Source organism: Streptomyces sp. NPDC051286 (assembly GCF_044455345.1).
Taxonomy (GTDB): domain Bacteria; phylum Actinomycetota; class Actinomycetes; order Streptomycetales; family Streptomycetaceae; genus Streptomyces.
Genome location: NZ_JBITER010000002.1, coordinates 56596 through 114266 on the forward strand (window position 1 = coordinate 56596; position 57671 = coordinate 114266).

Annotated in this window: 45 protein-coding genes, 2 pseudogenes and 1 riboswitch (2 of these 48 only partly in view); of the genes and pseudogenes, 18 read left to right on the plus strand and 29 right to left on the minus strand. The window is 68.8% G+C overall.

Annotated features, from left to right (window positions below):
- Together ACIBB8_RS03445 and trxA are read left to right on the plus strand one after the other, a co-directional pair.
- Positions 1 to 391, plus strand: the 3' portion of a protein-coding gene (locus ACIBB8_RS03445) for a MerR family transcriptional regulator (protein WP_398948772.1). It extends 14 nt beyond the left edge of the window; only the last 391 of its 405 coding nucleotides appear in the window; its start codon lies off the left edge, out of view; it ends in the stop codon at positions 389 to 391.
- A gap of 3 nt (positions 392 to 394) precedes the next feature.
- A complete protein-coding gene (gene trxA, locus ACIBB8_RS03450; RefSeq protein ID WP_398948773.1) occupies positions 395 to 736 on the plus strand; it encodes a thioredoxin in 342 nt (113 codons plus the stop codon).
- A 10-nt stretch (positions 737 to 746) separates the two neighbouring features.
- Here trxA and ACIBB8_RS03455 read toward each other — a convergent pair whose 3' ends face one another.
- Positions 747 to 1691 carry a TIGR04222 domain-containing membrane protein gene (locus ACIBB8_RS03455; protein WP_398948774.1) on the minus strand — a complete coding sequence of 315 codons (945 nt, stop codon included), beginning with the start codon at positions 1689 to 1691 and terminating at the stop codon, positions 747 to 749.
- A 447-nt stretch (positions 1692 to 2138) separates the two neighbouring features.
- On the opposite strand from ACIBB8_RS03455, the gene ACIBB8_RS03460 reads away from it, so the two are divergent.
- Positions 2139 to 4349 carry a HelD family protein gene (locus ACIBB8_RS03460; protein WP_398948950.1) on the plus strand — a complete coding sequence of 737 codons (2211 nt, stop codon included), beginning with the start codon at positions 2139 to 2141 and terminating at the stop codon, positions 4347 to 4349.
- On the opposite strand, the gene glgB is transcribed toward ACIBB8_RS03460, so the two are convergent.
- The 4 genes from glgB to ACIBB8_RS03480 form a co-directional block, all read right to left on the minus strand.
- Positions 4306 to 6804, minus strand: a complete 2499-nt coding sequence (gene glgB, locus ACIBB8_RS03465; RefSeq protein ID WP_398948775.1) for a 1,4-alpha-glucan branching enzyme — start codon at positions 6802 to 6804, stop codon at positions 4306 to 4308. The genes ACIBB8_RS03460 and glgB overlap by 44 nt on opposite strands.
- A gap of 98 nt (positions 6805 to 6902) precedes the next feature.
- Positions 6903 to 8306 (minus strand): maltokinase, encoded by a 1404-nt coding sequence (locus ACIBB8_RS03470; protein WP_398948776.1) that lies wholly within the window; start codon positions 8304 to 8306, stop codon positions 6903 to 6905.
- A gap of 292 nt (positions 8307 to 8598) precedes the next feature.
- A complete protein-coding gene (gene treS / locus ACIBB8_RS03475; protein ID WP_398948778.1) occupies positions 8599 to 10305 on the minus strand; it encodes a maltose alpha-D-glucosyltransferase in 1707 nt (568 codons plus the stop codon).
- Positions 10302 to 12353, minus strand: coding sequence for an alpha-1,4-glucan--maltose-1-phosphate maltosyltransferase (locus tag ACIBB8_RS03480; protein ID WP_398948779.1), 2052 nt, complete (start codon positions 12351 to 12353; stop codon positions 10302 to 10304). Before ACIBB8_RS03480 ends, treS begins: the two co-directional genes overlap by 4 nt.
- A gap of 929 nt (positions 12354 to 13282) precedes the next feature.
- On the opposite strand from ACIBB8_RS03480, the gene glgP reads away from it, so the two are divergent.
- Positions 13283 to 15886, plus strand: a complete 2604-nt coding sequence (gene glgP, locus ACIBB8_RS03485; protein WP_398948780.1) for an alpha-glucan family phosphorylase — start codon at positions 13283 to 13285, stop codon at positions 15884 to 15886.
- A 249-nt stretch (positions 15887 to 16135) separates the two neighbouring features.
- Here glgP and ACIBB8_RS03490 read toward each other — a convergent pair whose 3' ends face one another.
- From ACIBB8_RS03490 to ACIBB8_RS03500, 3 genes are all read right to left on the minus strand, one after another.
- Positions 16136 to 18172 carry a M4 family metallopeptidase gene (locus ACIBB8_RS03490; RefSeq protein WP_398948781.1) on the minus strand — a complete coding sequence of 679 codons (2037 nt, stop codon included), beginning with the start codon at positions 18170 to 18172 and terminating at the stop codon, positions 16136 to 16138.
- A gap of 801 nt (positions 18173 to 18973) precedes the next feature.
- Positions 18974 to 20971, minus strand: coding sequence for an ABC transporter ATP-binding protein (locus ACIBB8_RS03495; protein ID WP_398948782.1), 1998 nt, complete (start codon positions 20969 to 20971; stop codon positions 18974 to 18976).
- A complete protein-coding gene (locus tag ACIBB8_RS03500; protein WP_398948783.1) occupies positions 20968 to 22800 on the minus strand; it encodes an ABC transporter ATP-binding protein in 1833 nt (610 codons plus the stop codon). The genes ACIBB8_RS03495 and ACIBB8_RS03500 overlap by 4 nt, the downstream gene beginning before the upstream one ends.
- A gap of 180 nt (positions 22801 to 22980) precedes the next feature.
- Between ACIBB8_RS03500 and ACIBB8_RS03505 the strand changes: the two genes are divergently transcribed.
- Genes ACIBB8_RS03505 through ACIBB8_RS03520 form a run of 4 tightly spaced genes read left to right on the plus strand, consistent with a single transcriptional unit; the run spans position 22981 to position 26644 of the window.
- A complete protein-coding gene (locus ACIBB8_RS03505) occupies positions 22981 to 23883 on the plus strand; it encodes an ABC transporter ATP-binding protein (RefSeq protein WP_398948784.1) in 903 nt (300 codons plus the stop codon).
- A 1-nt stretch (position 23884) separates the two neighbouring features.
- Positions 23885 to 24661 carry an ABC transporter permease gene (locus ACIBB8_RS03510; RefSeq protein WP_398948785.1) on the plus strand — a complete coding sequence of 259 codons (777 nt, stop codon included), beginning with the start codon at positions 23885 to 23887 and terminating at the stop codon, positions 24659 to 24661.
- A gap of 38 nt (positions 24662 to 24699) precedes the next feature.
- Positions 24700 to 25974 (plus strand): sensor histidine kinase, encoded by a 1275-nt coding sequence (locus ACIBB8_RS03515; protein WP_398948786.1) that lies wholly within the window; start codon positions 24700 to 24702, stop codon positions 25972 to 25974.
- A gap of 19 nt (positions 25975 to 25993) precedes the next feature.
- The gene (locus ACIBB8_RS03520) at positions 25994 to 26644 is read left to right on the plus strand and encodes a response regulator (RefSeq protein WP_398948787.1); all 651 of its coding nucleotides are present in this window, start codon (positions 25994 to 25996) and stop codon (positions 26642 to 26644) included.
- A 25-nt stretch (positions 26645 to 26669) separates the two neighbouring features.
- On the opposite strand, the gene glgX is transcribed toward ACIBB8_RS03520, so the two are convergent.
- Positions 26670 to 28949: a glycogen debranching protein GlgX gene (gene glgX / locus ACIBB8_RS03525; protein WP_398948788.1), complete on the minus strand. Its 2280-nt coding sequence runs from the start codon at positions 28947 to 28949 to the stop codon at positions 26670 to 26672.
- Between the two features lie 459 nt (positions 28950 to 29408).
- Here glgX and ACIBB8_RS03530 point away from each other — a divergent pair, with 459 nt between their 5' ends.
- From ACIBB8_RS03530 to ACIBB8_RS03550, 5 genes are all read left to right on the plus strand, one after another.
- Positions 29409 to 30662, plus strand: coding sequence for an Ig-like domain-containing protein (locus ACIBB8_RS03530; RefSeq protein ID WP_398948789.1), 1254 nt, complete (start codon positions 29409 to 29411; stop codon positions 30660 to 30662).
- A gap of 87 nt (positions 30663 to 30749) precedes the next feature.
- Positions 30750 to 31517 carry an enoyl-CoA hydratase-related protein gene (locus ACIBB8_RS03535; RefSeq protein ID WP_366133366.1) on the plus strand — a complete coding sequence of 256 codons (768 nt, stop codon included), beginning with the start codon at positions 30750 to 30752 and terminating at the stop codon, positions 31515 to 31517.
- A gap of 251 nt (positions 31518 to 31768) precedes the next feature.
- Positions 31769 to 32284 (plus strand): ATP-binding protein, encoded by a 516-nt coding sequence (locus ACIBB8_RS03540; protein ID WP_398948951.1) that lies wholly within the window; start codon positions 31769 to 31771, stop codon positions 32282 to 32284.
- Between the two features lie 418 nt (positions 32285 to 32702).
- Positions 32703 to 33515: a polysaccharide deacetylase family protein gene (locus tag ACIBB8_RS03545; protein WP_398948790.1), complete on the plus strand. Its 813-nt coding sequence runs from the start codon at positions 32703 to 32705 to the stop codon at positions 33513 to 33515.
- Positions 33515 to 34711: a beta-propeller fold lactonase family protein gene (locus tag ACIBB8_RS03550; protein WP_398948791.1), complete on the plus strand. Its 1197-nt coding sequence runs from the start codon at positions 33515 to 33517 to the stop codon at positions 34709 to 34711. Before ACIBB8_RS03545 ends, ACIBB8_RS03550 begins: the two co-directional genes overlap by 1 nt.
- A 171-nt stretch (positions 34712 to 34882) precedes the next feature.
- Here the strand turns inward: ACIBB8_RS03550 and ACIBB8_RS03555 are convergent, their stop codons facing one another.
- Positions 34883 to 35521 carry a GNAT family N-acetyltransferase gene (locus ACIBB8_RS03555; RefSeq protein WP_398948792.1) on the minus strand — a complete coding sequence of 213 codons (639 nt, stop codon included), beginning with the start codon at positions 35519 to 35521 and terminating at the stop codon, positions 34883 to 34885.
- Between the two features lie 137 nt (positions 35522 to 35658).
- On the opposite strand from ACIBB8_RS03555, the gene ACIBB8_RS03560 reads away from it, so the two are divergent.
- Positions 35659 to 35874 (plus strand): EF-hand domain-containing protein, encoded by a 216-nt coding sequence (locus tag ACIBB8_RS03560; protein WP_037690105.1) that lies wholly within the window; start codon positions 35659 to 35661, stop codon positions 35872 to 35874.
- A 148-nt stretch (positions 35875 to 36022) separates the two neighbouring features.
- On the opposite strand, the gene ACIBB8_RS03565 is transcribed toward ACIBB8_RS03560, so the two are convergent.
- The 8 genes from ACIBB8_RS03565 to ACIBB8_RS03600 all read right to left on the minus strand — a co-directional run bounded on the left by ACIBB8_RS03565 (position 36023) and on the right by ACIBB8_RS03600 (position 41203).
- The gene (locus tag ACIBB8_RS03565; protein ID WP_398948793.1) at positions 36023 to 37033 is read right to left on the minus strand and encodes a terpene synthase family protein; all 1011 of its coding nucleotides are present in this window, start codon (positions 37031 to 37033) and stop codon (positions 36023 to 36025) included.
- Positions 37034 to 37367: 334 nt separating this feature from the next.
- Positions 37368 to 37994, minus strand: coding sequence for a hypothetical protein (locus ACIBB8_RS03570; protein ID WP_398948794.1), 627 nt, complete (start codon positions 37992 to 37994; stop codon positions 37368 to 37370).
- Between the two features lie 239 nt (positions 37995 to 38233).
- Entirely contained in the window at positions 38234 to 38356 is a 123-nt protein-coding gene (locus ACIBB8_RS03575) for a hypothetical protein (RefSeq protein ID WP_398948796.1), read from the minus strand.
- Positions 38341 to 38892: an integrase gene (locus ACIBB8_RS03580; protein WP_398948797.1), complete on the minus strand. Its 552-nt coding sequence runs from the start codon at positions 38890 to 38892 to the stop codon at positions 38341 to 38343. Before ACIBB8_RS03580 ends, ACIBB8_RS03575 begins: the two co-directional genes overlap by 16 nt.
- A gap of 53 nt (positions 38893 to 38945) precedes the next feature.
- Positions 38946 to 39668, minus strand: a complete 723-nt coding sequence (locus tag ACIBB8_RS03585) for a hypothetical protein (protein WP_398948798.1) — start codon at positions 39666 to 39668, stop codon at positions 38946 to 38948.
- 139 nt (positions 39669 to 39807) lie between these two features.
- Positions 39808 to 39963, minus strand: a complete 156-nt coding sequence (locus ACIBB8_RS03590) for a hypothetical protein (RefSeq protein WP_398948799.1) — start codon at positions 39961 to 39963, stop codon at positions 39808 to 39810.
- Between the two features lie 29 nt (positions 39964 to 39992).
- Positions 39993 to 40700, minus strand: a complete 708-nt coding sequence (locus tag ACIBB8_RS03595) for a hypothetical protein (RefSeq protein ID WP_398948800.1) — start codon at positions 40698 to 40700, stop codon at positions 39993 to 39995.
- Positions 40676 to 41203 (minus strand): hypothetical protein, encoded by a 528-nt coding sequence (locus tag ACIBB8_RS03600; protein WP_398948801.1) that lies wholly within the window; start codon positions 41201 to 41203, stop codon positions 40676 to 40678. The genes ACIBB8_RS03595 and ACIBB8_RS03600 overlap by 25 nt, the downstream gene beginning before the upstream one ends.
- A 720-nt stretch (positions 41204 to 41923) precedes the next feature.
- On the opposite strand from ACIBB8_RS03600, the gene ACIBB8_RS03605 reads away from it, so the two are divergent.
- Positions 41924 to 42772, plus strand: a complete 849-nt coding sequence (locus ACIBB8_RS03605) for a hypothetical protein (protein ID WP_398948802.1) — start codon at positions 41924 to 41926, stop codon at positions 42770 to 42772.
- 354 nt (positions 42773 to 43126) lie between these two features.
- Here ACIBB8_RS03605 and ACIBB8_RS03610 read toward each other — a convergent pair whose 3' ends face one another.
- The 11 genes and pseudogenes from ACIBB8_RS03610 to gcvT form a co-directional block, all read right to left on the minus strand.
- Entirely contained in the window at positions 43127 to 43324 is a 198-nt protein-coding gene (locus ACIBB8_RS03610) for a hypothetical protein (protein ID WP_398948803.1), read from the minus strand.
- A 101-nt stretch (positions 43325 to 43425) separates the two neighbouring features.
- Positions 43426 to 44929: pseudogene (locus ACIBB8_RS03615) on the minus strand (ATP-binding protein).
- 19 nt (positions 44930 to 44948) lie between these two features.
- Positions 44949 to 45203, minus strand: a pseudogene (locus ACIBB8_RS03620) (DUF6238 family protein); the annotation flags it as partial.
- Positions 45204 to 45223: 20 nt separating this feature from the next.
- Positions 45224 to 46321 carry an IS630 family transposase gene (locus ACIBB8_RS03625; protein WP_398948804.1) on the minus strand — a complete coding sequence of 366 codons (1098 nt, stop codon included), beginning with the start codon at positions 46319 to 46321 and terminating at the stop codon, positions 45224 to 45226.
- 223 nt (positions 46322 to 46544) lie between these two features.
- Entirely contained in the window at positions 46545 to 48365 is a 1821-nt protein-coding gene (locus ACIBB8_RS03630; RefSeq protein ID WP_398948805.1) for an ABC-three component system protein, read from the minus strand.
- Positions 48343 to 48609: an ABC-three component system middle component 6 gene (locus ACIBB8_RS03635; RefSeq protein WP_398948806.1), complete on the minus strand. Its 267-nt coding sequence runs from the start codon at positions 48607 to 48609 to the stop codon at positions 48343 to 48345. The genes ACIBB8_RS03630 and ACIBB8_RS03635 overlap by 23 nt, the downstream gene beginning before the upstream one ends.
- Positions 48606 to 49556 carry an ABC-three component system protein gene (locus ACIBB8_RS03640; RefSeq protein ID WP_398948807.1) on the minus strand — a complete coding sequence of 317 codons (951 nt, stop codon included), beginning with the start codon at positions 49554 to 49556 and terminating at the stop codon, positions 48606 to 48608. Before ACIBB8_RS03640 ends, ACIBB8_RS03635 begins: the two co-directional genes overlap by 4 nt.
- 598 nt (positions 49557 to 50154) lie before the next feature.
- On the minus strand, positions 50155 to 51537 hold the full coding sequence (locus ACIBB8_RS03645; RefSeq protein ID WP_398948808.1) for an L-serine ammonia-lyase: 1383 nt from the start codon (positions 51535 to 51537) through the stop codon (positions 50155 to 50157).
- Between the two features lie 156 nt (positions 51538 to 51693).
- Entirely contained in the window at positions 51694 to 52953 is a 1260-nt protein-coding gene (gene glyA, locus ACIBB8_RS03650) for a serine hydroxymethyltransferase (protein WP_398948809.1), read from the minus strand.
- 20 nt (positions 52954 to 52973) lie between these two features.
- Positions 52974 to 53351, minus strand: coding sequence for a glycine cleavage system protein GcvH (gene gcvH, locus ACIBB8_RS03655; RefSeq protein WP_037690095.1), 378 nt, complete (start codon positions 53349 to 53351; stop codon positions 52974 to 52976).
- A gap of 69 nt (positions 53352 to 53420) precedes the next feature.
- Positions 53421 to 54536 carry a glycine cleavage system aminomethyltransferase GcvT gene (gcvT, locus tag ACIBB8_RS03660; RefSeq protein WP_398948810.1) on the minus strand — a complete coding sequence of 372 codons (1116 nt, stop codon included), beginning with the start codon at positions 54534 to 54536 and terminating at the stop codon, positions 53421 to 53423.
- Positions 54537 to 54677: 141 nt separating this feature from the next.
- Positions 54678 to 54775: riboswitch (glycine riboswitch) on the minus strand.
- A 160-nt stretch (positions 54776 to 54935) separates the two neighbouring features.
- On the opposite strand from gcvT, the gene ACIBB8_RS03665 reads away from it, so the two are divergent.
- The 3 genes from ACIBB8_RS03665 to ACIBB8_RS03675 all read left to right on the plus strand — a co-directional run.
- Positions 54936 to 55610 (plus strand): AAA family ATPase, encoded by a 675-nt coding sequence (locus ACIBB8_RS03665; protein ID WP_398948811.1) that lies wholly within the window; start codon positions 54936 to 54938, stop codon positions 55608 to 55610.
- Between the two features lie 103 nt (positions 55611 to 55713).
- Positions 55714 to 56484, plus strand: a complete 771-nt coding sequence (locus ACIBB8_RS03670; protein ID WP_398948812.1) for an enhanced serine sensitivity protein SseB — start codon at positions 55714 to 55716, stop codon at positions 56482 to 56484.
- 556 nt (positions 56485 to 57040) lie between these two features.
- Positions 57041 to 57671, plus strand: the 5' portion of a protein-coding gene (locus ACIBB8_RS03675) for an enhanced serine sensitivity protein SseB C-terminal domain-containing protein (protein ID WP_398948813.1). Its footprint extends 146 nt past the window's final position; the window shows 631 of its 777 coding nt (coding positions 1-631); the start codon lies at positions 57041 to 57043; its stop codon lies beyond the right edge, outside the window.

Genomic DNA, 57671 nt, shown 5'->3' on the forward strand with positions numbered 1-57671 from the left:
GCTGGCCGAGCGGGCCGGGACGACGACGCGGACTCTGCGTTACTACGAGTCACGCGGGCTGCTGCCTGCGCGGCGGGCCGTGAACGGGTACCGCACGTACGACGAGGACGATCTGCGGCTGCTGCAGCAGATCCGGACCCTGCAGGACTTCGGGTTCGACCTGGAGGAGACCCGGCCGTTCGTCGAGTGTCTGCGGGCCGGCCATCCGGCCGGTGACGCCTGCCCCGCCTCGCTCGCCGTCTACCGGCGCAAGCTCGGCGAACTGGACACGCTCATTGAGCAGCTCCAGTCGGTCCGTGCCCAGGTCGGCGCGCAGCTCGCGAGGGCCGAGCTGGAGGCCGGGGCCGAGCTTCCTGGCGGCCCGGAACCACTTTGTGAACTGGGAGGATGACAGATGATTCATGCAGAGGGCGTGGCCGAGGTCACCGACACCACCTTCGACGGGGAGGTGCTGGGGGCCGAGCTCCCCGTGCTGGTCGAGTTCACCGCCGACTGGTGCGGACCGTGCCGCCAGCTTGACCCCGTGCTCAGCGACATCGCCACCGAGGAGGCGGACCGCATCAAGATCGTCCAGATCGATGTCGACCACAACCCCGGGATCACGAGCCGGTACGGGGTGCTGTCGATGCCGACGCTGATGGTGTTCCGGTCCGGCGAACCGGTGAAGTCCATGGTGGGTGCCCGGCCCAAGCGCAGGCTCCTCCAGGAGTTGCAGGACGTGCTCGAGACGGTGTGAGCCGCAGCATTCAGTAATTCCCGCCCCCGCAGCTGCTGCCACTGCCGCAGCTGTGGTGGTGCCCCCCTCCGTCGTACGAGGAGCCGTGCGAGCCGTACGAGTCGTGGGAGCCGCCGGACCCGTAGGAGCCGTGGCCGCTGTTGCTTCCGTAACGGTCCGGGTTCCGGTCGGAGTCCGAATCCAGTGCCTCCCCGTACTTGACCAACATCCGTCCCACCGACGACAGTCGCCCCCCGGCCCCGTCCCACCGCCGAGAGCGTCGGCGCTCGCCCGGCAGTCCTCCCTGCCCGTCGAACACCACGGCCCCGAGTGCCGCCGCGGCCCATGGCTCGCTCGCGCGGAGCGTTGCGAGCCGACGGCGTCCCACCGGAGTCAGTGGGCCGCGCGCGGGACACAGCACGCGCACGGCCAGACAGGAGAGGCCCACCACGAGGTAAGGAGCCGTGTGCCGCAGCCCGTGAGGGACGGCGAAGGCGGCCAGGACCGCCGTGCCGCACACCGCGGCGACCAGGGCCCGCGTGGCGAACAGCCGGGCCCGGGCGCGGGGCGGGGTCATGAGGAGACCGTACGAGACGAGCCGGTCGCCGATCTCGCGTACGGCCCCGGCCCGCAGCGCCCGTACCCGCAGCAGCGTCGGCGTCGTGGAGCCTGCGGTCCGCCATTTCTCGACCACGGCATGCTCCACCGGATGTTCGGGTTCCGTCCAGGGCTCGGGCAACCGCAGCCGCCCACCCGACCCGATCACGACGTTGTGGTCACTGCCCCACAAGGTATGGAGCGCCGTCTCCACCACCCGCTCGGGCCCGCCCGCCAGGAAAGCCGCATCGTACGGACCCAGCTCGGAAGCGTGTTCCCGGCGCCGCCACGGCAGCAGTCGCCGACCGGAGAGGGTCAGGCAGGCGGTGGCGGCGACCAGTGCGGTCGCGGCGTCGATGAGCGTGAGCGTGGTCCACATGGCGGCCCCCGATCCGGACGTGCTCCGGATGAATGTGCGTATGTGAGGGGTATCTCCGTGTGAAGCACGGCCAATCCGAACAGGCCTGATTTCAGAGCTTTTTCTGAGCTTGTTCCGAGCTGCTTGCTCACCCGGTGCTCGCGGTGCGGGCCGTCGATCGCATCCTCGCGCGCCTGACTCAGAGCTCGCGGCCCTCTGAGGCGACTGCGGTGACGCCGACGTGTGGCGGGGCATCTTCGTACGACTGCGCGCCGTGCTCGATGCGACGGGCGCGCCGACCCTCTGCCAAGCGTCTCCTGGACGCAAACAAAACCCCGGTCCGAATTGACGGCCGGGGCATTTCTTCGCCTATATTAAATAGTTCCGTGTGCGCGTGGCGCACAATATGCGGAAACCCTTCAATAAACATACTCTATCGCGTCAGGAACTGAATTGTCAACCGAGGAAATTCGGCAGGAACAGCAATTCGTCTCCCTCGCCCACGAGCGGCTCGACCAGCTCCGGGTAGCGGCCGAAGCCGCCATGCGCGCCACGATTGCGCAGCTCAGCACCGATCGACAGGCGCGGGTGGAGCGCGATATCGGCGTCGCCGAGTACTCCGCCTCGCTCGCCGCGCTGAATGCCGCCGACACGGGACTCTGTTTCGGACGGATCGACAGGCGCGACGGAGTCACGTACCACATCGGACGCATCGGAATCCGGCAGGACGACGCCGAGCGGACCCCGTTGCTGATCGACTGGCGGGCTCCCGTCGCGCGGCCGTTCTATCTCGCGACCGGGTATGAACCGATGGGGCTGCGCCGCAGGAGGCACATCACCACGCAGGGGCGCACGGTCACCGGGTTGCACGACGAGATCATGGATCTCGCCGACACCACCCGCACGGGATACGAGTCGCACGACGCCGACGAGGTGCTGCTCGCCGCGCTGAACAGCGCCCGCACGGGCCGGATGGGCGACATCGTCTCGACCATCCAGGCCGAGCAGGACCACATCATCCGCGCCCCGCAGCGTGGGGTGCTCGTCGTCGAGGGAGGGCCGGGCACCGGGAAGACAGCGGTCGCGCTGCACCGGGCCGCGTATCTGCTGTACGCGGACCGGGAGCAGCTCGCCAAACGGGCCGTGCTGATCGTCGGACCCAACCCGGCCTTCCTCGGCTACATCGGCGACGTGCTGCCCTCGCTCGGTGAGACCGGCGTGCTGCTGTCGACGGTTGGCGAACTGTTCCCCGGCGTGCACGCCACCGGCACCGACAGCCCCGCGGCCGCCGCCGTCAAGGGCCGGGCGGACATGGCCGGCGTACTGGCCGAGGCCGTACGGGACCGGCAGCAGGTGCCCGAGAAGGGCGAGCCGATCGTCATCGCGCACGACGACGGGGAGCTGATCCTCGACTGGGACATGGCAGTCGAAGCGCGGCACAAGGCCCGCGAGACCGGGCTGCCGCACAATCTCGCCCTGCCCACCTTCGCCTTCCGGATCATCGACGATCTCACCACGCAACTCGCCGACCGTATCGGCGCCGACCCCTACGGCGGCCCGAACTTCCTCGGCCCCGACGACATCGCCCAGCTCGGCAAGGGCATCGCCGCGAGCGCGGAGGTGCACGCCGCCATCACCTCCCTGTGGCCCCCGCTCACCCCGCAGGAGTTCCTCGCCGGCTATCTGGAGGAGCCCACGCATCTGGCCGAGGACGACGCCGAGCTGCTCCGGCGCACGGAGAAGGCCGTCTGGACACCTGCCGACGTGCCCCTCCTCGACGAGGCCGCCGAGCTCCTCGGTGCGGACGACTCCGCCGCCCGGGCCGCCGCCGAGGCCGAGCGGGCCCGTCAGATCGCCTACGCGCAGGGCGTCCTCGACGTCTCGTACGCCTCCCGTACCTACGAGTTCGAGGACAAGGAGGACATCGACGAGGATGCCTCCGAGGTCCTCGCGGCGCACGACATCATCGACGCCGAACGGTTCGCCGAGCGCCAGGAGGAAGCCGACCACCGCAGCGCTGCCGAGCGCGCCGCCGCCGACCGGACTTGGGCGTTCGGGCACATCATCGTCGACGAGGCGCAGGAGCTGTCGGCCATGGCCTGGCGGCTGCTGATGCGCCGCAGCCCGACCCGCTCGATGACCCTGGTCGGCGACCCGGCCCAGACCGGCGACCTGGCAGGCTGCGACTCGTGGCAGGAGATCCTCGCGCCGTACGTCCAGGACCGCTGGCAGCTGGCCCGGCTCGGGGTCAACTACCGTACGCCCGCCGAGATCATGGAGTACGCGACCAAGCGGCGCCGGGCCACCGATCCAGCGTTCGAACCCCCGCGCTCCATCCGCTCCACCGGTGCACGGCCCTGGGAGCGCGCCCTGCCGCTCGCCGACGTGGCCGGGCTCGCCGAGGCCGAGACCCCGGCGGAGGGAAAGCTCGCCGTCATCGCCCCGCGCGAGCTCCACGCGGAACTCACCGGACTCGACGACGGGCCGCTGGATCTGCACCGGCCCGTCGTCCTGCTCGACCCGCGCCAGGCCAAGGGCCTGGAGTTCGACACGGTTCTCGTCGTCGCGCCCGCGCTGATGACCACCAACGATCTCTACGTGGCGCTGACCCGGGCCACCCAGCGGCTCGGGATCATCACACCGGCTTCAGCCACACCGTCGCCAGCGGCGGCAGAGTGAGCTGGACGCTCGTGCGGTGACCGTGGGCGGCGACGGATTCCGGCTTCAGCGGATCCGAGTTGAGGACGTCACCGCCGCCGTACCGTGCCTCGTCCGTGTTGAGCATCTCTGCCCAGGCGGACACGGACGGCGGCACGCCCAGCCGGTACTCGTGGCGGACCACCGGCGAGAAGTTCGACACCGCGAGCAGCGGCGTACCGGCCGCGTCGAAACGCAGGAAGGCGAAGACATTGTCCTCGGCGGCTCCGCCGTCGACCCAGGCGAAGCCCTCGGGGACGGTGTCCCGCTGCCACAGCGCCGGTGTCGCCGCGTACACCGCGTTCAGCTCACGCACCAGGTCCCGTACGCCCCGGTGGTCGCTCTCCGCCGCGTACGACGGGTCGAGCAGCCACCAGTCGGGACCGTGTCCCTCGGACCATTCCGCGCCCTGGGCGAACTCCTGTCCCATGAAGAGGAGTTGCTTGCCCGGGTGGGCCCACATGAAGCCGAGGTACGCGCGGTGGTTGGCGCGCTGCTGCCACCAGTCGCCGGGCATCTTGCTGACCAGAGCCTGCTTGCCGTGCACGACCTCGTCGTGCGAGATCGGCAGCACGTAGTTCTCGCTGTACGCGTACACCATCGAGAACGTCATCTCGTTGTGGTGGTACTTGCGATGCACCGGCTCCTTCGCCATGTACTCCAGGGAGTCGTGCATCCAGCCCATGTTCCACTTCAGCCCGAAACCGAGTCCGCCGAAACCGCCGGGGCCGACATGATGCGTGGCGCGCGTGACGCCGTCCCAGGCCGTGGACTCCTCGGCGATGGTGACGACGCCCGGATTGCGCCGGTAGACCGTGGCGTTCATCTCCTGGAGGAAGGAGACGGCATCCAGGTTCTCCCGGCCGCCGTGCTCGTTCGGGGCCCAGTCCCCGTTCTCGCGCGAGTAGTCCAGGTAGAGCATCGAGGCGACGGCATCGACCCGCAGCCCGTCGATGTGGAACTCCTCGCACCAGTACGTGGCGTTGGCGACCAGGAAGTTGCGCACCTCCGTGCGACCGTAGTCGAATTCGAGCGTTCCCCAGTCGGGGTGCGCGGCCCGGGACGGGTCCGAGTGCTCGTACAGCGGACGGCCGTCGAACTCGGCAAGCGCCCAGTCGTCCCGCGGGAAGTGCGCGGGCACCCAGTCGATGATGACGCCGATGCCGGCCCGGTGCAGTGCGTCGACGAGATACCGGAAGTCGTCCGGCGATCCCATCCGCGAGGTCGGGGCGAAGAAACCGGTGACCTGATAGCCCCAGGAGCCGCCGAACGGATGCTCGGAGACCGGCATCAGCTCCACATGTGTGAACCCCAGATCCCTTGCGTATGAAGGGAGTTGCTCCGCGAGTCGGCGGTATGTGAGACCGGGGCGCCAGGACGGAAGGTGTACCTCGTACACCGAGAACGGCGCCTCGTGCACGGGTACGTCCCCGCGGTGCGCCATCCACTCCTGATCCCGCCACTGATGGTGCGAGGCCGTCACGATCGAGGCGGTGGCGGGCGGGACCTCGGCATGGCGGGCCATCGGGTCGGCGCGCACCGTGTGGGAACCGTCCGGCCGGCAGATGTCGAACTTGTAGAGCGCGCCCTCCCCGATCGCGGGAACGAACAACTCCCAGACCCCGGTCGAACCGAGCGAGCGCATCGGGAAACCCGTGCCGTCCCAGTAGTTGAAGTCCCCGACGACCCGGACCCCGCGGGCATTGGGTGCCCAGACGGCGAACCGTGTTCCCGTGACCCCCTGATGTTCCATGGGCTGCGCACCGAGGGCCGTCCACAGCTCCTCGTGCCGCCCCTCACCGATCAGATGCAGATCGAGTTCGCCGAGCGCAGGCAGGAACCGGTACGGATCCTGGACCTCGATCTCGTTGTCCTCGTAGCCGACCAGGAGCTGGTACTCGGGGACGGCGGGCATCGGCAGCAGCCCGGAGAACAGCCCGTCGCCGTCGTCGTGAAGCTCCGCCCGCAGCCCCTTGGCGAGCACGGTCACGGAACGCGCGTACGGACGCAGCACCCGGAGCGCCACACCGCCGCGGACCATGTGTGCGCCGAGCAGATCGTGCGGTGCGTGGTGCTCACCGGCGAGCAGCCGCCCGCGGTCGCCGTCGTCGAGGGCACGCACCGGCCGGACCCCGCGGCCACCGCCGCCAGTGCGCCGGGGACGGGGCGGTTCGGCAGCGGTCCGCTTCTCCGCCCTCTTCTTCCGCTTGGCGGGGGAAGCCGTTGAGGCCGACGGGCCCGCAGGTCCTGACGGTGCCGCGGGGGCCGGAGTCGCTTCTTTCGTTGCTGGGGTCGCGGCGGCCGCGGCGGCGACCGGAGTCGCGGCGGTTGCGGGTGTCGCGGCGGGCTCTGGGGCGGTGGGCTCGACGGGTGTCGGCGGGGGCGACGCGGCCACGGTGGGATCGGGCGCGTTGCTGGACGGCTTGCGGGCGGTCACGGGGACTGCCTCCTCGGGGGTGTGGGTGAATCGGGGCGGGCGGAGCGTGACGGGCGGGGGAACGCCGCCGTGGCCGAAACCGGGCGGTGTGCGGCGCATCAGTCGACGGCGGCGGCCAGACGTTGGATGGCGGCCATCGGCACCGGCAGCCAGTCGGGCCGGTGCCGGGCCTCGTACACCACCTCGTACACCGCCTTGTCCGTCTCATGGGCCCGCAGCAACTCCGGTTCGCTGCGCGGATCGACGCCCGCGGCCTGCGCGTACCCGTCGCAGTAGGCAGTCCGGCAGCAGGCCGCCCACTCGGCGTTCCAGGGCCGGTGGGAGCGGGCTGCGTAGTCGAAGGAACGGAGCATGCCTGCGATGTCGCGCACCGGAGGCTGCGGGCGACGGCGTTCCAGAAGGGGCCGTGCCGGTTCGCCCTCGAAGTCGATCAGTGACCAGAAGCCGTCGGCCGCGCGCAGGGTCTGGCCGAGATGCAGATCGCCGTGCACACGCTGCGCGGCCCAGTTGCGGCCCCTGTGGCCCAGTGCGGCAACGGCGTCGAACGCGGCACGCAGCCCGGGAACATACGGCACCAGCGCCGGTACCGCGTGGGCAGCCGCCTCCAGCCGCTCCATCATCCCGGCGGCGAGATGCTCGGTCTGGGAGCGGCGCAGCACGGGCGTCGGCAGCGCGGTGGCGAGTGCCGTGTGCACCTCCGCAGTGGCGCGTCCGAGTGCGCGGGCCTCACGGGTGAAGTCATGGCCCGTGGCCAGGGCCCGTAGCGCTAGCTGCCAGCCGTCCTCCGCGTCCCGCAGGAAGGGCTGGAGAACGCCGAGGGTGAGCGGCTCCGATGCTGTCGCCTCGAACCAGGCGACGGGTTCCGGCACCCGGCCGCAGCCCTCCCGGGAGAGGGCGAGCGGCAGTTCCAGATCGGGATTGGTCCCCGGGAAGACCCTGCGGAAGATTTTCAGGATGTAGGCGTTGCCGTAGACGAGCGAGGAGTTGGACTGCTCCGTGTCGAGCACCCGCGGGGCGAGCCCGGCGGGGACGGGGGCGGCGCCCCGGTCGAAACGGAGGGGGCCGAGGGTGCCGGGGGTGCGCAACCGGTCCAGCAGAAGTTCGGCGAGCCGCGGATCGTGCAGCCCCTCGTAGACCGCCAGACCGGCCAGTGGACCTCCCTTCACATGGCCGATGAGGGCGGGGGCGAGCCACGGTGGCAGCGTGGCCCGGACTCCGAGCAGCATCTGGTAGCAGTCGTCGGGCGAAGCCGGCAGGGACGGCTGATGGACCCGGACCAGCAGATGGAGCAGCCCGGGCCCGTTGTCGGCACCGCTCCCTGCGGATTCGGCATCCACCGGCAGTATTTCGGTCGCCGAGACAAGGGAGAAGGCCGTGACCGGCTGCCCCTTGCCTGCGAACCACCGCTGCCGAGGCAGCCACTCATGCAGCAGTGGGGCGAGTGACGGGAGTAGTGCTGTGCTGTTGGCGAGGGCGACCCGAGTGGATGCAGCCTTCGACATGGCATCGCGTCCTTTCCCCGGGCACACCACAGGATGCGAAGAGTGTCCCGGATTGCGGCATTAGCTGTCCGGCTGTGCGGGACGTGTCGGGTCAGGATGGTCCGTACGGACTCGACGTGCAGGGCTCCAAGCACCTCGGAAGCCCCCTGACGGACTCCGGCGACTTTGCCGAACTCCGAAGCATTTCGGCTCATTCGGGGTGAGAAGCCCTGAAGAGGTTGATACGAGGGAGATTGCCCCGTGCGAGGCGGCGGAAACCGCCTCGCTGGGCATGCGCGAAAGTCGCGCCGCATCAGATCTGCGGCGCGTCCTTCCGCAACCTGAACCAGTAGAACCCGTGCCCGGCGAGAGTCAGCAGGTAAGGCCACTGACCGATGGCGGGGAAGCGCACCCCGCCGATCAGCTCCACCGGATGACGCCCGTTGAACGTCCGCAGATCGAGCTCCGTCGGCTGCGCGAACCGCGAGAAGTTGTGCACGCACAGCACGAGATCGTCCTTGTGCTCACGGGTGAAGGCGAGCACCGCGGGGTTCGAGGACGGCAGTTCGTTGTACGACCCGAGACCGAAGGCCCGATTCTGCTTACGGATTTCGATCATCCGCCGTGTCCAGTGCAGCAGTGACGACGGCGAGGCCATCGCCGCCTCGACGTTGGTCACCTGGTAGCCGTAGACCGGGTCCATGATCGTGGGGAGGTAGAGCCGCCCCGGATCGCTGGAGGAGAATCCCGCGTTCCGGTCGGGCGTCCACTGCATCGGGGTGCGTACGGCATCCCGGTCGCCCAGCCAGATGTTGTCGCCCATTCCGATCTCGTCCCCGTAGTACAGAATCGGGGAACCCGGCAGCGACAGGAGCAGGGCTGTGAACAGCTCGATCTGGTTGCGGTCGTTGTCCAGGAGGGATGCGAGCCGCCGCCGGATGCCGATGTTGGCCCGCATCCGTGGATCCTTGGCGTACTCCGCGTACATGTAGTCGCGCTCTTCGTCCGTGACCATCTCGAGCGTGAGCTCGTCGTGGTTGCGCAGGAAGATGCCCCACTGGCAACCGGAGGGAATCGCCGGGGTCTTCGCCAGGATCTCCGAGACCGGATAGCGGCTCTCGCGGCGCACGGCCATGAAGATGCGCGGCATCACCGGGAAATGGAACGCCATATGGCACTCGTCGCCGCCGGCCGGGAAGTCACCGAAGTAGTCGACGACGTCTTCCGGCCACTGATTGGCCTCGGCGAGCAGCACGGTGTCCGGGTAGTTCGCGTCGATCTCCTTGCGCACCCGCTTGAGGAACTCGTGGGTCTCCGGCAGGTTCTCGCAGTTGGTGCCCTCCCGCTGGTACAGATACGGCACGGCGTCGAGGCGGAAGCCGTCGATACCGAGATCCAGCCAGAACCGGAGGGCGGAGACGATCTCCTCCTGCACCGCCGGGTTCTCGTAGTTGAGATCCGGCTGGTGGGAGAAGAACCGGTGCCAGTAGTACTGCTTGCGCACCGGGTCGAAGGTCCAGTTGGACGTCTCCGTGTCGACGAAGATGATCCGCGCGTCCGGGAACTGCTTGTCGTCGTCGGCCCAGACGTAGTAGTCGCCGTACGGCCCGTCGGGATCGCTGCGTGACTGCTGGAACCAGTCGTGCTGATCGCTCGTGTGGTTCATGACGAAGTCGATGATCACGCGCATCCCGCGATGGTGCGCGGCATCGACGAACTCCACGAAGTCGGCGAGATCGCCGAACTCCGGCAGCACGGCGGTGTAGTCGGAGACGTCGTATCCGCCGTCGCGCAAAGGCGACTTGAAGAACGGCGGCAGCCAGAGGCAGTCGACACCGAGCCACTGCAGGTAGTCCAACTTGGCGGTGAGGCCTTTGAGATCGCCGATGCCGTCGCCGTTGGAGTCCTGGAAGGACCGGACGAGTACCTCGTAGAAGACGGCGCGCTTGAACCAGTCGGGATCGCGGTCCTTGGCCGGGGTGTCCTCGAACATGTCGTGGACAGGCTCATTGACAATCATGGTGTGGGTGACCCTCCGGTCGGCGGGGACGGTCGCAGGACGACGATGTGCGCGGGCGTGACGCCCGGCTCTAGGCGCACATAGCAGGTCCTGCCCCAGTGATAGGTGTGGCCGGTGAGCTCGTCGCGCACCGGCACGGTCTCGTGCCAGTCGAGGCCGAGGTGCGGCATGTCCAACGAGACCGTGGCCTCCTGGGTGTGGTGAGGGTCGAGGTTGACGACCACCAGAACGATGTTCGAACCCGAGCGCTTGCTGTAAACGATCAGCGCGTCGTTGTCGGCGGCGTGGAAGTGCACGTCGCGCAGCTGCTGCAGTGCGGGATGACGGCGCCTGATCCGGTTGAGCGAGGTGATGAGGGGAGCCAGGGAGCGGCCCTCGCGCTCCGCCGACTCCCAGTCCCTGGGCCGGATTTCGTACTTCTCCGAGTCCAGGTACTCCTCGCTGCCGGCCTGTACCGGGGTGTTCTCGCACAGCTCGTACCCCGCGTACACGCCCCAGGACGGCGAGAGTGTCGCGGCGAGCACGGCCCGCGCCTCGAAGGCCGGGCGTCCGCCGTGCTGGAGATAGCCCGGCAGGATGTCCGGGGTGTTCACGAAGAAGTTGGGCCGCATGTAGGAGGCCGCTTCACCGGCCAGCTCGGTGACGTACTCCGTGAGCTCCTGCCTGGTATTGCGCCAGGTGAAGTACGTGTACGACTGCTGGAAACCGACCGTGGCGAGCGCATGCATCATCGCGGGGCGGGTGAATGCCTCGGCCAGGAAGATCACATCGGGGTCGGTGCGGTTGATGTCGGCGATCACCGTCTCCCAGAAGATCAACGGCTTGGTGTGCGGATTGTCGACGCGGAAGATCCTTACCCCGTGGTCCATCCAGAACCGCAGGATGCGGCCGGTCTCCGCGACCAGCCCCCGCAGATCCTTGTCGAAGGCGATCGGATAGATGTCCTGGTACTTCTTGGGCGGGTTCTCCGCGTGCGCGATGGTGCCGTCCGGGCGGTGGCGGAACCACTCGGGATGTTTCGCCACCCACGGATGATCGGGAGAGCACTGGAGCGCGAAGTCCAGCGCGATCTCCATACGGAGGGTGCGGGCGGTTTCGACGAAGTGGTCGAAGTCGTCGAGCGTGCCGAGTTCGGGGTGGACGGCATCGTGACCGCCCTCGGCCGAACCGATCGCCCACGGCACTCCCACGTCGTGGGCACCCGCTGACAACGAGTTGTTCGGGCCCTTGCGATGGGTGGTCCCGATGGGGTGGACGGGCGGCAGATAGACGACGTCGAACCCCATGGCGGCGACCGCGGGAAGCCGCTCGGCAGCAGTGCGGAACGTGCCGCTGACAACCCTTCGCCGGTCCTTCTGCAGATGGTCCGCAGCCTTCCCCGTCCTGCCCTTGCTCGCCTTCGCCGGCTCGGCCGGCTCGAACCTGGCACCCTCCGACCGCGGGAACAGTTCGTACCAGGAACCGAACAGGGCTCGTCGGCGCTCGACGACGAGGGGGAGTGGCCGGGCCGCGGTCACCAGTTCGCGCAGAGGATGGCGGGCGAGCGCGGCGGTCGCCTCGGGGGCGAGCGCCGCGGCGAGCCGCGCGGCGGCCGGCCGTGACGCGTCGCGCATCGCATCGGCCGCGGCCAGTACCGCCTCACGCCCGTCCCTTTTCGGTACACCCCCGGCGGCCCGCTCGTACAGCTCGGCGCCCTCCGCCAGGACCAGCGCGGTGTCGATCCCCGCAGGGATCTTGATCTGTGCATGCTGGCGCCAGGTGGTCACCGGATCGCTCCAGGCCTCGACCGTGTACGTCCAGCGCCCTTCGGAGTCCGGCGTGACATCGGCGCCCCAGCGGTCGGTGCCGGGAGCGAGCTCCCGCATCGGTGTCCACGGACCCGGGCGCCCGCTCGGATCCCGCAGCACGGCGTTGGCGGCGACCGCTTCATGCCCCTCACGGAAGACGGTGGCCGTGACCTGGAAGGTCTCACCGGCAACGGCCTTGGCGGGCCTTCTGCCGCAATCGACGAGAGGACGGACGTCGAGGACGGGAATGCGACCGATCATGGAATCACCTGGGGACTGGAGCTCGGGCTGCACGGGACGCGGTGCGGGCGTGGAGAGACGAGTGCGTACGCCGCGACTGTGGGGGTCCGTCCTTTCTAGCTGCTCCGTTGACGGCTGATGGGGTGTGAGCATGGCCGCTCCTGTCCGCATTCACTCGAATGGCACTCGAATGGCTGGGGCGGGGGTGTGGTGCGCGGGTGAGTACCGGATGCGTACGGACTGCCTACGAACCGCTGCCGGATCGCAGATGAACCGCATTCGGGCTGTATTCGGGCTGTGTACCGCAGAAGCCTTCCCGCGGTTGTCGGGGGGCCAATCCGGTGGTTTGTTAACTACTCGTGCGTAGCGGTGAAGATCTGAATATGCCGGGCTCCGCCCGGTGTGCGGAGGCTCGCGGAGATCGTCCTCAGTCGTCGCCGAGGCAGCGCCAGGGGGCTCGGCCACGCCTGTCCGCATCGTCCTGTGCCGGTCGTGGGTGTCGCCGTGTCAGTTCCATCAACCGAAACCTCCTCCTCGACGTGGTGCGCGTCGCACGGAGTCGCGTCGAAGGCCGGCCGGTCCGCCTCGAGCCGACCCCCGTACACGCCACTGGGCAGCCTTCCCTGTGCCGTGAAGGGCCACAAGGCTCCCCGAGGGGGCGGAATCGGCCATAACGCCTGGGGCGGATGAGTACCTCTCTACGGAGAGGGGGCGATGGGGAGGACGAGACGCGGGGGGCCGCTGATCCGACGCCGGAACTGCGGTGGGCGCCGGGGCCGGAGGCCGGGGGCGGATCCGGGGACAGGCGGCTCTCCGGGTGCCGTTCGTTGTGAGCCGGTCGCGCGCCGTGGTCGCGGAGTACAGCACACCGTTACCGTCGAGGGTGACGGAGCGGCGCCCACCGTGGTGCGTCCCCTCGGATTCGTACGTCCCCTGTAAAGGTGGAATACGTGAAGGCCATTCGTCGATTCACCGTGCGTCCTGTCCTCCCCGATCCCCTTCAACCGCTCAGCGACCTCGCCCGCAACCTGCGCTGGTCCTGGCACACCGAGACACGTGAGCTCTTCCAGGCCGTCGACCCGGAGGGCAGGCACGCGGCGGACTCCGATCCCGTACGTCTGCTCGGCGCCGTCTCTGCCGGGCGCCTTGCCGAGCTGGCCCTGGACCAGCGGTTTCTGCACCGGCTGACCGAGGCGTCCGCCGCCCTCCGGGAGTATCTCAACGGTCCGCGGTGGTACCAGGAGCAGGTGGCGCGGGGTGCGGAACTGCCCGCTGCCGTGGCGTACTTCTCGCCCGAATTCGGCGTGACCGCAGCCCTTCCGCAGTACTCCGGCGGACTCGGCGTCCTCGCCGGGGACCATCTGAAGGCCGCCAGCGACCTGGGTGTGCCCCTCGTCGGGGTCGGCCTGCTCTACCGGCGCGGCTACTTCCGGCAGAGCCTGTCGCGCGACGGCTGGCAGCAGGAGCACTATCCGCTCCTCGATCCGAACGAACTGCCGCTCACCCTGGTGCGCGAGGCCGACGGAACACCGAGCCGCGTGGTACTGGCCCTGCCGGGTGGCCGCTCGCTCCACGCCTGCATCTGGCAGGCCCAGGTCGGCCGCGTCCCTCTGCTCCTGCTCGACTCCGATGTGGAGGAGAACGCGCCCGGCGAGCGCGAGGTCACCGACCGGCTGTACGGCGGTGGCAGCGAACACCGGCTGCTGCAGGAGATGCTGCTCGGCATCGGCGGCGTACGGGCCGTGCGGACCTACTGCCGGCTCACCGGGCACGCGGCCCCGGAAGTCTTCCACACCAACGAGGGGCACGCCGGTTTCCTCGGCCTTGAACGCATCCGTGAACTCTCCGGAACCGGGCTGGATTTCGACTCCTCGGTCGAAGCGGTGCGGGCCGGCACGGTGTTCACCACCCACACCCCGGTGCCTGCCGGAATCGATCGCTTCGACCGGGAGCTCATCGCCCGTCACTTCGGCGACGACGGGGAACTGCCGGGTGTCGGGGTCGAGCGGATCCTGCAGCTCGGTATGGAGACATACCCCGGTGGCGAGCCCACCCTCTTCAACATGGCGGTCATGGGCCTGCGGCTCGCTCAGCGGGCCAACGGCGTCTCCACCCTGCACGGGGCGGTCAGCCGGCAGATGTTCGCCGGGCTGTGGCCGGGCTTCGACGCCGCGGAGGTGCCGATCACCTCGGTGACCAACGGCGTTCACGCGCCGACCTGGGTCGCTCCCGAGATCTTCGGGCTGCGAGCCCGGTACGGTGGCACGCCGGGACGCTGGGATGCGGCGGCCGGAATTCCGGACCGCGAGATCTGGGACCTGCGGCGGACGCTGCGCGAACAGCTGGTGACCGAGGTCCGCACGAGGCTTGCCGCCTCCTGGCGCACGCGTGGTGCGGAGCCGGCCGAACTGGGCTGGATCGACGGCGTGCTGGACCCGGATGTGCTGACGATCGGCTTCGCCCGCCGCGTGCCGTCCTACAAGCGGCTGACCCTGATGCTCCGTGACCGCGACCGGCTGACGGAGCTGCTCCTCCACCCGACGCGGCCGATTCAGATCGTTGTCGCGGGCAAGGCGCACCCCGCCGACGACAGCGGAAAACGGCTGGTCCGGGAATTGGTCCGGTTCTCCGACGACCCAAGGGTCCGCCACCGCATCGTCTTCCTGCCCGACTACGGGATGGCCATGGCGCAGAAGCTCTATCCCGGCTGCGACGTCTGGCTCAACAACCCACTGCGGCCCCTGGAGGCCTGCGGCACGAGCGGCATGAAGGCCGCGCTCAACGGCTGTCTCAACCTGTCCGTGCTCGACGGGTGGTGGGACGAATGGTTCGAACCCGACTTCGGCTGGGCGATTCCGACCGCCGACGGGTCCGCGATCGACGAGGACCGGCGCGACGAGCTGGAAGCGAATGCCCTCTACGAGCTGATCGAGGAGCGGGTGGCACCGCGCTTCTACGACCGGGGCGACGACGGGCTTCCCGAGCGCTGGGTCGAGATGGTCCGCCGCACGGTGGGCACGCTCGGTCCCAAGGTCCTCGCCGGACGCATGGTGCGTGAGTACGTCGAGCGGCTGTACGCCCCCGCCGCGCTTTCCCACCGCTCCCTGGACGCCGCCACGGCGCGGGAGCTCGCGGACTGGAAGGCCCGGGCCCGTGCTGCCTGGCCGCGGGTCGCGGTCGACCATGTGGAGGCCGTGGCGCCCAGCGGGATCGGCGGTTCGGCCGAGCTGGGGGCGATGCTGGCGCTGCGTGTCCGGATCGCTCTCGGAGCACTGGAGCCGGACGATGTGGAGGTGCAGGCGGTGGCCGGGCGGGTGGACTCCGCCGACTCGATCTCGGACGCCCAGTTCTTCCCGCTGAAGCCGACCGGAGGCCAGGACCTGGAGGGTCGCTGGCTGTACGAGGGCCCGCTTGCCCTCGACCGCACCGGCCCCTACGGCTACACGGTGCGAGTGCTTCCCGCTCACCCGTTGCTGGCAACCAGCGCGGAACTCGGCCTGGTCGCACTGCCGACGGAGGCGACGGGCGACGGTGCGGGCCTGCTGATGCGCTGACCACCCGTTTTTCCCGGGGCCGGCACCTGTGAGGTGTCGGCCCCCTTCGCCTTCTGAACGCAGTGGCCCTGGCATCGGCGGCCCGCGACAGCCGGCCCGTACCGGGATGTGCGCTCACCCGTTGAGCCACTTCGGGGGAGAAGCAGCACCCTGATCATGCGGCTCACCTCACGGCGAACCGCCCGGGAGGAATGGGAGCTCCTCCCGGGCGGGACCACCGCATCACGTTCTCGGAATGCGGTGCTGGGTTCAGAAGGTCAGCTTGAAGCTGTTGATCTTGCCGGTGTCGCCCGAGTAGACGTCCTGGACCTTCAGCTTCCAGGTGCCGTTCGCCACCACGGACGACGCGTTGACCGTGTACGTCGTCTGGACGTTGGGTGCCGAGTCGCTGATCGAGGAGTTCTTCAGCCGGTAGGTCGTACCGTTCGGGGCGACGAGGTCGATGACCAGGTCACCACGCCAGGTGTGGGTGATGTCCACGCCGACCTTGAGGGTGCTGGGCGCGTTGCCCGTGATGCCGGTGACGTTGACCGAGCTGGTGACGGCCGCGCCGCGGTCCGGGATGGCGACGGGGGTGGTGTTCTCGAAGACCGTGCCGCCGGGGTCGGTGCCGCCACCGCCGGGACGCGAACCGACGTTGATGGCGGCCCAGGCGTCGGCGACCGACTTGTACTCGGCGCTGGTCGTGCCGTACAGCTCACCGGCCGCGGCGAGGGTACCGGTGCGGGCCGCCGCGTAGTTCGTCGTGGAGGTGAACTTGGTGGTGAGCGCCTTGAACCAGATCAGGGCGGCCTTGTCGCGCCCGATGCCGGTCACGGGCAGACCGTCGGAGGTCGGCGAGTCGTAGTTGACGCCGTTGATGGTCTTCGCGCCGCTGCCCTCGGAGAGCAGGTAGAAGAAGTGGTTCGCCGGGCCCGAGGAGTAGTGGACGTCGATGTTGCCGATGCCCGAGTACCACGAGTCCTTGGACGCGCCGTCCTTGCTGGGCTTGTCCTGGTAGCGCAGCGGGGTGCCGTTGCCGTTGATGTCGATCTTCTCACCGATGAGGTAGTCGCCCTTGTCGGTGGCGTTGTTGGCGTAGAACTCGACCGCCGTGGCGAAGATGTCACTGGTCGCCTCGTTGAGGCCACCGGACTCGCCGCTGTAGACCAGGTTGGCGGTGGCGGCGGTGACACCGTGCGTCATCTCGTGCGCGGCCACGTCGAGGGAGGTCAGCGGTGCGGCGTTGGCGCTGCCGTCTCCGTAGGTCATGCAGAAGCAGCTGTCGCTCCAGAAGGCGTTGACGTAGTTGTTGCCGTAGTGGACGCGGGAGTACGCACCCACGCCGTCGCCCCGGATACCGGTGCGGCCCTGGACATTCTTGTAGTAGTCCCAGGTCTCGGCCGCGCCGTAGTGGGCGTCTGCGGCGGCGGTCTCGGCGTTCTGCGGGGTGCCGTTGCCCCACACGTCGGTGGAGTTGGAGAACAGCGTCCCGGTGCCGGAGGTGCCGTGGTTCAGGTTGTACGTCTTGTGGTTGCCGCGGCCCGTGTCGGTCAGCGTGTACGAGGGCGCGGTACCGAGGGTGACCTGGCCGCTGTACTCGGTGTTGCCGACCCCGTTCTCGATGGCCTGCCACTCGTACAGCTTCGCGCCGCTGGCCGCGTCCGTGATGACGTGCAACTCGTTCGGAGTGCCGTCCTCCTGGAGTCCGCCGACGACGGTCTCGTAGGCGAGCTGCGGCTTGCCCTGCGCCATCCAGACCACCTTGCGGGGTGCCCGGTCGGCCGCGGTCCTCTTGGAGCCGTCGGCCTTGGCGAGTCCGAGTGCCTGCTTCTCGGCTACGGCGGGCGCGACATCGGCCGTCGTGTCCACGGCCTTCAGCTGACCGCTGCTGACCTTGGACGCCTTGGTGACGCTCTTGGTCGCCCCGGCCTTGCTCTCCTGGACGACCAGGTCGCCGCCGAGCACCGGAAGCCCGGCGAAGGTGCGCTCGTAACGGGTGTGCGTGGTGCCGTCGTTGTCCTGGATGACGTCCCGGACGACGAGCTTCTCCTGAGAGCCGAGGCCGAGCTCCTTGGCCGTGGCCGCCTTGCTCGCGTTGGCCTCGCGGATCAGCTCGGCACGCGCGGAGGGGGAGAGCTGCTTGGCCAGCGCGCCATGCCTGGCGTTGGTGGCGACCTTGGCAGCAGCGGCGGAACCGCCGGCTGTGGCAGCTGCCGTGCCCGTCTGGAATCCTACGGCGAGGAGGGCTGCTGCGGCTATCAGAGCGCCGGTCGCGGTGGCGCGACGGCTGTGCGTGGATGTCACACGGACTCCTTCTGCGAGGGGGGTACCGGCGGCTGGGTGAGCCGGCCGGGCAGAGCAGGCTGTGCGCGGAACGGGGGAAGAGTGTCAGCAGATGGACGCTCCTGTCAGGACCGCGTCAAAAAGTTGGCCAGAATTCGTCCGTTGCCAGAAAGGTCATGTTCGTTAAGCGGACGTTTTACCGATCGTTACCGAGAGGGCGTACGTGGCCCCGAGCGGCCGAATTCGAAGAGCGGGTCCTGGCTGAGCCCGAACACACCGTGGTCGAATGGCGCGTTCAGCACGGGGCCGTGGCCACCGGCCGAAAGTGTCTTGAATTGTGGCTCGTTCTGAACAGGTCAGTGCCTGTCGTGCAGCAAAGGCCAGGTAAAGGACCGGCGACCCGGTTGGCCGTGGTGGCTTCCGCTCGGTTCGCAGGGGCAAGGAGGAGGAAAGAGGCGGCTCACTGTGCGCTCGCTCGGTGTGCCGTGCGGCCCCCGGGATCGGAAGAGAGATGACTCCCTTGAGGGCCGGCATGTGGGGGCCGGCCGACATCGTGCCGGCCGGGGCGAGTCGCCGAGCCTGCCGGCGTCGACCCGGACCACGCCCGGCGATGCAGGGTGCTCTGGCCAAGGGCCCGGACTGCCCTCGGGAACACATGCTGATCCGGGCCGCGGTGACGACCTGACAGCGCGACGGGGCGCGGCCGGGCCGCCAACGGCAGCCGCCCCGCCGCTGCCGAGCGGGTGCGCGGCACGGCAGCACCGGCCCGTCGTCCGTCCGGTGCGGTCGCGCCGACGCCGGTGGTTGCTGCCGGGCAGCGGGTCAGGCCAGGCTTTCCCGCCAGGCGCGGTGGAGCCCCGCGAACCGGCCGGTACCGCCGATGAGTTCGGACGGGGAGCCGTCCTCCACGATCCGGCCGTGCTCCATGACCAGTACCCGGTCCGCGATCTCCACAGTCGACAGCCGGTGGGCGATCACGACCGCGGTGCGGCCGTGCAACACCGTGTCCATGGCCCGTTGCACGGCGCGTTCGCCGGGGATGTCGAGGGAGCTCGTCGCTTCGTCGAGGATCAGGACCGCTGGGTCCGCGAGCAGGGCACGGGCGAAGGCGACCAGTTGGCGCTGGCCCGCCGAGATCCGCCCGCCCCTCTTGCGTACATCCGTGTCGTATCCGTCGGGCAGTCCGCTGATGAAGTCGTGCGCGCCGATCGCCTTCGCGGCCCGCTCGATCTCCTCGCGTGAGGCCTCCGGGCGGCCGATGGCAATGTTCTCGGCGACCGTCCCCGAGAAGAGAAACGCCTCCTGGGTCACCATCACGACACCGCGCCGCAGTTCGGGCGTGGCCAGATCGCGGAGATCGGTGCCGTCCAGCAGCACCCGGCCGTCGGTCGGGTCATAGAACCGGGCCAGCAGCTTGGCGAGCGTCGACTTCCCGGCACCCGTCGAGCCGACCACGGCCACGGTCTGCCCGGCCGGAATCGTCAGATCGAAGCGGGGCAGCACTTCGCCGCCCGTGCGGTAGGCGAATCTCACCGAGTCGAAGGCGACGTCCCGCCCCGGGTGCTCACCCGCGCGGGCAGGCAGCTCCCGCGGGTTCGTCGCCTCGGGGACGGTGGGGGCCTGGGCCAGCAGTCCCGCGATCTTCTCCAGCGAAGCAGCAGCCGACTGATAGGAGTTGAGGAACATGCCGAGCCGGTCAATCGGGTCGTACAGCCGTCGCAGGTAGAGCACGGCCGCGGCCAGCACGCCGAGCGCGAGCGTCCCTGAGGCGACTCGGTACGCACCCCACAGCACGATGCCGGCGACGGCGGTGTTGGCGACCAGCCGGGAGCCGACCACGTAGCGCGCCATCTCCAGCAGCGCGTCGCCGTTCGTCCGGCAGTGCTGCTGGTTGAGCCGCTCGAATTCTGTGTCGTTGATGCGCTCGCGACGGAACGCCTGGACGGGACGGATCCCGTTGATCGTCTCCGCGAACTTCACGATGACCGATGCGATTGCTGTCGACCGGGCGGCGAAGATCACCCCGGCGCGCCGTCGGTAGAGCCGCACCAGCAGATACAGCGGCACGAACGAGAGGACGGCGACCGCTCCGAGACCGGCGTCCAGCCACAGCAGCACCAACGAGATGGAGATGAAGGAGAGCACGACGCCGATCAGTTCCTGCAGCCCCTCGCTGAGCAGCTCCCGCAGCGACTCCACATCCGTGGTGGACCGGGAGATCAGCCGGCCCGAGGTGTAGCGCTCATGGAAGTCCACGCTCAATGCCTGGGCATGACGGAAGATCCGCCCCCGGAGATCGAGCAGCACGTCCTGGTTGATCCGGGCGGAGGCCTGGATGAACGCGTACTGCATGCTCCCCGCGCCGGCCGAACACAGCGCGTACCCGATGGCCACGGCGATCAGTGGTCCGTAGTCCTTGTCGCGGAACGCCGGTACGCCGCTGTCGATGGCGTACGCGACGAGCAGCGGGCCCGCCTGGACCGCGGCCTGCTGGATCAGCAGGAACAGCGCGGCCACCACCACCCTGCCCCGGTGCGGGCCGAGCAGGGACAGCAGCAGGGCGCGGGTCGCACCGCGCGGAGTGGGCAGGTCGTCCTGGTCGAAGGGGTCCTGGGTGCCGGAGGCGGAGCCGGGTCCGGGAGCGGTCCCGGGCGTCTTCCGTGGGGTGTCGTCCGGTCCTGCTGCCGGCCGGCCACGGGTCAGGGTGTCCGTGCCCCTGGCCGCGTCCGCAGTGCCGGTGGTCGCGTCGGTGCCGCTCAGGGGCTCGCTCTCGTCGCTGCCGCCCGCTCCCGCAGGGCGTCCGGTCGTCGCATTGGTCATCGGGTGCTGTCCTTCTCGGCAGGGACGTCCATGGCAGGCATGCCGTCGGTGGACAGGAATTCGGGCGCGTCCCCGGCGCCGGACATCAGCCAGGCGTACTCGGCGTTGCTGCGCAGCAGTTCCTGGTGGGTGCCGACGGCGCTGATCCGGCCTTCGGACAGCAGCGCCACCCGGTCCGCGAGCATCACGGTGGACGGCCGGTGGGCGACCACGACGGCCGTGGTCGACTCGAGCACGCGCCGCAGGGCGGCCTCCACCAGCGCCTCCGTATGAACGTCCAGGGCGGAGAGCGGGTCGTCGAGCACCAGGAAGCGCGGCTGCCCGACGACGGCGCGGGCCAGTGCGAGGCGCTGCCGCTGACCGCCGGAGAGACTGAGCCCCTGCTCGCCGACCTGGGTGTGGATGCCCTCCGGCAGGTCGTACACGAAGTCGGCCTGGGCGATCGAGAGTGCCCGCCGCAGCTCGTCCTCGCCGGCGTCGTCGGCGCCCATGAGGACGTTCTCCCCGACGCTTGCCGAGAAGAGCGTCGGCTCCTCGAACGCCACGGACACCAGCTCACGCAGTTGTTCGCGCCGCAGGGTGGTGATGTCGGTGCCGTCCAGCGTGATCCGCCCGGCGGTGGCGTCGTGCAGCCTCGGTACGAGGGCGGTGAGCGTCGTCTTCCCCGATCCCGTGGCCCCGACCAGAGCCATCGTTTCGCCGGGGCGGATCCGCAGATCGATCCGGGTCAGTACGGGTACGGAGTCCGGCTGCGCGTCGGGGTAACGGAACTCGACGCCTTCGAAGACCATTCCGCCGTCCGTGTGCTGCTGCGAGGACGCCTCGGCGGTGTCGCGCTCCTCCTCCACATCCATCACCTCGAAGAACCGCTCGGTCGCCGTCGCCGACTCCTGGCTCATCGCCAGAAGGAAACCGATCGACTCGACCGGCCACCGCAGCGCGAGCGCGGTCGACAGGAACGCCACCAGCGTGCCCGCCGAGAGGTCCCCGTCGGCGACCTGGATCGTGCCGAGAACCAGCGCCGCGCCGATCGCCAGCTCCGGGATCGTGGTGATGAAGGCCCAGATGCCGGCCAGCAGCCGCGCCTTGTCGAGTTCGGTGCCGCGCAGTCGCTGCGAGAGGCCGCGGAACGCCAGGGCCTGGCTTCGGTTCCGCCCGAAGCCCTTGATGATCCGGATGCCGAGGACGCTCTCCTCGACGACCGTCGTCAGATCGCCGACCTGGTCCTGGGCCTGGCGCGCCACCACCGCGAACTTCGTCTCGAAGACGGAGCAGAGAATCACCAGCGGCACGACCGGTACGAGCAGCACCAGGCCCAGCGTCCACTGCTGCACCAGCAAAATGATGAAACCGACCAGGATGGTGGTGGCGTTGACCAGGAGAAACGTCAGCGGGAAGGCCAGGAACATGCGCAGCAGCATCAGGTCCGTCGTTCCGCGCGACAGCAGCTGGCCGGATGGCCAGCGGTCGTGGAAGGCCACCGGCAGCCGTTGCAGATGCCGGTACAGGTCGGCCCGCATCGATGCCTCGACGCCCGCCAGCGGCCGCGCCACCAGCCATCGCCGCAGCCCGAAGAGCAGTGCCTCGGCGATGCCCAGCACCAACAGGTACAACGCACCGAGCCAGACTCCGCCCGGATCACGGTGCGCGACCGGTCCGTCCACGATCCACTTCAGTACGAGGGGTATCACCAGGCTGAGGCAGGAGGCGACGATCGCCACGGCCGACGCCGCGGACAGGCGGATACGCACAGGCTTCACATAAGGCCACAGCCGCAGGAGGGAGCGCGCGGCGGACCGGTCCTTGGGCTCTACATGTGTTTCGGGCATCAGGGGCGAGCCTACGGTTCACCACTGACATCGCTCATCCGGTTTTCATCGCTCTGTCGACATCCCGCCCCCATGGCCCGTGACCGCCCGGTAGTACCCCGGAGTCAACCGATCGGCTGATGTCGTTTCGAGCGTGATGGCCGATGCCGCGCGGCCCCGCCGGACGAGACCCTCGTACCCATGGCAATCATCGAAGTGAACGCGGTGCACAAGGCCTACGCCGGGCGCACCGTGGTGGACGGAGTGACGTTCGCCGTCGACGAGGGGGAGATCTTCGGGATTCTCGGCCCCAACGGCGCGGGCAAGACCACGACCGTCGAATGCGTCGAGGGTCTGCGGATCCCCGACTCCGGTACGGTCCGGGTTGCCGGACTCGACCCCGTCGCCGACCACGGACGAGTGACGCAACTGCTGGGCGCCCAGCTCCAGGAGAGCGAGCTGCAGGCGAAGCTCACGGTCCGCGAGGCGCTGGAGCTGTACAGCGCCTTCCATCCGAACCCCGCCGACTGGCGGACCCTGGCCGAACGACTCGGCCTGCACACCAAGCTCACCACGCGCTTCGCCAAGCTGTCGGGCGGTCAGAAGCAGCGGCTTTCCATCGCCCTCGCCCTGGTCGGCAACCCACGGGTCGTGGTGCTGGACGAGCTGACCACCGGACTTGATCCGCGGGCCCGCCGTGACACCTGGCAGCTGATCGAAGAGGTACGGGACAGTGGTGTGACCGTCCTCCTCGTCACCCATTTCATGGAGGAGGCCGGGCGGCTCTGCGACCGGATCGCGGTGATCGACCGGGGGAGGGTCGTGGCCCTCGACACCCCGTCCGGTCTGATCAGCAGGGCAGGCAGTTCCACGGTCATCTCCTTCACGCCGTCACAGCCGCTCGACGACACCGAGCTGGGCCTGCTGCCCGGGGCGGTCTCCGTCGAGCAGAACGACGGCCGGATCGTCATCAACGGCACGGACGAGACGGTCAACGCGGTCATCTCGCTGCTGGCCCGCCACCGCACCACCGCACACCAGCTCCGCGTCACCGAGGCAACGCTCGACGACGCCTTCCTCGACCTCACAGAACAGGCGGCCTGAGATGACCACGGCGAACCCGGCCACGGCGACGGACACGCCGACCCCATGGGTGGCGATGCTCAGGACCGAGACGCGGCTCTTCCTCCGCGAACCCGCCAGCCTGTTCTGGATCCTCGTCTTTCCGACCGCGCTGCTGACGATCCTCGGCCTGATCCCGTCCTTCCGGGACCCCGACGACGCGCTCGGTGGCCGCCGCGTCATCGATCTGTATGTACCGGTGGCGGTGCTGCTCGCCATGATCATGGCTGGGATCGGGGCCATGCCGCCCGTCCTGACGGGCTACCGCGAGCGCGGGATTCTGCGCCGGATGTCGACCACTCCGGTGCCGCCGTCCGCCCTGCTCACCGCGCAGATCGCGCTGCACGGCGCCGCGGCCCTCGGCTCCACCGCGCTGGTGATGGCCGTCGGCCGGATCGCCTTCGGCGTCGCACTGCCCGGACAGCCCTTCGGCTACGTCCTGGCATTGCTCCTGTCGACGGCGAGCGTCCTCGTCCTCGGCGCACTGCTCTGCGCGCTCACCCGCACCACCAAGGCATCCGCCGCGATCAGCTCGGTCGTCAACCTCGTGATGATGTTCAGCGCCGGGGTCTGGATCCCGGTGCAGTCCATGCCCGACACGCTCCGGCGCATCGTCGAGGTCACCCCGTTCGGCGCGGCCTCCCAGGCCCTGGACCGGGCGGCGTCCGGCGGCTGGCCCGGCTGGGCCCAGCTGGGCGTGATGGCGCTCTGGGCGGCCCTGGTGACCCTGCTCGCGACCCGTCTGTTCCGATGGGAGTGACCGGTTCCGGGGAGACTTCACCCATGGACGCGGGAGACATGGCTGAGGCGACCCCAACCGGACGGACGACTGCCACGCAGTTGGGGGACCGGTTCTTCCGGTACGGGCCGTACGGTCTGCTCGGCCTGGGCGCCGCGGTCTCGGCCGTGACCGCCGACCTCATCATGTCCCGCGCGGACGTGAACGCCGTCGCGGTACTGGTTCCGGTGGCACTCGTCCTCCAGCTCTGGTGGGGGCGGGTTCGGCCGGGTGTTCCCCCGAAGTCGCTGGCGGCGCAGTGCTACTTCGTCGCCCGCACGTCGCTCGCCTTCGCACTGACCTGGTGCAACCCGTTCTTCTCCATGTTCGCGGTGCTCGGCTACTTCGACGCCGGCCGGCTGCTTCCGCAACGGGGCGTGCGGGCCGGCCTGCTCGCCACCGCCGTCATCATGGCGGGCTCGCAGTGCGGCAGTGGCCTCCCGCCGGACACGCTCATGAACTGGATCGCCTTCGGTATCCTCCTCGCCCTGCACGGGACTCTCACGATGGTGTTCGCCCAGATCGGCGACCGGGAGGCCGAGCTCGCCCGTACCCAGGTCGACACCATCACCGAGCTGGAGTCCGCCAACGCCCGTCTCGAACAGGCCCTCGCGGAGAATGCGGGCCTGCACGCCCAACTTCTCGTCCAGGCGCGCGAGGCGGGCGTCGCCGACGAGCGGCGCCGGCTCGCCGCCGAGATCCACGACACGCTCGCCCAGGGCCTGACCGGCATCATCGCCCAGCTCCAGGTGGTGACCTCGGTCGCCGACACCGATCCCGCTCTGGCCAGGCAGCACCTCGACCGTGCCGCCGCACTGGCCCGGCACAGCCTGGGCGAGGCGCGTCGCTCGGTGCACGATCTGGTCCCCGCCGCACTGGAGCACGACGACCTTCCGGGTGCGCTGAAGAAGACGGTGGCCGGCTGGGCCGAACGCCACGCGGTCCGGGCCGAGTTCACCGTCACCGGTACCGTCGAGCCGCTCCACGACGAGATAGCCGCCACCCTGCTCCGTATCGCCGAGGAAGCCCTCGCCAACGCCGGCCGCCATGCCCGGGCAGCACGGGTCGGCATTACCTTGTCCTTCATGGGCGACGAACTGACCCTGGACGTACGGGACGACGGCTGCGGCTTCGACCCGGCCGCCCTGCCGCCGCACAGCGGCGCGGGCGGTTTCGGGCTCCGCGGCATGCGGGCCCGCGCCGAACGCATCGCGGGCACCGTCGAGGTGGAGACGGAGCCGGGCCGCGGCACGGCGGTCTGCGCCCGGGTGCCACTGGTTCAGCACAACCGATGACCAGTACGGTTGGCCTGCCATGGCTGAGGATTCCGCACGCATCATCACGCTCGTCGTCGTCGACGACCACCCCGTCGTACGGGACGGTCTGCGCGGCATGTTCGACTCCGCCCCCGGCTTCCGGGTCCTCGGGGAGGCGTCGAACGGGGTGGAGGGCGTCGACCTCGTGGCCCGGCTCGACCCCGATGTCGTTCTGATGGACCTGCGGATGCCGGGCGGCGGCGGAGTCGCCGCGATCGCCGAACTGACCAGGCGCGGCGCCCGGTCCAAGGTGCTCGTCCTCACCACGTACGACACCGACTCCGACACGCTGCCCGCGATCGAGGCGGGCGCAACCGGCTATCTGCTCAAGGACGCACCCCGCGAGGAGCTGTTCACCGCCGTGCGCGCGGCCGCCGACGGACGTACCGTGCTGTCGCCCGCGGTCGCCTCCCGGCTCGTCTCGCGGGTACGTGCCCCCGGCACCGCGGGCCACGAGGCGCTGTCCGCTCGCGAGCGCGAGGTGCTCGAACTGGTCGCCAAAGGCACCTCGAACCGGGAGATCGCCGCCGAACTGTTCATCAGCGAGGCAACGGTGAAGACCCATCTCACGCACATCTTCGCGAAACTGGGTGCCAAGGACCGCGCCGCGGCCGTCGCGACCGCCTACGAGCGCGGCATCCTCGGCTGACGCCGGCCGTCAGCCCTGTTCCGCGTCACTCCCTGACGCGCAGCAGCACCACCGCCCTCGCCGGCACCGCCAGCATCCCGGAGCCGCGGTGCACGGTTCCCGGAGCGGTGGACTGGTCCTCCCGTGAGGTGTCCAGCACCAGATCGTACGCCCGCGCCCACGGCGGACCGGGAAGCCGGAAGCTGCTCGGACGGTCGGCGGCGTGCAGGATCGCCAGGAAACTGTCGTCCGTGACCTGTTCGCCGCGCGCGTCCCGGCCCGGGATGTCACGCCCGGAGAGATAGAGCCCGACGGTCGCAGCCGGTGCGTACCAGTCCTCCTCCGTCATCTCCGTCCCCCGCCGGGTGAACCACGCGAGGTCCCGCAGCCCGTCCGCGGCCTGCGGCCGGCCGGAGAAGAAGGCGCGGCGGCGCAGCACCGGATGGGTATGGCGCAGCGCGAGCAACCGCGCTGTCAGCTCGGTCAGTTCCCGCCACTGCGGCTGGTCGAGCAGCGACCAGTCCAGCCAGCCGATCTCATTGTCCTGGCAGTACGCGTTGTTGTTGCCGCCCTGCGTCCGGCCCATCTCGTCGCCCGCGACCAGCATCGGCACCCCGGTCGACAGCAGCAGGGTAGTGAGCAGATTGCGCAGCTGGCGGCGGCGCAGCGCGTTGATCCCGGGGTCGTCGGTCTCGCCCTCGGTGCCGCAGTTCCAGGCCCGGTTGTCCGATGTGCCGTCCCGGTTGCCCTCGCCGTTCGCCTCGTTGTGCTTCTGCTCGTAACTGACCAGATCGCGGAGCGTGAAACCGTCGTGCGCGGTGATGAAGTTGACCGACGCGTACGGGCGGCGGCCGCCCCACGCGTACAGATCGCTGGATCCGGTCAGCCGGTAGCCGAGATCCCGTACGTCGGGCAGGGCGCCGCGCCAGAAGTCCCGTACGGCATCGCGGTAGCGGTCGTTCCACTCCGTCCACAGCGGCGGGAAGGCGCCGACCTGGTAGCCGCCGTTTCCGACGTCCCATGGCTCCGCGATGAGCTTCACCCGGCGCAGCACCGGGTCCTGGGCGATCACCGCGAGGAACGGGGACAGCATGTCGACGTCGTGCATCGAGCGGGCCAGCGCCGCCGCCAGATCGAAGCGGAAGCCGTCGACACCCATCTCGGTGACCCAGTACCGCAGCGAGTCCGTGATCAGCCGCAGCACATGCGGCTGCACCACATGCAGGGTGTTTCCGCAGCCGGTGTAGTCGGTGTATCTCCGCGCGTCGGGCTGGAGCCGGTAGTAGCCGCGGTTGTCGATGCCGCGCAGTGACAGCATCGGACCCAGCTCACTCGCCTCTGCCGTGTGGTTGTAGACCACGTCGAGGATGACCTCGATCCCGGCGTCGTGCAGCGCCCGCACCATCCGCTTGAACTCGCCGACCTGCTGACCGCCCGTACCGCTCGCCGAGTAGTCCGCGTGTGGGGCGAAGTACCCGATGGAGTTGTATCCCCAGTAGTTGTGCAGACCGCGCCGCAGCAGGTGGTCCTCGTGAGCGAACTGATGCACCGGCAGCAACTCCACCGCCGTCACGCCGAGCCGGGTCAGATGGCCGACGGCGGCCGGGTGGGCGAGTCCGGCGTACGTGCCCCGGAGCTCCTCCGGGATCTCCGGGTGCCGCTTCGTGAAGCCACGCACATGCAGTTCGTAGATGACGGAGTCGGCCCACGGGGTCTTGGGGCGCCGGTCCTCCGCCCAGTCGTCGTCATCGTGGACGACGACACCCTTCGGTACGTACGGAGCGGAGTCCCGTTCGTCCCGGACGGTGTCGGCAACCTGTTGCTGCGGCCAGTCCCTCACATGGCCGTAGACCTCGGCCGGCAGGGTGAACGACCCGTCCACCGCACGTGCGTACGGATCCAGCAGCAGTTTCGCCGGGTTCCAGCGGGCACCCGTCCACGGGTCCCAGCGGCCGTGCACCCGGTAGCCGTACCGCTGACCCGGCCCTACGCCCGGCACGAAACCGTGCCAGATCTCATGGGTCAGCTCGGTCAGCGGGAGGCGTGTCTCGTCCTCCTCCTCGTCGAAGAGACAGAGCTCGACTTTCTCGGCCCCGCCTGCCCAGAGCGCGAAGTTGGTGCCCGCCACCCCGTCCGGGCCCACCCGGAAGCGGGCTCCGAGCGGCATCGGCGCACCGGGCCACACGGCCGGCGGCCGCTGCCCGCCGTCGAGCAGCCGCTTTTCCACCGGGCCGGTTCCCGCCTCGGCCCCTGCCTCCTCCGACGTCCGTTCCAGAGCCCTCCCGACCGGCTCTGACACTGCCTCCTGCTCGGCTGCGCTCGACACCTCTCAGCCTCCCGCGGCTCATCGGACCCGGCGCCGAAGAGGAGCGCACGGCGTCCCGGCCGCGGCTCCCCGAATGTGGTCCTCCCCTCTGTTCTTCCCACGGCGGGGCCCGCACTCACGTTTCCCCCGACCGGCCCTGGTCGCTGGGGGGACCTGAACCGGACTCAGCGGAAGGCGGGCTCCGCGCTCCGTCGAAGCGCGTCCGCTCCGAAGCTCCGTGGCGCCTCCCGAGGGGGCCTGGGCCGGGACGGGCCGGCCGGGCCCCCTCGCGCCCCTATCAGGCGTCACCCGGTGGTGCTCCGGGGCAACTTGGGACTGAACGGTGACATCCAAGGGGGGATCTCTCAAAGGTCCGTGTGATTATCTTTCGCTAGCGCGCATGTGCAGCGCGCGGGGGCAGGAGCCTGCAGGCTCCCAGGGCCATGGCGGGGCCAGGCCGTGCGAGGGGAGACGACCACATTGAACGGGCAGCCGATATCGGGGACATCGGCCGGGGCGTACAACGGACGGCGTGGCCGGGCGACCACCGGACTGCCGGCTCTGGTACTGGGTGCGCTGCTGTTGCTGGTGACGGCGTGCGGCGGGGGAGACACCGACGCCGGTGACAAGGGCGGGAAGAGCGGCGGGGGCAAGAGCGCGGACACGACCGCCTCGCAGGCGGTGGTGACCGTCACGCCCAAGGACGGTGCCGACTCGGTCGCCACCAGCGGGGCGCTGAAGATCTCCGCCGAGCAGGGCAAGCTGACCACGGTCAAGGTCGCGGACCCCGAGGGCGTCGAGGTCGAGGGCAGGATCGCGGCGGACGGCGCGAGCTGGGAGCCCGAGCACCACCTGGCCGCGGCGACGAAGTACGCGGTCCACGCGATCGCCAAGGACGCCAAGGGCCGCGAGTCGGCCAAGGACACCACGTTCACCACGCTGGTCCCGAAGAACACCTTCATCGGGCAGTACACGCCGGAGGACGGTTCCACGGTCGGCGTCGGCATGCCGGTCTCGATCCACTTCACCCGCGGGATCACCGACCCCGAAGCGGTCGAGAAGGCCATCAAGGTGACGGCGGAGCCGGCGGTACAGGTCGAGGGCCACTGGTTCGGCAACGACCGCCTGGACTTCCGCCCGGAGAAGTACTGGGCCGCGGGCACCAAGGTGACCGTGAAGCTCAACCTCGACGGCGTCGAGGGACGCCCGGGGGTCTACGGCAAGCAGGCCAAGACGGTCTCGTTCACGATCGGCCGCAGCCAGGTCAGCCATGTCGACGCGAGCACGCACCGGATGAAGGTCGTCCGTGACGGCAAGCAGATCAAGAACATCCCGATCTCCGCGGGCGCCCCTGCGACCACCACGTACAACGGTCAGATGGTCATCAGCGAGAAGCTCACGGTGACCCGGATGAACGGCGACACCGTCGGCTTCGGCGGCGAGTACGACATCAAGGACGTGCCGCACGCGATGCGTCTGTCTACGTCGGGCACCTTCATCCACGGCAACTACTGGGGCGCGCCCTATGTCTTCGGTTCGACCAACACCAGCCACGGCTGCGTCGGCCTGCAGGACGTGCGCGGCGCCTGGAGCAAGAAGACCCCGGCTGCCTGGTTCTTCGACAACTCGCTCATCGGCGACGTCGTGATCGTGAAGAACTCCCGTGACAAGACCATCCAGCCGGACAACGGCCTCAACGGCTGGAACATGGCCTGGGCGGAGTGGACCAAGTAGTTCGCGGAACACGACATGACGGCGGGCCCGGTGCTGTGACCAACAGCACCGGGCCCGCCGTCGTTAGTGACGGTTAACCTGCCTCTCATGACCGTAACCCTCGAAGCAAGCGACGGCGTCGGCACGATCCGGCTGGACCGTCCGCCCATGAACGCCCTGGACGTCGCCACCCAGGACCGGCTGCGTGAACTCGCCGAGGAGGCGACCCGGCGCGACGATGTGCGCGCCGTCGTCCTCTACGGCGGTGAGAAGGTGTTCGCGGCGGGCGCGGACATCAAGGAGATGCAGGCGATGGACCACACGGCGATGGTCGTACGGTCCAAGGCGTTGCAGGACTCCTTCACCGCGGTGGCCCGCATCCCCAAGCCCGTCGTCGCCGCCGTCACCGGTTATGCGCTCGGTGGCGGCTGCGAGCTGGCGCTCTGCGCCGACTTCCGGATCGCCGCCGACAACGCCAAGCTGGGCCAGCCCGAGATCCTGCTCGGCCTGATTCCCGGCGCGGGCGGCACCCAGCGGCTGGCCCGGCTGGTCGGCCCGTCCAAGGCCAAGGACCTGATCTTCACCGGCCGTCACGTGAAGGCCGAAGAGGCGCTGGCGATCGGCCTGGTGGACCGCGTGGTGCCCGCGGCCGAGGTGTACGAGCAGGCATACGCCTGGGCGGCCCGGCTGGCCAAGGGGCCGGCTCTCGCGCTGCGCGCGGCGAAGGAGTCGGTCGACGCCGGGCTGGAGACGGACATCGACACCGGTCTCACGATCGAGCGGAATTGGTTCGCCGGCCTGTTCGCCACTGAGGACCGTGAGCGCGGTATGCGCAGCTTTGTCGAAGAAGGACCGGGGAAGGCCAAGTTCCTCTGACCGAACACCAGTTGGGCACAGAATGCCGCGAATTCATCCGTGCGAGCGGATTGGCTGAGCCTTGAGAGAACCTTGGGGCTCAGTACTCCAGTGACCGGGGCAATCTCGCTCGGACGGGGCATACACGCAGGCCAGCGGCAGTATCGAGCGCCACATTCTGCCGCTGGCATACGTCTGCCGACTGCTACGGAATGCTGTGATCCGGGGTGGGGATTCCCTCGGAACGGCCCCGGAACGCCCCCAGTGCGGCCATGATGGTGGGCATGGCGGGCCCGGAGGGTGTGGAACAGCCGCGGCAGCGCGGCGGCGCGACTGCGGCACGCTGGATGCCGACTGGCGAGGACGAACAGGCGTTCAAGGCACTGGAGTTGTTCGGGAATCCGGCGGAGGACGAAGTCCGGCTGCCGTCCCGTCCGGAGTCCGCGGCCACCGCCCGGCGGCTCACCTCCTGCGTGGTGCTGCGCCAGTGGGCGCTTTCCCCGCAGACCGCCGAGCATGCCGTGCTGCTCGTCTCGGAACTCGTCGGCAATGCGGTGCGGCACGCAGGCGCGCGCGTTTTCGGGCTGCGGATGCTGCGCCGCCGCGGCTGGATCCGGATCGAGGTGCGCGACCCCTCGCGCGGACTGCCGTGCCTCATGCCGGTTCAGGAGATGGACATCAGCGGCCGCGGGCTCTTTCTCGTCGACAAGCTCTCCGACCGCTGGGGGGTGGATCTGCTGCCGCGCGGCAAGACCACCTGGTTCGAGATGCGGATCTCCGACCGCTGAGCCGATCCGGCCCCTGCGCCCTCTGTGGCGACACCCGGCACGACGCACAGAAGCCCCCGGTCGGCCGTGGTGCGGCGCTGCGGGGGCTTCTGCGTGGGGCCGTGAAATGGGGGGTGTGTTCACGGCCGTTGAAGACGACCTGGCCCGGGTCAATGGGGGTCGTGGAACCGACTATGGCAGATGGGTGACCCGGGGTCCAAAGGGGCTAATCAGATAAATCTGGTCATACTGTGACTCTTTGGCGCCGAATCGTAGGTGTGATGGGTCACTGGCCTGGCAATGCATGAATGACTATGCAGTTCGGTGGGTGAATCGTCGATTAGTTGAGCCATTGGCGGCACTCCCTTCGCGTCCTGGCGAGGGGCGTGAAGGCGGATGATTGTTACCTTTCTGACCATTCGGACCTACTGTTCTGCCCATGGAAGCCTCCGACACGCCGGTGCACCGCCGCAGCACACTGCGCGCGGGCGCAGGAGCAGCCCTGGCCGGCGTCCTTGCGGCGGGTTGTACGGACGAACGCGGCACCGTCCGCACCTCGGCGAAGACCCCGGCCACCGCCCCCGCGACGACCCCTGGGGGTGCGAAGCCCCCGGCCCCGCGCCCCGCACCCGCCCCGCACCGCTTCCCCGGGCAGCCGGTCCAGATCGACCACGGTCCTCGTCACCGCGCCCGCGTGGCCCTCACCTTCCACGGCCAGGGCGACCCCGCCATCGCCCGGACCGTGCTCGCCGAGGCGGAACGGGCCCACGCCCGGGTCACCGTGCTCGCCGTCGGGAGCTGGCTGGACGAGCACCCCGACATGGCCCGCCGGATCCTCGACGGCGGCCATGACCTCGGCAACCACACCCAGCACCATGCCGGCATCTCGGCGATGGGCGAGGCCCAGGCCTACGCGGAGATCACCGACTGCGCCCAACGGCTGCGCCGGCTCACCGGCTCCATCGGCACCTGGTTCCGGCCCTCGCGCACCCAGTACGCCACCCCGCTCGTCCAGCGCCTCGCCCAACGGGCGGGCTACCCGCACGTCCTCTCGTACGACGTGGACTCCCTCGACTTCACCTCTCCCGGCGCCGCGGCCGTCACCCGCAAGGTCGCCGGGGAGATCCGTAACGGATCGGTGGTGAGCCTGCATTTCGGCTACGCGGACACGGTTGCCGCACTGCCGGTCCTCCTCACCGAAATCGACCGCCGCGGACTGCGCGCGGTGACGACCACGGAGCTGCTGACCTGATGCTCACCACCACGCGCACCGCGGCCCTGCTCGGCGGCATCCTCATCGCCGCCCTCACGGGCTGTGACACCCCCGCCGAGAAAGGGACGACCGAGGCCGCCACACCCCGGCCGGCCCAGGGGAACGGCACCCCGGAGCAAGCCGCCCCCGGACGCGTCACGTCGCCCGGACTCGCCGGGATGCCGCCGGTGCTCGATCCCAAGGACGTGTACGCGGCCGACCGGCCCGGAAAGATGTCGCCGGCCGTCAAGGACTTCCCGGCCCGGATCTACGTACCCAACACCAACTCCAACACGGTGTCGGTGATCGACCCGAAGACGTACAAGGTCATCAAGACCATCCCGGTCGGACGCCAGCCGCAGCACGTCGTCCCGTCCTGGGACCTGAAGACGCTCTGGGTCAACAACGACCTCGGCGACAGTCTCACGCCCATCGACCCGGCCACCGGGAAGCCCGGCAAGACGGTTCCCGTCTCCGACCCGTACAACCTGTACTTCACACCGGACGGCAAGTACGCCATCGTGATGGCCTCGATGGACCGTGAGCTGGTCTTCCGCGACGCCCACACCATGAAGACGGCCAAGACCGTGCCGGTCGACTGCGCAGGCGTCAATCACGCCGACTTCTCCATGGACGGCCGGTACTTCATCGTCTCCTGCGAGTTCTCCGGCGAACTCCTCAAGGTCGACACGGCGAAGATGAAGATCGTCGGCCAGCAGAAGCTGCCGTACAAGGGCGCCATGCCACAGGACGTGAAGCTGTCGCCGGACGGCAGCAGGTTCTACATCGCGGACATGATCGCGAACGGCATGTGGGTGCTGGACGGGAAGAAGTTCACCACCCCGAAGCTGCTCTCCACCGGCAAGGGGGCCCACGGGCTGTACGTCAGCCGGGACTCCAAGGTGATGTACATCTCCAACCGCGGCGAAGGAACCATCTCCGTCTTCGACTTCGCACGGAACAAGCTGACGAAGAAGTGGCACCTGCCGAACGGCGGCAGTCCGGACATGGGCGGTGTCTCGTCGGATGGCAAGGTCCTCTGGCTGTCAGGGCGTTACAACGCCGAGGTGTACGCGATCGACACGTCCACCGGAAAGCAGCTCGCCCGGATCCCGGTGGGCAGCGGACCGCACGGACTCGCCGTCTATCCGCAGCCGGGCCGCTACTCTCTCGGCCACACCGGCGTCTTCCGCTGACCCGCCGCAGAGCCCGTGACTCAGAGGAGCTCACACAATGGGCGCCCGGCACGCACGCTCGGTGCGTTGCCGAAATGCCCTAGTAGCTCCGCTACCAGGACCTTCTGACGCCTTGCGATCGCACGCACCAGACGCCCCGAGCTGATCGGACTCCCATTTTGTGAGCTCCTGTCAGCCCGCGACCAGCAGCGCCTCCGAGCCCACCGGCCGGTAGCCCGCCGACTGGAACGTCCGCACACTGCGGGCGTTCCCCGGCGACTGCTGCGCCCACACCACCTCGTCCGGCACCAGGTGCCGGGCCGCCCGCGCCAGGCGCTCCCCGAGTCGGCGGCCGCGCGCCTCCTCCGCCACCTCGATCGCCGTCTCCCAGCGCCCGGCGACCCCACGGCCGAGGATCAGCACCCCGCCGTCGGCGGCCCAGACCCGGACCTCGTCGCGGAACTTCATCGCCCGCGCCACCCGCGGGTGTTCCGGGTCCTCGATCTCGCGGAGCCCGATCTCCGGCTCGCCCGGCAGCGCGCCCGCGACCGTCAGCAGATCGATGGTGTTCATCTGGCGTCCGGTACGGGCCATCAGCGCGCCCAGGAAGTGCGGATTCATCGTCGCGGCGAGCGCATCGCCCGGGGTGCCGGCCAGCGTGGCCCGTACCCAGTCCGGATCCTCGTCGGTGAACACCACCGAGTGCGCGGTGAATGCCAGCACCCCGGCGTCCCGAGCGTTCGGCTGTGCCACCACGGTCGTGGAGCCGTCCGGCGGCGGGAATCGCCCGTCTGCGGCAGCCGTCAGGATCCGCGCCAGTGCGTCGATCATGAAGTGTTCCCCTCCCGGTTCCCGGTCCGCCGTCCGCGGACACCCCACCCATGATCGACGACCGGCCGCCGCAATCGGTTTCCCTCGCGCCCGTTAATCTGACCCCTATCAGTTAGGTATGACGAAGGGGCTGAACAGTGGCGGACATCGAGTCGGCGCGCAAGGCGTTCGAGCGGTATGACCTGAACGGCGACGGTCTGATTTCGGCCGCCGAGTACAAGAGCGTGATGGCTCAGCTGGGTGACCCCTACGTCACCGAGCCGGTGGCGCAGGCCGTCATCAACTCCCACGACACGAACGGTGACGGTCTCCTCACCTTCGACGAGTTCTGGGCTGCCCAGAACAAGGGCTGATCGCCGGAGGGACCCCCGGCCCTGCCCGGCCGGGGTCCGCCGGACCACCGGGCGCTGATGGGCGCCGGTGACGAGCCGGCGCCCCTGGGCGACGCCTTCGGTTGAACGGTGCCCGACTGGCTGGATCCAGCCCTCCGGGCCCGTGCGGTCAGGCGGCGAAGTTCCGGGACAGGGCGTGCTGCTCGTCGATTTCCATCAGGTCGGGGCGGGTGTACCGCTCCGCCCGTGCGTGGTAGTCGAAGTCCCCGCGGACGAGCCCCCGGTAGTCCTGGATGCAGCGCTCCAGCGCGGCGCGCGCAGGGCCGTCGATACGAGCCGCCTCGATCTCCTCGACGAGTTCCTTCTCCGATCGCTGCACCCGGTCGGCGATCCCCGCCAGCCAGGTCCCGGCCTCGTTGACGGCCTCCTGGACCGAGCAGCAGAGGTCCCGCTGAATGAGCCTGACCATATTGTGCTGGTATCCGAAGACGGCTTCCTTCTCGAATGAGCATATGTCGTTGCAGAGCCCCGAGTGATCGGTCACCGAATTGCGCAGCGCGGTATAAGCGGGAAGTGATCGGGCAGATTCCGGGAGATCTATTCCGGCAGTGATCTCGTGCAGATCGAGGAACGGCTGCATGGCCACCGAATCGCGGCGGTGTTTCACGAAGTCGGCCATGCTCGGCACATGCCCCGCGGCCCGGTCGACGGCCTCCGCGTAGTACGTCCACAGCCAGGCGACCGTGTCCCGGCGGAACTGCCGGACCCAGCGTGGCGAACGCCCCTCGCAGGTCCGCAGCCTCAGTCCGTCGAGCGCGTGCTCCATGGGGCCGTTCGGCGCGCCGGCGCCGTCGAGCACATCCACCAGCCGTGCGATCGCCTCCTCGCACAGGTGCGGATCGTGGCCGGCGGGCCCGTCGTCGAACTCGTCGTCGACCAGGAACGCCCAGAACAGCCACTGGCAGAAGAGGTCGAGGTGTTCCTGCGAAGCGGCCGGGAATATGAGCGATATCCAGAGCTCGGGGCGCGTCCGGACCATTTTCTTCTGAGCAACCGATGACAGGACCAGATCGTTATTGTCCGCCCACTCCCAGGCGGCCTGTTTGGTCTTCTGGATTCCTGGATTGCAACCCGTGCTCTCGAACGGCATATGGAACTCTGGAAGCGCAATTGTGCCCATGGTGCCCCTCGTCTGAACGTTACGAACAGGGAATGGGAATGAGTCGAATTCGCGAATCAATGCAGGCGGCGGGCGATCGGTTGCTGTGCTCCACCCCATCCGCACGGCGAGCCTTGAGGTCACGCGAAGCCAGACGGCCCTGATGCTCACCGACCCAGCGGAGGACTTCCTCGTCCCGGGGAGTCAGGTGCCCCGGACGGTCCCGGATCGCCACCCCGCAAGGCCCCGGCACCACGAAGGGTGCCGCCAGCTCCCGCACACCACCCACCACATCGCCCCCTTCCCGCAAGGCCGGACACCCATCACCCAGCCCAACGAGCACAGCTGCCAAAGGTCACCCATTCGGCCCCAGAACCCCCGTTCCCGCCCCTGCCCGGCCCACCCTTCCGCCGGGAGTCGGGCGATCACGGCGCTGTGTCACGGCGAATTGTGCTGCCGGTCGGCGGCGCCGGTAATAGGCCCAGGCCAGGGCCAGCACGATCGGCCCCCACAACATCGCCGGGCTGATGCACACCCGGGACAGAGCCATCCACCATCCGTTGCTGTACCCGACCTCGGGCAAGATGCCCGCCCAGGCGAGCGGGTAGAGGTCAAACATCGCCACCAGGGCCAGGCCGCCCAGGACCGCCGGGATCACGACGGCGAGCGGGGGCACCCGACGGCCGCCGACGAACGGGATCCAGCGCGGGAACACCTCGCCCCAGCCGGCCACCAGCCCAGTGGTCAGCAGACATAGCGCCTCGGTGAGCACACTGAGCCCGACGACGTAGACCGGCGCCCACCAGGGCATAGGCGGGCGGTTCGGATCGATCGTGCCCATCTGGAAGCCGACGGCGAACGGAAGCCGCCACAGGCAGTGCGGCAGCACGATGAACGGGAGAGCCTTGGCGAGCCGGAGGGTCCAGACGGGGACGGGGCGCTCGGTGTCGCCGAGCGGAAGGGCGAGACGTGTGATCGGCATGCCCCCAACATCGCCGAACCTCGATGACAGTGCGTCAGCCACACGCACGATCACGGTCCCCCGCGAGCCACCCCTCGATCGTCCTCGCGGCCGACAGCCGGCACGAGGAGACAGGAAGCGACTCCGAGGAGAGGCCCTGCGCACCCACCTTGGAGGCGTCGCCGATCCGGGGACATTCCGGGGAGGGAAGGCCCTGACCGTGCTGAAAGACACGAACGCGCTGGTCAGGGCCTATTTCCCTAGCACTCGATGATGTTCACCGCGAGGCCGCCGCGCGCGGTCTCCTTGTACTTCACGTTCACGTTGCCCCCTACGCTGATCAAGTCCTTGACCTGCGGGTTCGTGGTCAGTTGGTCGTCCAACCGGCCAGCAGGGACTTCTGAGGGATTTTGTGCTGGAGGTCTTGCTCCAGCCATGCATCCATCGCGGCCAGGCCCCGGAAGCCCGAACCCGGCATGAAGTGAGCGTAGTGGTCGAGCGTGATCTTTGGGGAGGAGTGTCCCAGCCACGTCGACAGGCTGACGACGGACTCCCCGGCTTCCAGCTGCGCGCTGGCGTAGGTGTGCCGGAGGACGTGGAACATGTCCGACCGGGACAGCTCGAAGACGGGGTGCCTGCGCACCCGGGCGCCGTGGCGCTGAACCTTCTCGCCCACGACCTTGAGGACGCCGGCGGCGGCGAGGGCGGGCTTCCAGCTGCGCTCGTTCCACGTCTTGTAGTAGATACGGTTGCCGTGCGAGGTGGTGAGAACCAGCATCACCGTGATCGGCTTCCGCTGCTTCTCCTCCAGCGCGGTCGTCGGTGCCTCGGGGTTCCGCCAAGGCAGGGTGCACGCCACCGGCGGGAAGCGCCGGAAGTGCGCCCGAGCGCGGGCCGCGAGATTCGGGGAGAGGGGCACCTCGCGGCTCTTGCCCCCTTGGGGAGGCAGAAGTGCGGCCGTCCTTTGATGTCCTACCAGAGTTGGCGTCGTACGTGGACGACGCCGGCCTCGAAGTCGAAGTCCTCTTCCCCGAGGCCGAAGGCCTCCCCCTGGCGTAGGCCGAGGCCGAGCCCCAGGTCCACGGCGAACCAGTACCGCTCCTGGAGGTGGGACCGGACGGTGTCTGCGACGGTGCGCGTCCATGCCTTGGCCTTCTTCTCCGCCGCCCGAGGTCGCTTGATGCTCTGGTGCACCTTGACCGGGTTCCGGAGGAGTCGCTTGTCGTCCACCGCGCTGTTGAGGATGGAGGTGAGGTGCCCCCAGATCACCTCTGCCGTCGACGCTTCGACGCGACGCAGCAGGGCCGCCTTGAACACCCGCAGCGTGGAGGCGTCGATGTCCTTCAACGGGACGTCGCCCACGAGGGGCATGATGTGGTTCCAGATTCGGCTGCGCAGAGGGCCGGCCGTGGATGGCTCATCAGTACGGCCGGGCCACCAATGCTCCACGATGTAGTCGGTCATGGAGATCGAGCCGTCGCGGGGGTCGACGAACTCGCCTGGGCCCGAGTCGGTCTTCGCTGAGGCGAGCCACTGCTTGGCGTCCTCGCTGGTGGCGAACGAGCGGTCTTGGACGCCCGGGATTCCCTTGACGCGATACCGCAGGCCCTTTCCGTAGAGGGTGGTTCGCTCACGCTTACCGGTCTGCTTGTCCGGCCGCTTCTTGAGCCATCGGTCCTCTATGTAGCCGGCCATGCGGTGGTCCTCTCGGGGGTGTGTTGCGGCATCGTGCCTGAGTTGGTCTTGGGAACGTCGTCCGGAGCGGGTTCTTATCCCGGATCGAGCGGTTTTTTCTCGGTTCTTCGGACGAGGAAAGCTGACTACCTGGAGCGATTCACCCGGCGCTGGGGCCTCTGCGCCAGGGGGGTTGAGGGCCGCGTTGGACCGCGAGTTGGGTGAGCAGGTCGCCGCACTCGGTGATCACCTCGGTACTCAACGGCTTGCGGCGGATCGCGGCGTCGGTGCCGCACTCTTCGTGCAGGAAGGACATGAGACGGTTTCTCTGATGAAGGGGAGTGGTCAGCGCGTCCGATTCGACCTGGGCCCGGGCGGCGGAGTGGTAGCGGACGCCTCGGGCGGGGCGGTGGACCCTCCGGCGCGCTTGGTGGGCTGGGCGGTGGCGTAGTAGTTGGCGACCTGCGCCTGCCAGCTCGGCTTCGCCGGACGATCGAGCGAACGCAGCTGGTCGGTGGCGACGTGCAGGTCCTCGCCGACGGCGGTGAGCGTCACGGCGGCAGCCCCGAAGTCGTACGACAGATCCCCGTCGGCGTCGGACTCGGATGTCTTGGCCTGCTCGGCGGGGGCCTTGAAGAACTCGCTGAGGCGGACGAGCACACCATCGTGGGGGTCGAGGACGTGCTCGGCGAGATCGGCGGCCGTCTCGTACGCCTCGGCGCCGTTGAGTTCGTCGGTCAGCCGCAGGATCTGATGGCCGTGGACGTGTTTGCCCCAGGGATCGGAGGGGGTGGTGAGCTGGCCGACGTGCAGATCCGGGCCGAGGTCGACGCGGTAGCCGGTGGCGCTGAGCATCCTGGTCGCGTGGCTGGCCATCTGGTTCTCGTGGGCTTCGCCCATGTCCCACGGCAGGCGGTACCAGAAGGATCGGGGCGTCGTCTCGATGACGAAGCCCGCGCGCTTGAGGAGGGTGACGGCGGGTTCGTCTCCGCCTTCGGCGGTGACATTGCCAGTCGGATCGCGTGTGATCACGATGTCGGGCGGGGTGGGCATCGTGGAGCCCCCCTCAGAAGTGCGGGTTCTCGGTCGGTCGCCCGCGGAGGCGGCTTCCAGCAGTTGGGCAGGTCAGCGGGGTCGGCGTCGCGGTGGTCGAGCCACCAGCCGCCGCGGGTCAGGGGCCGAGCGGCGTTCTCGATGGCGGTCCACTGCGCCTCACTCGTCGTTCCTTCGACGACGAGCGCGGTGTACGCGGCGGAGACGAGTTGGTGGCGACAGCGGGTGGCCCAGGCGGCACGGTCGGTGCCGTCCAGCGGGGGCATGCGGTACTGATCCGACCACGCCTCGGCCTCGGTCTGCTCGGTCGCCCGCTGCTTCGCGAGCCACTCGGCCTTGGCCTCGGCGTCCTCCTCACGAGAAGCCCGCCAGCAGTCGGTGCAGTCCCGGCCGGCGAGCCAGCGGGCGTATCCGGCACGCCGGTCGGCTGGACGGTCGGCGAGATCGGCCTCTGCGGTGTGACCGCAGGTGTGGTCGATGGTCCAGAGCTTCTTCACGGTCATGAGCCGGACTCCTTGTGTGTCGGGAATAGGGATCAGCGCGTGCGACTCGGGTTGGCCGAGGCGGCTTGGGGGCTCGGTGCTGCCGTCTCGCTCTGACGCCTTGGGGCGCTGGCCGGGAGGCTGGGGGACGACGTGACGGCGGCGCGCGCTCGCGCGGTGTGCGTGACCCGGAGCCACTCCTGCCGGTCAGGCCGCGGCACGTCGGCCAAGGGTGGCCGGAAAACTGCGCTAGTCGGTGGCAGCGTGGCGGCCTACTGGAGTTGAAGAAGCGGATGGCGGGCGACCAGCGGCCGTCTCGATCGCTGCCGTGATCTGGCGAGCGGCGTGCGGTGACCAGGAACGGGGTGTCTTCGAGCTTCGCTCAACTGCACTAACGTGAGCGCCAGTTCGCAACCGTGCGACTTGATGGAGAAACTGATGACCACACCGCCTCCTACCTCCGGCGGCGCGCCTCATGCGCAGCCGAATGGCCCAGCAGCTGGTCAGGCCGGCACCACCTCGCCGACGGGAACGCCCGCGACAACGGGAACGCCCGCGACAACGGGAACGCCCGCGCCGACGGGAACGCCCGCGCCGACTGGGGTTCCAGCACCGACAGGCGTTCCCGGGCAAACTGGCTCAACAGCTCCCGGGCAGCAGCCGACCACTCAGGGCACCACACCGCAACCTCCGCCGCAGCACTCGCCTGCTCCGGGGCCGACGGCAACTGAGCGCCGAGCGATGAACGTCTCCTACGCCAGTTTCGCGGTGGCTTTGCTTGGGCTCGTCGTTGCGTGCTTGGCCCTCATCCCCGCCTGGAAAGCAGAGAACCGCGAACAGAAGAACCAGGCGGAGGAAGACACTGACGACAACGGACTGCCCCTCCAGGTGTCACCTGGTCTCTCGTACTACGGAGCTCCCTGGCGTACCAGCCAGACGTCTTACGAACTCCAGATCAACGGCCAGATCTTCCAAGACAATGCTGGCCCAGCGGTGCCAGGGTGGCAGTGGCTGGAGCAGAATTGGACCCCGGTCTCCAGTACTGGGACAGCCGTAAACGTTCTGAGCAAGCACAAGACGACGGTTCTGGTCCAAGGGGTGGAGCTTCGAGATGTCGTCTGCAGTGAGCCCCCGTCAGGTGGCTCACTCTTCCGAGTGCCAGAGATCGGTGATGGAGGTGAGGGAGCCGCTCCCGTCTCGATGGGAATCATGGTCGACGCCACCCGCCCCATCACTCGCGTGAGCGAGGGCTTCAAGCTCGGGAAGCCGTACACCGATCAAGTCGCCCTAGAGAAGGGCGACGCCCGCGAGTTCGTGGTCGAGTTCCATACGACCGCCAAGACGTGCACCTTCAAGGCAGACCTTCTCGTGTACTCAAAGGGCAAGAAGTACCATCTTCAGCTGCCGTCGGAGTGGCACAACGAAAAGCCTTCAAGTTACACCTACAAAGTCGCTCCTCCAACCAAGAGGTACAAGTCTCACTACATCGTCGGCGAGCGGAATATGATCATCTACGTCCCACAGGAAGACATCAAGTGGGACAGTGGCCAGCCGAAGTACACAGGCAACGGACAGCTCTACCGTTGGTGAAAATCCGCCTTCAAGCCAGCGGCCCATAGTCAGTTCGAGGTCAGCGGCCTTCGCGGCAGCGCGCGGGCGGCGAAGTTGTTGGGCCAGGTGCCGGGACTTGAGCACCTTCTTCCTGCGCGGCCGGATGATTTGGGTCCGGGTGCCGTCGAGGACCTACTTCCGGTTGGTCGCAGACGATGACTCCCTGGAGGCCCCTTCGGCCCCTCCTCGACGCTCCAACCGATGTACCGGCCCATGGCGCCGGGTGTTTCCGTGCCGTCCGCTGCGTCCGCTCTGCGAGCCGCCGCGACACCTGGCCGTTGCGCAGCCGCAGCAACCGGGCGACCCGTCCGGTGTCGATGCGTATCTCGAAGCTCACGGCGGTACCTCCTCGTCCGGGCAATTCCCGCAGCCGGGCAGGGCCACGGTGACGCGCTGTTCCAGGCCGACGCCAGGGCACCGAACGGCTTTAGCCGCGTGGGTATGCCCGCGTGCGGTGTGGGCCTGGGCGGTGTCGGCGTAGAGCTGGACGAGGCGGCGCAGGCCGCGACGGATCGTGCGCTGCAGGTGCATGGGCGTGACTTCCCTTACGGAGAGCGTGGTGCGGCGGGTGGAGAGGGGGCCGACGCGACGCGGCGGGCCCCTTGGGAGGGGCCTGATCGCGGGCGGATGTCTCAGGTGTGCATCCGGGCGTCGGTGTCGAACAGCTCGCGTTCGTGCGGGTGCAGCAGATGTTGAGTGATGAACGATCGACCTGCGACCTTCCAGAGACCGCGCCCCTTGGTGAGAGCGGAGACGGCCTGGGTCTCGACGCCGGTGAGGCCCAGCAGGGCGGCCGCGGAGGCGAGTTGGTCGGCTTCCTGGCGGTAGATGATGCGGGTGGAGCAGTCGGTGAGCAGTCCCTCGGCGAGCGCGCGGCCCCGGGAGCCGGCGTCGCCTGCGGTGAGCAGGTCGCTGAGGCGGTGGATGACCATCATGTTGGCGATGCCGAGCCCTCGGCTGAGCTTCCACTGGCTCTGCATGCGTTCGATTAGGGCGACGTGCCGCATCACGCGCCATGCCTCGTCGTAGATCACCCAGCGTCGTCCGCCGGCGGGGTCGGCGAGCGCGGACTCCATCCACGCGGAGGCACAGGTCATCGCGAGGACGAGTGTGGTGTCGTCCCCGGCACCGCCGAGCCGGGACAGGTCGATGGAGAGCATGGGCGCGGCGGGATCGAACGCCACGGTGCTCGGCGCGTCGAACATGCCGGCCAGGTCGCCGTGTACGAGGCGCCGCAGCGCGTGGGCCAGGTCCTCGGCCGCCCGTCCGAGGCGTCCGGACAGGTCACCGAGTACGGCGTCGAGCCGCTCGGGCGAGCCCAGCACATACGCCACGTCGCCGAGCAGCGGGGTGGTCCCGGCGGCTTCGGCGTGCGTGACTGCTTGGCCGAGTGCCACATCCAGGGCGGTGTGTTCCATGGGGTGCAGGTCGCGTCGCAGAACCGTCTTCGCGAGTGAGCCGAGGAGAAGCAGGCGCCGTTTGCGGACCTCGCCCGCCCAGTCGTCCTCGCTGACGACGAACGGCCGGGCGGGGGCGTCCAGCGGATTCAACCGACCGGGAAGGCCGGGGCCCAGCGCGATGGTCTGCCCGCCCAACGCCTGGGCGACCATGGTCCATTCGCTCTTGGGGTCGCAGGGCACGTAGATGCGGTAGCCGAAGGCCACGGCACGCACGGCGAGGGACTTGGCCAGGGCGGACCTACCCATGCCGATGACCGCGGCGAGCAGGATGTTCGGATTCGTGAAGCCGTCGAGCTGCCCGTACAGCGCGAACGGGTCGTAGGTGAAGGCGGCCTCCGCGTGCACGTCACGGCCGACGTAAATGCCCTGGGCGCCCAGGCCGCCCTCGGCGAGGAAGGGGTAGGCGCCGGACGCGGTGGCGGTGGTCATCCGGTGGGCGGGGAGCCCCAGACGGCCGCCGCGGGCGGAGGCGGGGCCGGGGCGTCCGGCGGCCGGGTAGCTGGCGCGCAGCGGGATCGTTGCCGGTCTCGGTAGGGCGAGCTTCAGAGCAAGCGGCGTGGCGGGCCTTGTCGCGGGCGGCGGCGAACTGGTCGCGGGCGGCGCGTGCCGTGCGGGGGTCGGTCTTGCGGGGGACGAACAGCGGACTGGCGCTGGCGCGGGTGGTGCGGGAGTGCATGGCGGTGGTGCTCCGGTGGTCAGTGGCGGGTGAGGCCGGTGAAGGGGGCGCGCAGGTCGGCCGGGGTGTGGCCACGGCGGACGCGAGCTGCGGTGGCCAAGTGGCGCTGGCGCACCGTGAGGTCGGGGGCGCCTTCGGGAAGGCGGGCCCGGCACGCCTCCCGGGTGGGAAGGCGGCCGGTGACCCGGTGCGGAGCGGCGTGGTAGGCGGCGTGGAGGTGCTCGGCTGCCTGCCACAGCCGGATGCGGCAGGCCCTCAGGTGATCGCCCTCGGCAGCGGCCCCCTAGTGGCTCGTCACGCAGCCTTGGCCGGGTAATCGGTCCATGAACGGATCGGTGAGTCGGGCGCGAAGGTCGTCTTCGGTTCGGCACGGGCGTTGCGCCAGCGGACGTAGGCGGCGATGGCGGCGTTCTGCTCATCGTGGCTGCGGTGGTCGGTGCCGTTGAGGGCGAAGTAGCGCAGGGCCGCGAACTCGGCCTCGATCCAGTTCAGCCAGGAGCCGTAGGTCGGCAGGAAGACCAGCTCGATGTCGTTGTCGGCCGCCCAGGTGCGGACCTTGGCGTGCTTGTGCGGGGAGAAGTTGTCCAGCACCACATACAGCTTCTGCCCGGGCCAGCGGGCGCGCAGGGCCTTGAGGAGGTCGAGGAACTTGCGCCACCGCTTGCGCGGGCGAATGCGGTAGTACAGCTTGCCGGTGGCCAGATCGAGGGCGGCGAGCATCTGCCGCACGCCGCCGTAGCGGTTGTAGGTGGCCCGCAGCCTGCGCGGACGCCTCACCGGCCCCCACGCCTTGCCCTTGCGGGGCATCAGGTTCAGCGGCCCGAACTCATCGACGCATATCACCCGCCCGTCGGCGGGCGGGGTGTCGTACAGCGCCAGGACGCGGTGCATCTTGGCGATGAACTCCGGGTCGGTGGACGCCTTCCAGGTGGTGGTGGTCTTCCAGGAGATCTTGCCGGCGCGCAGGATCCGGCGCAGGGTCTCCCGGCTGACCGTCGCCACCACCTTGTGCTTGGCCAGGTGCTCGGCGAGCTTGCTCAGGCTCCAGGTGGAGAATGCTGTGATCTTCCAGTCGGCGGGGGACGTCCGGGCGATCAGGCAGATGTGCACGCGCACCTCGTCACTGATCGTCTTGGGGCGTCCCCCGCTCCATTTTGGGTCCAGCGCGTCGAACCCCTGCTCGTTGAAGGCGTGGATGACATCGCGGACGTAGTCCTCGCCGACCTGCATCAGTGAGGTGATGTCCCTGACCGTCTGGCCCTGGGCGGACATCAGCACCACGATCGCCCGCCGCAGCCTCACCGGATCTTTCGCGGTCCGGCTGATCCGCTGCAGCCGGCGGCCCTCTTCCATGCTGACGGGCCGGACGAACACACTCGGTCGACGCCCCACGACCACCTCCAAGATCAAGTCCTGAAGACAGTCTGCTGGTCGGCGAGAGCAAGGTCGATTACCCGGCCAAGGATGCGTGACGAGCCACTAGCTGTTCTGTTCACGGAGGCGTCGCTCCAGGCCGGACTGACTCATCCTCACGAATCGACGTCCCTGGTCGGGGCGCTCCCCGGGGTGCGGTGACGGCGGCAAGCTTCGGACGGAGGAGCGGTCTCCGAGTCATCTACCGTTCGAACCGGAACCCGAAAAGCCCTCCGCCCTCGTAGGCATCGGTGAGCAACGGTTCAATGAGGTAAGGCGCCGGGTTGAAACCAAGGTTGCGGGCCTTGCCGAGGTCATCCTCATTGATTGTCACGATGTACTGCATGCCTTCCGCTGCCGTGACGTCCACCGCGATCTCGAGCGCCCGAGTCAGCTGACGGTCATCGACCCCATCGAAGATGTGACTGTCATGGACCAGGAAGTCGGGCGCACGCCCTTCTCGGTGGGCAATGACCGCCATGGTGAGGTCGAAACAGAAGATCGACATCTTGTTGATGCCCTGACTCACGTCGCTGCTGATCTTCGGCGTGATCTTCAAACTACTCCGCCCGGCCTCGACCGAAAGGTAAGCGGGCCTGCCGCTTCCGTAGAGTCGGCCGGCCAGCTCATTGAACAAGACCGTGGCCTGAGTGATCTGCTCTTGCCGTTCCCGCAGGTCTGTATCGACCTCGCGCGTCAGCTCCAGGCGGGCCGCCTCAATCTCTCGGCTGCTTGCTTCGACGGTCTGAGCTGCCTCAAGCCGATGCTGCAGCGCGCCGAGGGTCGCTTCCTCCTGAGACAGGGCCTTCTGAAGGGTGGTGAGTGCTTCCAATGCGCCACCGTCGTTCAGGTCCTTGAGGATTCCGCTCTGCTCATCATCGAGCCGGGCGCGTTCAGCCTTGCGGGCGTCGAGGCGCTGACGGGTCTCAGCGATCTCTTCCTTGAGATATGTGCGCCGGTTTCGGACCACAGCTGCATGGAACGCACGTACATCGTCGAATCGCCGTAGCGCCTGCTGAGGCAGGGTAACGCCCAACTCGTCGTAGACCTGCTCCAGATAGCGGACCTCTGGGTCGACCGCCTCTTCTACAGATCGTTCGAGATGGTCAAGATTCCGCCGGTCGATGATGTCTTGCGTACTCAGGTCCTGGATGCGGCGGGTCAGGTCGTCCGCTCGCTCCTTGAGTACCTCGTACTGGGGTACAACCCGAAATGCTGCGATCTGTCGCCGCAACTCCTCAATCTTCGAACTCTGCACGGCGATCTCACCACGCAGATCCGCGGCTTTGCCAACCACCCGACCCCATACCGGATCATTGACTGCCTTCTTGAGCTGGTCACGGGCGTTCTTCTTGGCAGAGATGTCTTGGTAGCGGGCAGCAAGGGCCGAATCAAGGCCCAGCAGATAGGCGAGGTTGGGAGCCGCCTGCCCCTCCGGCTGCCGGGCGAAGCTCCGCACCGCCTCGTTGAACCCGTGGTCACCTACGCGGCGGATTAGGAACGAGAGCAGAGCGCGGCCACTGACCCCTGGGTGGTCTCCAGCCAGTCCGAAGAGATTCTCCTCGATGAGTGCCTGCCACTCGGTGAGCTGAACTGTTTGGGGACCTGCAACCGTGACCGGCAGCGTCTCTGGCTCGTCTGCCTCCGGCAGACTCAGCGTCAACGGCTCAGCGATCCTAGACAACGCAGTGGGGTCCGGCCGACGTGCTACTCCAGGATCAAGTGTCACCGTCTTGGCGTCTCCGCCGCTCCGGCTGACGTTCAGCTCTTCCCGGAGCTCGGGCCAGTCCAGGCTAAGCGTGAAGGTGGTCCTACGTAGTTCCTTGCGCGCGACAAGGTGTTTGTTATCGGCGCGGGCTCCCAGTAGGAAGTGCAGCAGCTCGACCATGCTGGACTTGCCGGAGCCGTTACGGCTGTCGGTGGAACGAGAGACATTGGTGGTCTCTGCCACCAGCAAGTTCAAGCCGGACTGGAACGTGACCGTCTTGAACCGCTCATCGTCAGCGCGCAGTTGGCGCAGCATGGGCGGTCCCCCTGGTGAGCAGTTCGTTGTTCAGATCGACAATGCCGAGCGCGTGCAAGACGTCCAGCGCAAGGACGAACCACCCGAAGGACAACGGAGCTGGATGACCGTTCTCACGGCGCCACTCGCGCAGTCGAGCCCAGGTCTGGCTGACCGTAAGCGGGCGGTCCAGCTGCACGGCGATCTGGGCCCCGACGGCGAGGAGCGCACGGTCAGGGGAGACTCCCTTGGTTGGGGTGATCACGCTGCTCCTCCTTCTACGTCGACGGACGGCTGCCACCCAGGTGGTGGTACTTCGAAGATGTCACATTCGTCGAAGAAGTAAGCAAGAACCGCCTTCGCTGCTTCTTCGCGCTCCCAGCGGGCAGCTTCCTGCCCCAGGACGTAGCGCTGCATCTGCCAAAGGATCTCGTCCGCGTCGTCGCCGTGCTCATTGCGCATTCGGCGGTAGTAGGCGCGGAAGCTGTCCGCGACCTCATCCCGCTCCCGTAGATCCAGCCCCTCTCTGTAGTACTGCTCGACCAGGTAGCCGTACGGCCTGCCGGCCTGCAGGACCTGACGTGCTTGGCGAGACAGCTCGTTGTAGTCGACTTTGTGGGTGGTGGGAAGCGGCACATCGCCCGTCGACGCATCGTGCTGGCGGTGATCGGCCAGGTGCTTGAGGAGTGGCTCGATTTCCGCCATGCCTATCCTGTACGCGACCAGCTCGACTGGGATCGCCTCGCCGAGCAGGTGCTCCATCCTCAAGCGGTCGAGAAACATCGCCTCGTGCCAGATCTTCTGCGGACCCATCTGCTGGAACGCTATGCGTGGATGGTCCTTGCCCGCCTCCATGAGCAGTCCCGAGATGACCGGATGGATGCCCCCGCGCTGGTCATTGTGGACGAAGACAAAGATGTCGAACTGCTCGGGGCGCTGGATGATGGCGCTTTCTACGTCGCCGCGGAACTTGCCGCGAACCTCGGATACGTTGAAGGTCTCCGGCGCGTAGCAAGCGTAGAGGCGCCGCCCCACTGTCCTCAGACCATCGCCGCCCAGGTCTCCGATGGAGCCTGCGGTACGGATCGGCACGTAGTCCTCGTGCCGGAGTTCCATGACCCGGTGGAAGAGTTTCTCGAACTCGTTGCCAGAGCTGCCCTCGATCAGCGATCTAAACTTGCTCTGTGCATACTGCATCTGGTGCGGCAGCACCGGCGCCTCCCCCGAGCTGATCTTTCCCGAGGCACCATAGTGCCTTTGTGGCCAGCCAAGGAACTCTGTTCCCGGCCATCTCACCGATGAGCGAGCTGCTGCGCGGAGTTCGCCAGCTCCGGAACGGCTGGGCGCCAAGCCGATCCAGTTATTCCCCCGCGACGACGGGCGTAGCGAGCACGTGGAGGCAGCAAAGTTCGTGGCCTGGGCGCTCGCGGTGGCCGGACACCCTTATAGATGACGTCATATGACGCAGCACAGGACAACCTGTCGCACGTGCTCTGATCAGGCTGAATGGCGCTCAGCAGCACTACGCGGCACCAGACGACATGATCGCTCGCGGTGTCGTAATGCGTACGTCTCGCTACCTGACCACGTGCACCGACGCACTCCACACGCTGAGGTGCCCCAAGGGCCGAGTCCTTCGGCAGGCGGCCAAGCCTAACCCCCAAGAGTGAGCCGTGGCAGGGACATCCCAGGGACTATTCAGGGACTTTCACGTCTGTCTCAGGGAGATTCCAGGGACTTTCCGCCGCGTAAGCAGGGAAGGCCCTGACAGCGCCGAAAGACACGAACGCGCTGGTCAGGGCCCATTCCCCTAGCACTCGATGATGTTCACCGCGAGCCCGCCGCGCGCAGTCTCCTTGTACTTCACGCTCATGTCCGCGCCCGTCTCCTTCATGGTCTTGATGACCTTGTCGAGAGAGACCTTGTGGGTGCCGTCGCCGCGCAGCGCCATCTTCGCCGCCGTGACCGCCTTGACCGCCGCCATGCCGTTGCGCTCGATGCACGGGATCTGGACGAGACCGCCGACCGGGTCGCAGGTCAGGCCCAGGTTGTGCTCCATGCCGATCTCGGCGGCGTTCTCGACCTGTTCGGCGGAGCCGCCGAGGACCTCGGCGAGCGCTCCCGCGGCCATCGAGCAGGCGGAGCCGACCTCGCCCTGGCAGCCGACCTCGGCGCCGGAGATCGAGGCGTTCTCCTTGAACAGCATGCCGATGGCACCGGCCGCGAGGAGGAAGCGGACGACGCCGTCCTCCTTCTCGGCCTCGGTGGCGCCGCCCGCGGCGAAGTTCATGTAGTAGTGCAGCACGGCCGGGATGATGCCGGCTGCGCCGTTGGTCGGGGCGGTGACGACGCGGCCGCCCGCGGCGTTCTCCTCGTTGACCGCCATCGCGTAGAGGGTGATCCACTCCATCGCGTGAGCCTGCGGGTCGCCCTCGGCGCGCAGCTGGCGTGCGGTGTTCGCGGCGCGGCGGCGGACCTTCAGGCCACCGGGGAGGATGCCTTCGCGGGCCATGCCGCGCGATACGCATGCCTGCATGACCCGCCAGATGTCCAGCAGACCGGAGCGGATCTCCTCCTCTGTCCGCCAGGCCCGCTCGTTCTCCAGCATGAGGGAGGAGATCGACAGGCCGGTGTCGCGGGAGAGCCGCAGCAGTTCGTCGCCGGTGCGGAAGGGGTACTTCAGGACGGTGTCGTCGAGGACGATCCGGTCCTCGCCCACCGCGTCCTCGTCGACGACGAAGCCGCCGCCGACGGAGTAGTAGGTCTTCTCCAGCAGCGGGGCGCCGTCGCGGTCGAACGCGAAGATCGTCATGCCGTTGGCGTGGTAGGGGAGCGCCTTGCGGCGGTGCAGGACCAACTGCTCGTCGGCGTCGAAGTCGATCTCGTGCATGCCCAGCAGGTTGATCCGGCCCGAGGAGCGGATCGCGTCCACCCGGTCGTCGGCGGACTCCACGTCGACGGTACGCGGGGACTCGCCCTCCAGGCCGAGCAGGACGGCCTTGGGCGTGCCGTGACCGTGGCCGGTGGCGCCGAGCGAGCCGAACAGCTCGGCGCGTAGGGAAGCGGTGTGGGCGAGCAGGCCCTCGTTCTTCAGGCGGCGCGCGAACATGCGGGCCGCGCGCATCGGGCCGACCGTATGGGAGCTGGACGGGCCGATGCCGATCGAGAACAGGTCGAAGACCGAGATGGCCACGGTGTGACTCCTAAGGGGTTGGTAGACGCCGTTGTCTGCCGGGCGGTGCGGTACGGACCGGTCGGTCCGAAGAGAGGCGGGACAAGGGTGGGGGCACCGCGCTCACTGTCCAGTGTGCGTGGTGCCCCGCCCCAAACGTGCGAAAAGTGACCCGGACTACTTCAGGCCGGGGTACAGCGGGAACTTCTCGGCCAGCGCGATCACGCGGGCCTTGAGGTTGTCGGCGTCGTACGACGGCTTGAGTGCCGACGCGATGATCTCGGCGACCTCGGTGAAGTCCTCGGCCTGGAAGCCACGGGTGGCCAGGGCCGGCGTGCCGATCCGCAGACCGGAGGTGACCATCGGCGGCCGCGGGTCGTTCGGGATGGCGTTCCGGTTGACCGTGATGCCGAGCTCGTGGAGCCGGTCCTCGGCCTGCTGGCCGTCCAGCTCCGAGTTGCGCAGGTCGACGAGGACCAGGTGCACGTCCGTACCGCCGGAGAGGACGGAGACGCCGACCTCGGTGACGTCCGGCTGCACCAGACGCTCGGCGAGGATGCGGGCGCCGTCCAGGGTGCGCTGCTGGCGCTCCTTGAACTCGTCGGTCGCCGCGACCTTGAACGAGACCGCCTTGGCCGCGATCACGTGCTCCAGCGGACCACCCTGCTGACCGGGGAAGACGGCAGAGTTGATCTTCTTGGCGAGCTCCTGCGTCGACAGGATGACGCCACCGCGCGGACCGCCGAGGGTCTTGTGCGTTGTCGTCGTCACGACGTGGGCGTGCGGCACCGGGTTCGGGTGCAGACCCGCGGCCACCAAGCCCGCGAAGTGCGCCATGTCGACCATCAGGTACGCGCCGACCTCGTCCGCGATGCGGCGGAAGGCGGCGAAGTCCAGCTGACGGGGGTAGGCGGACCAGCCGGCCACGATGAGCTTCGGCTTGGACTCCTTGGCCAGGCGCTCGACCTCGGCCATGTCCACGACGCCGGTCTCGTCGACGTGGTAGGGGACCACGTTGTAGAGCTTGCCGGAGAAGTTGATCTTCATGCCGTGGGTCAGGTGACCGCCGTGGGCCAGGTTCAGACCCATGATCGTGTCGCCCGGCTTCAGCAGCGCGAACATCGCGGCGGCGTTGGCCTGCGCACCCGAGTGGGGCTGGACGTTGGCGGCCTCGGCGCCGAACAGCGCCTTGATCCGGTCGATGGCGATCTGCTCGACCACGTCGACGTGCTCGCAGCCGCCGTAGTAGCGGCGGCCCGGGTAGCCCTCGGCGTACTTGTTGGTGAGGACGGAGCCCTGGGCCTCCATGACCGCGACCGGAGCGAAGTTCTCCGAGGCGATCATTTCGAGGGTGGACTGCTGACGGTGGAGCTCGGCGTCGACGGCGGCGGCGACGTCCGGGTCCAGCTCGTGGAGGGAGGAGTTGAGAAGCGACATCAGGTGGTCCCTTGGAGTCTTTAGTTGCCGGAGAACTCGGTGTACTCGTCGGCGGAGAGCAGGTCCTTCGGCTCCTCCGCGACGCGTACCTTGAACAGCCAGCCGCCCTCGAAGGGAGCGGAGTTCACCAGCGACGGGTCGTCCACGACGTCCTGGTTGGAGGCGGTGACCTCGCCGGTCACCGGCGAGTACAGGTCGCTGACGGACTTGGTCGACTCGAGCTCGCCGCAGGTCTCGCCCGCGGTCACCGTGTCACCGACCTCCGGGAGCTGGGCGTAGACGACGTCACCGAGCGCGTTGGCCGCGAACTCGGTGATGCCGACCGTGGCCACACCGTCCTCGAGGGCCGACAGCCACTCGTGCTCCTTGCTGTAACGCAGCTGCTGGGGGTTGCTCATGTCCTGAATTCTCCTGTACGCGGGGGAGTGCTGATGAACGGTGGTCTTACGGTGTGAGACGCGACTGCGTCACTTCTGGCGCTTGTAGAACGGCAGGGCGACGACCTCGTACGGTTCGTGGCTGCCCCGGATGTCCACTCCGACGCCCGTGGTCCCGGGCGCGGCGTGGGCGGCGTCCACGTATGCGATGGCGATCGGCTTGCCGAGCGTCGGCGACGGTGCGCCGGAGGTGACCTCGCCGATGACCTGGCCCTCGGCGACAACGGGGTAGCCGGCGCGCGGCACCCGGCGGCCCTCGGCGATCAGACCGACGAGCTTGCGCGGCGGGGCGGTCTCGGCGCGCTCGGCAGCGGCCTCCAGGGCCTTGCGGCCGACGAAGTCGCCCTCCTTCTCGAACTTCACGACCCGGCCGAGACCGGCGTCGAACGGGGTCAGCTCGGTGGTCAGCTCGTGCCCGTACAGCGGCATGCCCGCCTCCAGGCGCAGCGTGTCGCGGCAGGACAGACCGCACGGGATCAGGCCACGGGAGGCGCCTGCCGCCGTGAGGGCCTGCCAGAGCTGCTCCGCGTGCTCGGGGGCGACGAAGAGCTCGAAGCCGTCCTCGCCGGTGTAACCGGTACGGGCGATCAGCGCGGGCACACCGGCGACGGTGCCGGGCAGACCCGCGTAGTACTTCAGACCGTCCAGGTCGGCGTCGGTGACCGAGGCCAGGATGGCGGGGGACTCGGGGCCCTGGACGGCAAGCAGCGCGTACGCGTCGCGGTCGTCACGCACCTCGGCGTCGAACCCGTCGGCGCGGGCGGTCAGCGCGTCCAGCACGATCTGTGCGTTCCCGGCGTTGGCGACGACCATGTACTCGGTCTCGCCCAGCCGGTAGACGATCAGGTCGTCCACGATGCCGCCGTCCTCGGCGCAGATCATCGTGTAGCGGGCGCGGCCGACGGCCACGGTGCCGATGTTGCCGACCAGCGCGAAGTTCAGGAACGCCGCGGCCTGCGGGCCCGTGACGGTGATCTCACCCATGTGCGACAGGTCGAAGAGGCCCGCCTTCGTGCGCACCGCGTTGTGCTCGTCGCGCTCACTGGCGTAGCGCAGCGGCATGTCCCAGCCGGCGAAGTCGGTCATGGTCGCGCCCAGCGAGCGGTGCAGGGCGTCGAGGGCGGTGAGACGGGGGGCGTTGCTCATAGGTGTGGCTCCCAGGGCATGACGACGAGGACGATCTCCTCCCCATCTGTCATCGGAACCTGAGAGGTTCGCCGAGAGACCCCCGGGGGGTTCGGCTTGCACCTTGGGTGGAGCCGCGGGCGACTCGCTTTTCAGATCTGCCTCATCCACGCGGTACGGGGCCTGAGAGATTCAAGGGAGGATCTTGCTCCTTCGGCGCCCGGCACACACTGTGGCCGGAGCTCTCCCGCGCGGATTCAAGCGGCCTTTATGCAGTTGGCCGGGTCATCATCGCACGCATCGGGGAAGGGTGGGGGCGTCGGTACCCCATGCACGGGACAAGTAGTGGGACGGTTGTCTCGCATTACCTTTTCTTTACACTTCTTGGGCAGGCGTGGGTGACCCGACAGGGGGAGGGCGATGACGTTGCAGCGGTACGCGACGACCGCGGGGGTCGCGCACGGCGCGATGCCCGCGCAGCCGGGAGCACGCGCCCGGGAATTGCCGGGCACGCATGCGCCCGTCGTGCGGGACCTGCGCGAGCGCGCCGGGCGCAGCCCGCGCGGGCTCCATTTCGCGACAGGCGATGTGGTGGTGGTCTCCGGGCTGCCCGGAGGCGGAAAGTCGACACTGATCCGGCGGGCGGTGGCGGTACGGGCCATCGACTCCCAGGACACCCGGGACCGCTGGGCGCAGCGGGTGCCCCGCTTACTCCCGTACGCCCTCTACCGCCCGCTGGTCCGCGTCGCCCATTACTGGGGGCTGTGGCGGGCGCTGTGCTCCGGTGAGTCCATCGTCGTCCACGACTGCGGGACCCAGACATGGGTGCGGGGCTGGCTGGCCCGGCATGCACGGCGCCGCGGCCGCACGCTGCATCTCGTGCTGCTCGACGTCACCCCTCAGGAAGCCAGGGAGGGACAGCGCGAGCGTGGGCGCGGAATCTCCGGATACGCCTTCGCCCGGCACCGCAGGGCCGTCGGACGGCTGCTGCGGAACACCGAGGCGGGCGCCCTGCCGCTCGGCTGCTCCTCGGCGGTGCTGCTGGACCGGGAGGCGGCCGGGATGCTGGCGCGGATCACGTTCGCCGACGACTGAGGGACGGGACAGCCTTTTGGTGCTCGGTCGTCCGTCAGCGTGGAAGGGTGCGCCGGAGTTACTGTTCTGCGGCAAGACTCGGGTGAGAAGGGGAAGCAGCGCAGTGGACATTCCGGCACCGGTCCAGAACCATCCGCAGAGCGGATGGCCGGCCAATGAGCTCGAAGAGGTGCTGGTTGCCTCGCTCGGCAGCCCGGAGGCGGGCGGTCGGCTCGTCGAAGTGCTCGGCCGCAGTCACGTCTGGGTGCCGCTTCCCAACGGCGGGGGCCCCGATGCCCCGTCGCTCGATCTGCCGACGGTGGAGATCGAGGGCGCTCCGTACGTTCCCGTCTTCAGCTCCGAACATCAGTTCCTGCAGTGCGTCGGCACCCAAATGTCCTTCACCGTGGCGCCCGCCGTCGAATTCGCCCGCGGGCTGCCCCCGCAGCTCGGCATCGCGGTCAACCCGGGCGGCGTCGTCGGCATGCCGCTGCCGCCGCCCGCCGTCGCCGAGCTCTGCCGCGCCGGACGCACCTCGCTGGACGGGCCGGCCACCGGCGGCCGGGTCCGGCTTTACGAGCCGGACTGGCAGGAGGAGCCCGTCGACTTCCTCGCGGCCGCGGCCGGGGAATTCGAGGAGAGCGGCGTCGTGCGCACCGCCCGCCGGACGCTGGCCAGCATCGAGGGCGGCGATCCCGTTCTCTTCATAGGCGTCGAGTTCTCCACCTGGGACGGCGCGGGGCGCAACGCCCCGATGGACGCTCTGGGCCGCGCGCTGGGCCGTGTCGAGGTGCCCTGGCCGGTCAATCTGGTCCTGCTCGATGTGGCGCAGGACCCGGTCGCCGACTGGATGCGGGCCAGGATCCGGCCGTTCTACCAGCGCGAGGGTTACTAGAAGGGCACTGAAGATCTTGGCCGGGCTCCCGACGCCTTGCACGCACATCTGCGGCGTTGCCGAAGCGGCCTGATAGCTCCGCTATGAGGCCGCTTCGGCGCCTTGCAGCTGCACGCACCAGACGCCGCTCGCTGATCCGGCCAAGATCGTCAGCACCTTCCTAGGCGTGTTTCGAAGGGAGCGCCGTCCGCCCGTAGGGCGGGCCTGGCGGCTGGTGCGTGCGGTCGCAAGGCGGCCGGAGGTCCTTGGACGGGTCTCCCCTGCTCGGCCGGAGCTGAGAGCTCGGGGACGGAGCTGCCAGGGCTTCTGGCCGACGCGGCGAGCGGGCGTGCTGGGCGGTGAGGCGGGGCAGAGTCTGCCGGCAGGGGCACGGGAGCGCGGAGTCCCCGAGTCCGGGGATCGCGGGCGCGACACCATCGACCTCAGGCGCGTCAAGTCGGTGTCAGGGGCGCCGCATAAGCTGGTTTGATGGCTAGTGCCTCGGCCACCGAGCCGCACCCGTGTGCCCCGGGAGCGGCAGGCCGACACAGTGGATCGAAGAGGGGCGGGACCCAGGGTGAGTGCGTCAGGCACCGCGGCGGCCGGGCAGGTCGAGCACATGCTGCGCCAAGTGACGCCCGGGCGCTACGACGCGTACGAGGGACTGCTCCGGGCGCTCGCCGGCGACCGGATCTGGATGCTGCTCTGGCACGGCCGGGCGGGCTCGCCCGACGCCCAGTACGGAAACATCGAGGTCGACGGGCTGGGCTACGCGCCCTGTGTGACCTCCGCCCAGGAACTCTCGGCCAGCGGCTGGAACCGGGCCCATGAAGTAGTCACCGGACTCGACATCGCGCGCGCTCTCTTCCCGGACCGCTGGGGCATCTGGCTCAATCCGCACGCCCCCGGTGGCGGCGTCGGCATCCCGTGGCTGGATCTGCGCCGTATCGCCACCGGTCTCGACCGGATGCCCGCGGGACCGCTCCGGCTCACCGAGCCGGCGATCGAGATCCCGCAGTTCTACGCCCTGCTCTCGCAGAACGCCCATCACACCCCCGCGATCCGCTCCCTGCGCCGGGCCTGGGTGCAGCCCGCGCTCGGGGTGCCGTACCTCGCCATCGGTCTCGATCTCTACGAAACGAGCCAGACATCCGTCGACGCGGTGCGCGCGATGATGCAGCAGTCGATCGGCGCGGTCCCGGACGGGT

Coding starts and splice junctions, on each gene's coding strand:
- trxA (WP_398948773.1), top strand. CDS start 395: ATGATTCATGCAGAGGGCGTGGCCGAGGTCACCGACACCACCTTCGAC.
- ACIBB8_RS03455 (WP_398948774.1), bottom strand. CDS start 1,691: ATGTGGACCACGCTCACGCTCATCGACGCCGCGACCGCACTGGTCGCC.
- ACIBB8_RS03470 (WP_398948776.1), bottom strand. CDS start 8,306: ATGTCGAAGGCTGCATCCACTCGGGTCGCCCTCGCCAACAGCACAGCA.
- treS (WP_398948778.1), bottom strand. CDS start 10,305: ATGATTGTCAATGAGCCTGTCCACGACATGTTCGAGGACACCCCGGCC.
- ACIBB8_RS03480 (WP_398948779.1), bottom strand. CDS start 12,353: ATGATCGGTCGCATTCCCGTCCTCGACGTCCGTCCTCTCGTCGATTGC.
- ACIBB8_RS03495 (WP_398948782.1), bottom strand. CDS start 20,971: ATGACCAATGCGACGACCGGACGCCCTGCGGGAGCGGGCGGCAGCGAC.
- ACIBB8_RS03500 (WP_398948783.1), bottom strand. CDS start 22,800: ATGCCCGAAACACATGTAGAGCCCAAGGACCGGTCCGCCGCGCGCTCC.
- ACIBB8_RS03505 (WP_398948784.1), top strand. CDS start 22,981: ATGGCAATCATCGAAGTGAACGCGGTGCACAAGGCCTACGCCGGGCGC.
- ACIBB8_RS03510 (WP_398948785.1), top strand. CDS start 23,885: ATGACCACGGCGAACCCGGCCACGGCGACGGACACGCCGACCCCATGG.
- ACIBB8_RS03515 (WP_398948786.1), top strand. CDS start 24,700: ATGGCTGAGGCGACCCCAACCGGACGGACGACTGCCACGCAGTTGGGG.
- ACIBB8_RS03520 (WP_398948787.1), top strand. CDS start 25,994: ATGGCTGAGGATTCCGCACGCATCATCACGCTCGTCGTCGTCGACGAC.
- ACIBB8_RS03535 (WP_366133366.1), top strand. CDS start 30,750: ATGACCGTAACCCTCGAAGCAAGCGACGGCGTCGGCACGATCCGGCTG.
- ACIBB8_RS03540 (WP_398948951.1), top strand. CDS start 31,769: ATGATGGTGGGCATGGCGGGCCCGGAGGGTGTGGAACAGCCGCGGCAG.
- ACIBB8_RS03545 (WP_398948790.1), top strand. CDS start 32,703: ATGGAAGCCTCCGACACGCCGGTGCACCGCCGCAGCACACTGCGCGCG.
- ACIBB8_RS03550 (WP_398948791.1), top strand. CDS start 33,515: ATGCTCACCACCACGCGCACCGCGGCCCTGCTCGGCGGCATCCTCATC.
- ACIBB8_RS03555 (WP_398948792.1), bottom strand. CDS start 35,521: ATGATCGACGCACTGGCGCGGATCCTGACGGCTGCCGCAGACGGGCGA.
- ACIBB8_RS03565 (WP_398948793.1), bottom strand. CDS start 37,033: ATGGGCACAATTGCGCTTCCAGAGTTCCATATGCCGTTCGAGAGCACG.
- ACIBB8_RS03570 (WP_398948794.1), bottom strand. CDS start 37,994: ATGCCGATCACACGTCTCGCCCTTCCGCTCGGCGACACCGAGCGCCCC.
- ACIBB8_RS03585 (WP_398948798.1), bottom strand. CDS start 39,668: ATGGCCGGCTACATAGAGGACCGATGGCTCAAGAAGCGGCCGGACAAG.
- ACIBB8_RS03590 (WP_398948799.1), bottom strand. CDS start 39,963: ATGTCCTTCCTGCACGAAGAGTGCGGCACCGACGCCGCGATCCGCCGC.
- ACIBB8_RS03595 (WP_398948800.1), bottom strand. CDS start 40,700: ATGCCCACCCCGCCCGACATCGTGATCACACGCGATCCGACTGGCAAT.
- ACIBB8_RS03600 (WP_398948801.1), bottom strand. CDS start 41,203: ATGACCGTGAAGAAGCTCTGGACCATCGACCACACCTGCGGTCACACC.
- ACIBB8_RS03605 (WP_398948802.1), top strand. CDS start 41,924: ATGAACGTCTCCTACGCCAGTTTCGCGGTGGCTTTGCTTGGGCTCGTC.
- ACIBB8_RS03610 (WP_398948803.1), bottom strand. CDS start 43,324: ATGCACCTGCAGCGCACGATCCGTCGCGGCCTGCGCCGCCTCGTCCAG.
- ACIBB8_RS03630 (WP_398948805.1), bottom strand. CDS start 48,365: ATGCTGCGCCAACTGCGCGCTGACGATGAGCGGTTCAAGACGGTCACG.
- glyA (WP_398948809.1), bottom strand. CDS start 52,953: ATGTCGCTTCTCAACTCCTCCCTCCACGAGCTGGACCCGGACGTCGCC.
- gcvH (WP_037690095.1), bottom strand. CDS start 53,351: ATGAGCAACCCCCAGCAGCTGCGTTACAGCAAGGAGCACGAGTGGCTG.
- gcvT (WP_398948810.1), bottom strand. CDS start 54,536: ATGAGCAACGCCCCCCGTCTCACCGCCCTCGACGCCCTGCACCGCTCG.
- ACIBB8_RS03665 (WP_398948811.1), top strand. CDS start 54,936: ATGACGTTGCAGCGGTACGCGACGACCGCGGGGGTCGCGCACGGCGCG.